Origin of the sequence: Saccharothrix luteola, assembly GCF_020859565.1 — a bacterium.
Lineage (GTDB): Bacteria > Actinomycetota > Actinomycetes > Mycobacteriales > Pseudonocardiaceae > Actinosynnema > Actinosynnema luteola.
Genome location: NZ_JAJHUO010000037.1, coordinates 57,004 through 99,774, shown reverse-complemented (window position 1 = coordinate 99,774; position 42,771 = coordinate 57,004). Strand labels below are relative to the sequence as shown.

The window sequence follows — 42,771 nt, the reverse complement described above, 5'->3', positions numbered from 1 at the left end:
GTAGACTGGTAACGCAACGGCTCCGCTCCTGGTCAGACGTCTTCTGTGAGAGGAAAACGATCTTAACCAGGCGGGGCCGTTGCGCTGTCACCAGCGATCAAGAGTTCTGAATAACGCTCCTACGTTCAGAACACCTGAGTTCAACGCTCAGGACAGCCGGTCGACGATCTGCTTCACCTGGTTGGACGGGATCGCGAAGCCGATGCCCACGCTGCCCGCCTCGCCGCCGTCCGACGCGGGCGAGTAGATCGCCGAGTTGATGCCGACCACCTCGCCGGCCGAGTCGACCAGCGGCCCGCCCGAGTTGCCCGGGTTGATCGACGCGTCGGTCTGGATCGCCTGGTAGCTCACCGTCGAGGAGCCGCGGCGACCGGTCGACGTGCCCGGCACGGTGACCTCGCGATCGAGCGCGCTGACGATCCCCGACGTGACGGTGCCCTGGAGGCCCTCGGGCGAGCCGATCGCCACGACCTCGTCACCGATCTTCACCTGGTCGGAGTCGCCGAACTTCGCGGGCGTCAGCCCGCTCACCCCCGACGCCTGCACGACCGCCAGGTCGCTCGACGCGTCGGCACCCACCACGGTGGCGCCCACGGTCCGCCCGTCGCTCAACGTCACCGTCACCTGCTGCGCGCCCGCGACCACGTGGTTGTTGGTCAGGATCCGCCCGTCCGAGGTCAGCACCACCCCGGAGCCGAGGCCCTGCCCCTGCGCCGTCACCACGTTCACCTGCACCACGCTCGGCAGCACGCGCGCCGCGACGCTCGAGACGTCCGAAGTGGACGAGGCGTTCAACGCGACCTGGCCGCTGCTCACCGGCGCTCCCGCGACGGACGTGGCGTTCATCGCCCCGACCACCCCGCCGGTGGCGCCACCGACCAACGCGGCGACCAGCGCCGCCGAGGTCACGACCGCACCGGTCCGACGCCGCCAGAACGGCGCCCGCTCCTCCAACGACCCGCTCACGGCGGGGAAGTCCTCTGTCGTCATGACCCCAGGGTCGGCCCCGACCCTATGCGCAGCCTGAGCGCCCGATCAGGACTTGCCAAGAATCCCGCGGACCTCGTCGGCGGTCAGCAACGCCGACCCGAACAGCGGCCCCTGCGCGCCCGTCACGCCGAGCTCCACCAGCCGCCGCGCCTCGAACTCCGTGCGCACGCCCGCCGCGTACAGCGGCAGCCCCAACGTCCGCGTCCACGTGAGCAGCGCCACGGCCGCGCTCTCCTCGACCCGGTCCGCGCCCTCCGCCAGCCCGTACACCGGCGAGCCCTGGAACTTCACCGCCGTCAGCGGTATCCGCCGCAACCGGTCGAACGGCACGTTGCCGCCGCCGACCTGGTCGAGCACCAGCCGCACGCCGTCCCCGGCCAGGTACGTCAGCTCGTCCACCTGGTCCTCGTTGATCAACGCGGGCAGCTGCTCGCCCAGCTCGAACTGCAGCAGCCGCGCCGGCAGCCCACCGTCGCGCAACGCCCGCCGCACGGTCGCCACCAGCTCGGGCTCCTGGCACTCCCGCGCGGTCAGGTCCATGCTCACCACGGGCGCGGCGTCGCCGAACTCGGCGTGCCACCGGCCCGCGTCGGCGCACGCCTGCGCGATGGCCCACTGGCCCAGCCGCGCCGCCATCCCGGTGCACGTCGACAGCGACACCAGCTCCTGCGGGTCGAGCACGCCCACCGTCGGGTGGTCCCACCGCAACCGCGCCTCGACGGCCAGCAGCGAACCGTCGGCCAGCGAGTGCACCGGCTCGTAGTCGACCCGGAACTCGCCCTGCTCCAGCCCGCCCGCGATGGACGCCGCCAACCGCATCCGGGCCCGTTCCCGCTGGTCGCGCTCCTTGTCGTAGAGCGCCCACTGCGCCTTGCCGTCGTCCTTGGCCCACCGCACGGTCAGGTCGACGCACCGCAGCAGCTCGGCCGCGTCCGCACCGCGCGCGGGCCGCACCACGATGCCGACGCTGGCGGTCACGCCGATGCCGTCGTCCTCCACCCACACGGGTTCGGCGAACCGCTCGACGGCCGACTCGGCGAGCGCCACCACCGTGGCCACGTCGACCGGGTCGCGGATCAGCACGGCGAACTCGTCCGGCCCGATCCGGGCCAGCTGCCCGACCCCGTCGAACACCGACCGCAGGTGCCCGGCGACCGCGGTGAGGATCCGGTTGCCGACCTCGTGCCCGTACGCGTCGTTGACCACCCGGAACCCGTCGAGGTCGAACACGACCAGCGCGAGCGTCGCCGGGCCGCGGGAGCCGACCGCGCCCTCCAGCCAGCCGACGAACTGCGAACGGTTGGCCAGGCCCGTCTGCATGTCGTGCAGGCTCTGCCGCACCAGCTGCGACTGCAGCGCGCGGACCTCGTCCAGGCTTTCGATCATGGTGACGTAGAACGCGGGCGCGCCGTCGTCGTCACGCAGCAGGGCGAGGGCGACGAGCACGTTGACGAGTTCGCCATCGGCGCGGACCAGCCGGGTCTCGACGCGCACGTGCTCGTGCCCCGCGTGTAAGCGCTGGGCGGCGCGGGAGACCAACTCGCGCTCGTCCGGGTGGACCAGGTCGCGGCCGAGCGTGCCGATCAGCTCGTCGGCGGTGTGGTCCGTCATCGCGAGCATGGCGTCGTTGCAGTCGAGGATCACGCCGTCGGCGTCGGAGACCGTGATGGCCAACGCCGAGGTCTGGAACACGGCGCGGAACTTCGCTTCACCCGCCCGAACCGCGGATTCGGTCGATCGGGTGGATCTCAGCTCGTGGTGCTGTTCCTGCTCGTCCAGCGAGCGTTGGCACAGCGCGTCGGTGAACCCGGCGGCCAGCGCGCCGAGCGCGGCCATCAGGCGACCGGGCACGACGTCGGCGGCCAGGTGCTCGCCGACGAACGCGAGCGTGCGCTCCAGCGTCTCGGAGGCGACCAGGCCGTGCTCGACCAGGCCGCGGCCGACCTCGCGCGCCTTCGCCGTCGACCCGTCGTCGCGGACGGCGGCGTGCAGGGTGGCGGTGAGTTCGGTGAGGAGGTCTTCCAGCCGGTCGTCGGGCGCGTTCGTCGGCACCGCGGACGCCGCGATGGCGGCGGCCCACTCGCGTGCGAACGCGACCCGGGATTGTCCGGGCTCGTCACCGAGTCTCGCCGCGCCTGCCATCGTCATTCGGCTCTGAGTGCCATTCGTCGCTCCGACATGCGTATTCCCGACCCATAGGTCACTCGAATGGGGTAATACGGACCGCTGGTCCCGGTCAGCTTACTGGCCACCGGTCGGCGTTCGGCAAGACGATCAGCGCTTCTCTTCAGCGGGGCGTGATCTCGGGGGATCGGCTTGACCTCTAGTAAACCTGAGGTTTTAGCGTCTGGGCCATGGCTGTGACTGTGCTGGGCTTGGGGGAGATGGGGAGCGCGCTCGCCGGCGCGTTCCTCGACGGCGGGCAGCGGACCACGGTGTGGAACCGCTCTCCGGGCAAGGCGGACGAGCTCGTCGCCAGGGGTGCGGTGGGCGCGTCGACGGCGGCGGAGGCCGTGGCCGGTGGGGATCTCGTCGTGGTGAACGTGAAGGGGAACGACGCGGCGCGGTCGATCCTGGCGTCGGCCGGGTCGTTGGCGGGGCGGGTGGTGGTGAACCTGACCGACGGGACGTCCGGTGAGGCGCGTGAGGTGGCTTCGTGGGCCGTGGAACGCGGTGCGGAGTACGTCCACGGGCAGATCATGACCATCGCGCCGGCGATCGGGCACCCGGATTCGGTGCTGTTCTTCGGGGGTGACGAGGGCGCTTATAGGCGTTACCGCGAGGTGTTGTCGTTGTTGGGTGGTGGCGGGAAATTCCTCGGGGACGATGCGGGGGCGCCGGCGCTGTTCGGGATGGCGATGAACGGCACGATGTGGGGCACGCTCAACGGGTTCCTGCACGCGGCGGCGCTGTTGTCGAGCCAGGGCGTGGAGGTGAAGCGGTTCGTGGAGGAGGCGGCGGCGTCGTTGACCGGGTTGCTCGGCTACCTGCCGTCGTTGGCGGAGGAGGTGGACCGGGGTGAGTACGCGGTGCCGTTCGGCGCGTTGAAGCACCACCTGCCGGCCGTGGACGACCTGGTGCGGGAGAGCCGGGAGCGGGGGATCGACGCGGAGTTCCCGTCGTACACGCAGCGGCTGCTGCGCGCCGTGGTCGAGGACGGGCACGGTGACGACAGCTACTCGCGGGTGGTGGAGCGGTTCCGGGCGGGGTCGACCGCGTCCTGAGCGTTGAACTCGGGGGTCCTGAACGCAGGACACGCGGGACCTGAGCGTTCGACACGCGGGTTCTGAACGTAGGACTCTCGCGAGAGTCCTACGTTCAGGGCCCGGGTGCGGTCAGGAGACGGTGGAGAGGACCGAGGCGATCCGGGTGGCGATGCGGTCGTTGTCGGTCGGGGCGAGGCTGAGCCAGCCGTCCTCGTGGACCATCAGGTAGCGGCCCTGGTGCGTGTCGAACCACGTGATCAGGGCGCCGGCCCGGTCACGGCGGTAGCCGCCGCCCACGGTGACCCCGAACTGGCCGCCCGCGACCCGGCTCGCGGCCAGCTCGCTGACCACGGTCGCGTCCTCGCGGGAGAGCCCGGCCTTCTGCAAGGCCTCCCGCTCGTCCAGCTCGCCGCTGCCCCACGGGTCGTCGCCGTCGTCGTCCGGCTGCTCGTTCTGCAGCGCGACGGCCGCGTTCAACGTCTCCAGCCGCAGCGACAACGCGCTGCCCGGCCCCGCGGACCCGTCCGGCAGCACCTCGACGATCGACCTGGCCAACGCGGTCGGCCGGATCTCCAGCACGCCGATCGAGCCGCTGTCGATCACCGCCAACGCGGCCCGGTCGCCGTCGGACACGGCCACCGCCCGCACCGACCGGTCCACGTGGGCGACCGCGTCGACGGCCACCTCGTGGTCGCCGAGCAGCCGGAGCAGCGCCACCAGCCGGGGGTCGGGCTCGCCGTACGCGGCGAGCACCTCCTCCCGCAACCGCTTGCGCTCCTCCTCGGAGTCGCCGAGGCTCGGCACGTCCAGCGGGTAGGGCAGCCGGCCGAGGTCGAGGTGGTGCCACAGCACGTCCAGCTCCCGCGGCGTGAGCACGAACTCGGGCTCGATCACGACTGGTCGCCCTTCTTCTTGGGCTTCGCGCCGCCGATCACCGACGGGGGCAGGTTCTCACCGGGCACCTCGAAGATGTCCTCGCCGCGGATGTACGCCGCGGCCCGGTGCTCCTTGTCCTCGCCGCCCTGGCCGCCCGCGCCGGCGCCGCCCATCGGCGCGCCACCGGCCATCGGGGACGCCGCCGCCGCGCCGCCGGGACCGAAGCCGCCGACGGGCATCGGGCCACGCGGACCGGCGTTGCCGATCGCGCCGGTCGAACCACCCGCGGCCAACGAGCCGCCGCCGCCCGCGCCACCGGAACCGGTCGGGCCGAAGCCACCGGCGCCACCACCACCGCCGAAGCCGCCGGGGGGCATGCCGCCGGGCATCCGCGCGCCGGGCGCGCCACCGCCACCGCCGGCGCCGCCACCCCCACCGGGCAGGCCTTGCACCGGAGGCGTGCCGGGGCTGCCGGCCGGGACGTAGGTCGGCGGCTTCACGCCGGGCGGCAGGGTGCCGCCACCCTGGCGGGGCTGGGTGTTGGGGTTGGCCGGCTGGTACGGCGGCACGTAACCGCTGCCACCGGGCGGGGTGTAGCCGCTACCGGGCGGCGGGGTGTAGTTGTAGCCGCCACCACCTGACGGCGGGGTGTACGGGTTCGCCACCGGCACCTGGGCCGCCGCCGCGGCGGCCGTCGTGCCCTCGGGCCGGTACACCGGCTGCGGGCTCGACGGCACGGGCGGAGCCGTCGGCGCCGACGCGCCGCTGGCGTACGTGCCGCTGCCGTACGACCCGGGAGCCGTCGAGTAGGACGCCGCGGCCGGCGAGTACCCGCCCGGCTGCGTGGCGGGCGTCGACTGCGCCGGCTGGTACGCCTGCGCCGGCTCCATCGGCCGCACCGCCTGCACCTGCTGCGCCGGCTGCGTCGCCGTGAAGGACGAAGGGGCCGTGGCGCCGCCCGCGACCCCGACGCTGTCCGCCGCCGCGCCCGCCAACGTCGCGGTCGACGTGGCCCGCATCAGCGCGACCTCCGGCTCCTCGGTGCGGCCGGTGACGGGGTTGAACGGCGCGCTGAACTGCGGCGTGGTCTGGTCGACCGCCTGCGACTCGCGCTCCATCGTGCTCATGACCGTCACGGCGTGCTCGTGCAGCGCCCGCGCGTGCTCGTTGGCCGCCTGCACGTCCGCGGCGGAGCCGGCCAGGCCCTGGATGCCGCCCGCGGTGAACACGCCCGTGGCCTGGTCCCAGTTGAACTCGACCGGCTCGGGCATGCTGGCCCGGGCGTTCTCCATGATCTGGCTCTCGTCCTGCACCCGCTTGCCGACCTCGACCGCGGTCTCGGCGGTGTGCGTGACCCAGTCGGCCAGGCCCTTGATCGCGAGTCGCGCCGCGTCCGCCGCGTCGCCCGTCCAGCCGGACTCGCTGACCGCCACGCGCTCGTTGATCAGCCGCGCGGCCTCGGTCAGCTCGGTGCCGAACTGGCCCCACTCCGCGCCGATCTCGCCCGTCTGGCCGGGGTCGTTGTTGTTGTGCACCGCCTCGTACAGCTCGCGGTGCGACCGGGACGCCCAGTTCTGGGTGTCGGTCAGGACCAGGTCGACCTCCCGCTCTTCGCGGGCCAACCGCCTCGCCTCGTCGGGCCGCAGTTCCACGCGCTCCGTCGCCATCGTCGCCAGCCCCCTAGTTCCCGCTCAGCTTGCGCAGCTCGACGCTGCTCTCGTCGTCGACGGCGGTGAAGTTGCGGATCGCGTTCTGCACCGAGTCGTGCGTCTGCTGGAGCACCTCGCGGTAGGCCGTCATCACGGCCACGAACGACCGCGGGTCACCGTCCGCGCGCGCCTCGAACTTCTGCGCCAGCCGGTCGCCGACGGGGTTGCGGCCGATCGGCGCGGGACGGGCCAGCCGGCCGGCGCGCTCCAGCCACGAGTCGACCTGGTCCATCTGCTCCAGGAGCATCTTGCGCAGTTCCTCGCCGGTGGCGGGATCGAGTGACACCCGGCCGGAGTTCACGGTCTCCTGGAGGGCCACGACCTGACCGTTGACGGTCGGGACCTCCTGGGGCGGGGCCACTTCATCCCCGGTTTCGGCGATGTACATCGGTATCCCTCGCGAAGGCAGCCTGCTGGACGAAACCGACCATTCACCTGTCCTCCAACGCCCGGCCAACGTGCGCCCAACGCGGCCCGCCGGAGTGCGGTGACGACTGTGGGAAACTCTTCGACTACACGGTGACAACGCCGAAAGGGCTTGCGGATGCGGGTGAACCTGCTTGGCCCCGTCGAGCTGGTTTCCGCAGGTGGGGAAGCCGTTCGGCTGGGCGCGGCCAAGCGGCGGACGGTCCTGGCGGCGCTCGCGCTCGAGCTGAACCGCGTGGTGTCCGGCGACCGGCTGCTCGAGCTCGTGTGGGACGGCTCACCACCGCCGCAGGCCAAAGCCGCCCTCCAGGGACATATCGCCCAGCTCCGCAAGGTCATCGCCGACGGTGTAGCGCTCGTCACCCGGGCACCGGGGTACGTCCTGACCGGCGAACGCGCGGCCGTCGACGTGTTCCGGTTCGAGGACCTGCTGGTGAGCGCGCGCGAGGCGACGGACGACGACGCCGTGCGGCTGCTGCGGGAGGCGTTGGCGCTGTGGCGCGGCCCGGTGCTGGCCGACGTGCCGGGCGACCAGCTGCGGGAGGCGGTGTCGGCGCGGCTGGAGGAGCTGCGGCTGGTGGCCGTGCAGGAGCTGGCGACCCGGCTGACGCGGCTGGACCGGGCGGCCGAGGCGGTCTCCGGGCTGCGCGACGCGGTGGACGCCAACCCGTTGCGCGAGGCGTTGGTGTCGCGGTTGGTGCTGGCGCTGCACTGGACCGGTCGGCAGGCCGAGGCGCTGGCGCTGTTCCACCGGACGCGGGAGCGGCTGGCCGACGAGCTGGGCGTCGACCCGGGGCCGGAGCTGCGCGAGGCCTACCAGACCGTGCTGGCGGGCGACACCGCGCCGTCGACGCCGGTGGACCGCGCGCCCGCCCAGCTGCCGCGCGAGCACCGGGGTTTCGTCGGGCGCGAGGAGGAGCTGTCGGACCTCGGCGCGGCCCTGAGCGGGCAGGACTCGGCGATCGGGCTGCTGGTCGGTCCGGCCGGCGTCGGCAAGACGGCGTTGGCGCTGCGCTGGGCGCACGGCGTGGCGGGCGACTTCCCGGACGGGCAGCTGTTCGTGAACCTGCGCGGGTTCGACGAGACCGAGCCGCTCGACCCGCGCACGGCGCTGGTCGGGTTCCTGCGGGCGCTGGGGCTGACCGACTCGCAGATCGCGGTCGACCTGGAGGACCAGGCCGCGCAGTACCGGTCGTTGCTGGCCGGGCGGCGGGTGCTGGTGTTCCTGGACAACGCCCGGTCGGCCGAGCAGGTCCGGCCGCTGCTGCCCGGCTCGGCGCGGTGCCTCGTGCTGGTGACGAGCAGGCACCGGCTGGACGACCTGGTGGTGACGGAGGGCGCGTCGTCGCTGCCCGTGCCGACCCTGCCGGAGTCGATCGCCGAGGACCTGCTGACCGCCGTGCTGGGGCGTCAGCGCATCGAGCAGGAGCCGGACGCGGTGGCGGAGCTGGTGGAGCTGTGCGACCGGCTGCCGCTGGCGTTGCGGATCGCGGGCGCGCGGTTGGCGTCCCGGCCGCGGTGGACGATCCAGTCGCTGGTGGACGAGCTGCGCGACGAGCAGGGGCGGCTGTCGGCGTTGTCGCTGCCGGAGGCGGGGCGCGGGGTGCACGCGGCGCTGGCGGTGAGCTACCGGGAGCTGCCGGAGGGCGCGGCGCGGCTGTTCCGGCGGCTGGGCCTGCACCCCGGGACGGACCTGGACAGCTACACGGCGGCGGCGTTGCTGGACATCAACGTGGTCAGCGCGCGGACGCACCTGCGGACGCTGGCCTACGCGAACCTGCTGCACGAGTCGACGCCGGACCGCTACTCGCGGCACGACCTGGTGCGGCTGTTCACCCACCACCTGGCGGCCACGGAGTCCGAAGTGGACAACCAGGTGGCGACGAACCGGCTGCTGGACTACTACCTGCACGTCGCGGACCGGGCGCGGGCGCACCTGTCCGACCACGTGCGGCCGTTCGGACCGGCGGAGCACCGGCCGGCGTCGTTCCCGGAGCTGCCGTCGCACGCGGCGGCGCTGGACTGGTTCACGCTGGAGGAGGCGAACCTCGGGCTCGCGCTGGACATCGCGGTGAACGGCGGGCAGCGGGAGCGGACGTGGCAGCTCGCGCTGTGCCTGGACGCGTTCCACTTCCGGCGCGGCAACCGGCTGGACCGCCTGGCGCTGTGCCGGATCGGGTTGGCGGCGACGCGGTCGTTGGGCGACCGGCACGCCGAGGCGACGTTCCTGCTGCGGTTGGGTTCGACGTTGGCCGACCTGGAGCGGATCGACGAGGCGATCGAGGCGTGCACGCGGGCGGCGGCGCTGGCCGACGGCGACCGCCACCTGGAGCTGGCGGCGTTGGCGAACCTCGGGTACTGCCTGATGGCCGACGACCAGCTGGACCGGGCGCAGGAGACGATCCTGGTGGCGCTGGAGGTCGCGCGGGAGGTCGGCGACAACCGGTCGCAGGCGAGCATCCAGAACAACCTGGCCAACGTGCTGCTGCGCAAGCACCAGCCGGAGGAGGCGTTGCGGCACGCGAGGGAGGCGCTGGGCCTGTTCCCCTCGGCGCCGTCCAAGGCGCACACGGCGACGCTGCACACCGTGGGCGCCGCGTCCCAGCAGCTGGGCCGTGCCGACGAGGCCCTGGAGTCCTACCGCGCGGGGCTGGCGCTGGCGGCCCGCCTGGGCGACCGCTACCAGGAGGCGTTGTGCCACCGCGCGATCGGGGACGTCCTGGAGCAGTCGGAGGGCCCGGCCGCCGCCCGGCCGCACTGGCTGGCCGCCCTGCACCTGTACCGCGACCTGCGCCTGGCCGACGCCGACGACCTGGCCCGCAAGCTGGACCTGACCACTTGCCCGACCCTCTGAACACCAACGGGGGAATCCGCCCTTCTACGTACTCGGTCCGCTGACCGCGCCCCTACATTGGTCCACGACGTCGAGGGGGCGGCGATGGTGAACGACGAACCCACCTTCCGGAACTCGGTGGACCGCTCCACCGTCGACACGGTGGTGCAGACGGGTGTGCTGCACGGCGGCGTCCACTTCGGCAACCGCGGCTTCCGCTGGTGGCACCTGTGGGTGGTGTTCGCGGTGGTCGGCCTGGTTTTCGGCGGTGCGGCCCTCTACGGGCACTGGTCGCGGCAGTCCGACCTCACGGCCACCGCCGCCTACCAGCCGGACGTGGACCTGCCCGCCGCCGTGCTCGGCGAGGACGTGGGGCCGCAGGGCTTCCCGAACGACCAGAGCTGCCGGTCGGTCGTCCAGTGGGCGGTCGGGCGGGGCGGCGCCTACGCGAGCGGCACGGTGGTCCGGCTCAACCTGCACAACCAGGGCGGCACGGTCGTGGTGAACCGGATCGCCGTGCGGGTCACCGAGCGGCTGGCCCCGCCGGCCGGCACGGCGTTCGCCTGCGTCAGCTCCGGCTCGCCCGACCGCGTCGTCGTGGACCTGGACGAGGACAGCCCCGTCGTGCGCCACCAGACGGGGGACGGCAGCGCGGGCAGCCCTTACGCGTCGGACACCGTCCAGGAGCTGGCGCACGACGCCACCAAGACCATCGACATCACCCCGATCACCACGAAGTGCCTGTGCCGCTGGCAGATCGTCGTCGAGTACACCAGCCGCGGCAAGCCGGGCACCAGGACCGTGCCGCCGGACGGCGGCCACTTCGCCACCGCCGCCACGAGCGGCGTCGCGCACTCGTACTCGTCGCTCGGCGGCACGACGTGGTCGGGCCGCTAGCCGACCCCGCCGGTCAGCACGCGGCTCGGAACCCCGGCGGACCGGGCTCGGCGCACCAGGCGAAGGCCTCGTCGAAGTCGTGGACGCGCTGCGCCTCCTCGGTCACGAACGGCTCTCCGTCGCCGTCCCGGTCGAGGACCTTGGTGCGCGGCACGCCGTCCGCGGTGTAGTCGACCTCGACCTGCCACCGGTGGACGTTGGCCGGCGTGACCACCGACCCCTCCACCCACCACACCTCGCCGCGGTCCGCGGTCACGGTGAACGGCAGGGCGTCGCCGTCCCGCAGCGGCTCGTGCACCTCTGCCTCGTGCGCGTGGACTTCGAAGTCGCTCCGCCACCCGCCGCTGTCCAGGGGTTGCTCGCACTGGTAGAGGTAGCGCGGCTGGTCGCCCACCCAGCGGACGTCCAAGCGGCGGATCCGCAGCGCGGTGACGGTGACGGTCTTGAACGACCTGGGGATCACGGTGATCCGGAGGTTCGTCTGGTGCCCGTCGACGCCGCCGACCGCACGCGCGGCGCGGTAGGGCGGCGCGCAATCACCGGTGCCCGCGCGTGAGTCCGTCGGAGGTCCGCCGACCTCGGGCAGCCCGTCCGGCCTGGTCCTGACCACCTGCGCCCACGACCCGGGGACGCGCCCGGCGTAGAAGTCGGCGGGCTCGTCCGGCGCGGGGTCGATCCGCTGGTCCGGCGGGGTCGACGTGGAGGTGGAGGTGGACGTCGGTGGCGCGGGCGGCGCGGCCCCGGTCGCGGGCTGGTCGGCGGTGAGGCGGTAGCCGAACCACGCGGTGGCCCCGACCACGAGCACCGCCACCACCGCGACCGCCACCCGCCGTGCCCACTTCATCGACCGAACGTAGCGGTCGGTCGGGTGCGGCGGTCCGCAGTTCTGCTTACCCGGACGGGTGGTGCGCGGTCAGCCGGTGGCCTCGGCGGCGGCGCGGCCCGCCACCCGACCAGAGAAGATGCAGCCGCCCAGGAACGTGCCCTCCAACGCGCGGTAGCCGTGGACGCCGCCGCCGCCGAAGCCCGACGCCTCACCGGCCGCGTAGACGCCGTCGAGAGGGGTGCCGTCGGCCTTCAGCACCCGGGCCGACAGGTCGGTGTGCAAGCCGCCCAGGGTCTTGCGGGTCAGGACGGACAGCCGCACGGCGATCAGCGGGCCGGCCTTCGGGTCCAGCAACGGGTGCGGCTCGACCACCCGGATCAGCTTGTCCGTGATGAACTTCCGCGCCTCGCGCATGGCGTTGATCTGCATGTCCTTGCCCAGCCCCGAGATCACCTGCCGGTCGCGCTGCACGATGGTCCGCCGCAGCGCGTCCGCGTCGATCAACGACGTGCCGGTCAGCTTGTTCATGCCGGCCGCCAGCTCCTCCGGCGTGCGGCCGAAGATGAACTCGTCCGACCGCTTCGCGAACTCCTCCACCGGCGCGACCGCGCCCGGCATCGCCCGCTTCAGCACCGCGCGCACGTCCTTGCCGGTCAGGTCGGGGTTCTGCTCCGACCCGGACAGCGCGAACTCCTTGCCGATGATCCTGGAGTTGAGCACGAACCACGAGTAGCCGTGCCCGGTCTTGACGATGTGCTCCAACGCGCCGAGCGCGTCGAACCCCGGGAACAGCGGGATCGGCAGCCGCGAGCCGGTCGCGTCCAGCCACAGCGACGACGGGCCGGGCAGGATGCGGATGCCGTGCCTGCTCCAGACCGGTGCGTAGTTGGCGATGCCCTCGGGGTAGTGCCACATCCGGTCTTCGTTGATGATCTCGCCGCCCGAGTCCTGCACGACCTTGAGCATCTCGCCGTCCACGTGGTCGGGCACGCCCGACAGCATGTGCTCGGGCGGCGTGCCCAGGCGGGCCGGCCAGTTGCGGCGCACCATCTCGTGGTTCGCGCCGATGCCGCCGGACGTCACGATCACGGCCTGCGCGCGCAGGTCGAACTCGCCGGACACCGTGCGGGAGCTCGGCTCACCCCGACCGGACGTGCCGGCCTCCAGCACCTCGCCGCGCACGCCGTCCACCGCGCCGCCGGTGGTGGTCAGCCCGGTCACGCGGTGCCGGAACCGCAGCTGCACGAGCCCGCGCGCCACGCCCTCGCGCACCCGCCGCTCGAACGGCGCCACGATGCCCGGCCCGGTGCCCCACGTGACGTGGAAGCGCGGCACGGAGTTGCCGTGCCCGTCGGCCAGGTACCCGCCGCGCTCCGCCCACTGCACGAGGGGGAACCAGCGCACGCCCATCGCGTGCAGCCACGCCCGCTTCTCACCCGCCGCGAAGTCCACGTACGCCTCGGCCCACCGACGCGGCCAGTGGTCGGCGTCCCGGTCGAACGCGGCCGAGCCGAGCCAGTCCTGCAGCGCGAGCTCCGCGGAGTCCTTGACCTTCAACCGCCGCTGCTCCGGGCTGTCCACCAGGAACAACCCGCCGAACGACCAGAACGCCTGACCTCCGAACGAGGCCTCCGGCTCCTGGTCGAGGAGGATGACCTTGCGTCCGGCGTCGGCCAGTTCGGCGGTGGCGACCAGCCCCGCGAGGCCGGCGCCGACCACGATGACATCCGCGTCATGTGCCATCGGGCGAGTCTAGATCGAACCGCGACTGCGGACGAGAGCTGAACAAAATTCACTTATGGAGGCGTGAGGTGTCGTACACAGGGGACGTCGGCGAGGTCAGCGCGGTGTGGCGGCCGGTTGCCGAGGTGCCGACCATCGACCGGCCGTCGACCCAGGCCAGGCTGGTCGGCACCGGCGACGTCACGCGCAAGCAGTTCGGATTGTTCGAGTGGCGGATGGAGCCGCACGCCGGCGGTCCGGCGGCGCACTTCCACAAGACGTTCTCGGAGTCGTTCTACGTGATCTCGGGAACGGTCCGGTTGTTCAACGGCGAGACGTGGGTGAACGCGGTCGCGGGCGATTTCCTCTACGTGCCCGAGGGTGGCGTGCACGCTTTCCGCAACGACGCCGACGAGCCCGCGTCCATGTTGATCCTCTTCGCGCCCGCGCCGCCGCGCGAGGAGTACTTCCGGGAACTGGCCGAGATCGGGGAATCGGGGCGGCAACTGAGCCCGGAGGAGTGGACCGAGCTGTACGCCCGGCACGACCAGTACATGGTCTGAACTGCGGTTATGTCCGAGTCAAATCGCGGAGCAGGGCGGAGTGGGGTGCAGTAAAAGGCCGTCGGCCGTCCGGTGGGGGGAACCGTTCGGCCGACGGCGGTCGGGCGTGCGTGGGCGCACCTGCAACGTCTCGGGGAGAGGTGCCGCGCGGGCCTGGGGGGAGGTGCCTCGCGGGCCTGACGTCCGGCGCGGCGTCCACGTGCCGACCAGCAGTAGAACGGGCGGTGACCTGCGGGTGTTCCCCGGATGGCCTGGGGGTGGCGGGCGTCACGGAGAGTGTCGGCCGAGGCCGTGCGGGGGTGGGTGTGAGGGCCTGCGCGAAGGCTGTCGGCCGGCTGTGCGAGCGCTGTCGATCGGTCGCGCGAAAGGTGCGGGAACGGGGATCAGGCGTCACCGCGGAGCTCGGTCATCCGGGCCTCCGCGCCCGCGAGCTTGTCGCGTGCGGTCTCCGCGCGGCGCTTCGCCTTCGCCAGCCGGTTCGCCGCCTCCTGCTCCGCCTGCTGCGCCCGGCGCAGTTCGGCGCGCAGGGTGGCGGTGTGCTCCTCGCGCTCGGTCAGGGTCTGCTCGGCCTCCGTGACGGCCGCGTCCGCCTTCCGCACGTCCGCCTGGGCCGTGCCGATGTCCTCGCGCGCCCGCTCGAGCTGCCGCTCCCGCCGTTGCTCGCGGCGCGGGGCCAGGTCGTCCCGCACCGGGGTCGCGGTCTCGCTCAACGGGCCGAAGCCGGACTGCTCGACCGGCTTGACCAGCCGACCCGCCCGGATCCGCGCGCCGAGCACGGCGTCGGCCAGCGCGGCGGTCAACGTGGTCCGCACCTGCTGCACGGCGTCCGGCCCGAGCGGCTGGCCGCGGTCGACGGCGAACAGCTCCGCCCGCCGCACCAGAGCGCTCAGCACGGCCCGCCGCCGCGCGCTCAGCTGCCGCAGGGCGCCCCCGCGCAACTCCTCCTGCGCGGCACGCAGCTCGTCACCCAGGGCGAGCGCCTCGGCCAGGTCGTCCGCGCCCGCGCGGGCCAGCAGGTTCAGCGCCCACGCCGACAAGGTCGGCTTGCGCAGGGCCGAGACCTGCTTGGCCAACGCCTTGTCGCCGCGGTCGGCGGCCAGCCGGGCGTGGGCGTCCCTGGCCGCGACGAACTCCGCCGGCGGCAGGGCGTAGAGCTCGTCGGCTATCCGGTCGATCGGCGCGGTGTCCACGATGCCGACCAGTGTGCTCGCCATCGCGTCGATGTGCGATTTGTTACGGATTTCCCGTGCTCGCGGGCGGTTCACCGTTGACAGTGTTTGACATTCGGGCCGGTCGGCTCTTGACTGGAGGTGTCGCGACCGTTCCGGTGTTGTGCGGCACTTCTCGCGTGTTCACGCAATAGACCGTTCAGTCCAATGTGGACTTTTCTATTGGGCTGTTCGTCCGATTGTTACCCGGGTGCCGGGGGGATGTGCTTGCGCCAATCTTTCCCCACGAAGGGTTTGCGCCGTGATCAACTCAGGAAGCCGGTGGAGACACCGCACCAGTGCGGCCTTGCTGGCCGCCGTGCTGGGCACCACTGGGTTCGGCTTCGCCGCCGGGTCGGCGGTCGCGCAGGAGGCGCCGTCCGCGCCCGCGCCCGCCGACAAGCAGCTCGACAAGCAGGACCGGGAGCGCATCGCCCAGGCCGAGCAGGCCGGTCAGGCGAACGTCACGCTCCTGGTCGCCGCCGAAGAGGGCAAGCTGGACTCCGCCGCCAACGACCTCAAGGCCCTCGGCGGCGTGGTCGAGTCGACCGAGCGCGACGTCGACTACCTCAAGGTCTCGGTGCCGCGTGACTCCGCCGAGAAGGCCGCCAAGCTCGCGTCCGTGAACTCGGTGGACGTCGACGGCCTGGTCGTCCTGGACAACCCGCGCCCGGACGGCGCGACGACCCCGCTGCCGCAGCCGGCGCCGGGCAAGTCGACGCCCAAGAAGAACCCGTACATGCCGACGCAGGACACCAAGGCGGCGCAGTTCACCGACGAGCACCCCAAGTGGGACGGCCGCGGCACGACGATCGCCATCATGGACTCCGGCATCGACCTGGACCACCCGGCGCTGGCGACCACCTCGACGGGTGAGCGCAAGATCGTCGACTGGTACAACGCCAACGCCACCAACTCCGGTGACGGCACCTGGCTGCAGGTCTCCGGCCGCTACAACGGCGCGTTCACCTGGGGCGGCGCGTCCTACAAGGCGCCGGCGACCGGTGGCCCGTTCAGCTTCGGCCTGTTCCGCGAGACCGCGGGCGACCTGGCGGCGGCCAACAGCGAGACCGGCGGCGACATCAACCGCGACGGCGACCGCGTGGACTCCTTCGGCGTGGTGCAGGACATCACGACCAAGGAAGTCCGGGTCGACACCGACGGCGACGGTGACTTCACCGACCAGACCGCGATGATCGACTACAAGTACAAGAAGGACGTCGGCCACTTCGGCACGGACAACCCGGCCACGCCGGTGCTGGACACCGTGGCGTTCGTGGTGCAGACCGACAAGTCGAACTACGACGCGGCCGGCACGGCGTGGGTCAACCTCGGCATCTCCGCCGCCGCGCACGGCTCGCACGTCGCGGGCATCACCGCGGCGAACAAGATGTTCGGCGGCAAGATGGTCGGCGCCGCGCCCGGCGCGAAGCTGATGGCCGTCAAGGTCTGCCTGTCCACCCCGTCGTGCACCAACAGCGGCCTGATCGACGGCCTGCTGTACGCGGCGCGCAACGGCGCGGACGTCGTCAACATCTCCATCGGCGGCCTGCCGGCGCTCAACGACGGCAACAACGCGCGTGCGGAGCTCTACAACCGCACCATCGCCGAGTACAACGTGCAGGTGTTCATCTCCGCGGGCAACAGCGGCGCGGGCGCGAACACCGTCGGCGACCCGTCGGTGTCCACGGACGCGATGAGCGTCGGCTCCTACATCACCGCCGACACCTGGCTGTCCAACTACGGCTCGAAGACCGCGCAGAAGGAAGGCCTGCACGGCTTCTCGTCGCGCGGTCCGCGTGAGGACGGCGGCTTCAAGCCGAACATCGTCGCGCCCGGCTCGGCGATCTCCACCACGCCGCAGTGGCAGGCGCCCGGCCCGGTGGCCGGCACCTACGAGCTGCCCGCCGGCTACGCCATGTTCAACGGCACGTCGATGGCCGCGCCCCAGGCGACCGGCGCCGCCGCGCTGCTGATCAGCGCGTACAAGGCAGAGCACAACGGCGAGCGCCCGCCGGTCGCGGCGCTGCGCAACGCGATCCAGTCCGGCGCCAAGTGGGTCTCCACCCTCCAGGCGTACGAGCAGGGCGCGGGCCTGTTCGACACCAAGCGCGCGTGGTCGCAGCTCAACGCGCACCCGGAGACGCAGGCGGTCGCCACCTCGGTGACCGTGAACACCGCGCTGTCGGGCCTGCTGGCCACCCCGAACACGGGTGTCGGCATCCACGACCGCGAGGGCGTCGTCGTGGGCAAGGAGTACACCCGCACGTACACGCTGACCCGCACCACGGGTCCGAACCGCAACCAGCAGTTCCTGGTGAACTGGCAGGGCAACGACGGCACGTTCTCGTCGAAGTCCCTGGTCAGCCTGCCGCTGAACACGCCGGTGACGTTCGACGTCAAGGTCAAGCCGACCAAGGCGGGCGCGCACTCGGCCGTGCTGCGGCTCGACAACCCGGGCACCCGCGGCATCGACGTGTTCACCCTGAACACCGTGTTCGCGGCGGACGAGTTCACCGCGGCGGACAAGTACGCGGTGACCAAGACCGGCACGATCGCGCGCAACCAGTCGAAGAGCTTCTTCGTGAAGGTGCCCGCGGGCACCAGCGCGCTGAAGATCGACCTGGCGGCGGGCGGCACCGAGGCGGGCAAGGGTCAGGTCCGGTTCCTGCGCTACGACCCGTACGGCGTGCCGTTCGACACCACGTCCTCGACCAACTGCTACAACCCCGACGCGGGCGCCGGCTGTGCCGGTGGCTCGCCGACCAGCCGCACGGTCAGCAACCCGCTGCCGGGCGTGTGGGAGATCGTGGTCGAGGCCCGGCGCACCTCCGACGCCGACGCCGCGCCGTACTCGGTGACCGCGTCCGTGCTGGGCACGACGGTCAGCCCGAACCCGGACACCATCGAGTCGGCCGTCATCGGCACGCCGATCAGCCGTGAGTACACGGTGACGAACTCGCTGGCCGCGTTCAACGGCAGGCTCGTCGGCGGTTCGATGTCCAGCGCCAAGATCGACCGGCCGACCATCGCGAACGCGGCGGTCCAGCACTACGACCTGACCGTGGTGCCGGGTTCGACGTCGCTGCGCGCGACGATCGGCCGGACGAGCGACGTGTCGGCCGACCTCGACCTGTACGTCTACAACTGCACGTCCGGCACCTGCGTGCTGGCCGGGCAGGCGGCGGACGGTGACTCCGAGGAGTCGGTGACGATCAACAACCCCGCCGCCGGCGCGTGGCGGGTCGAGGTCGACGGCTTCGAGGTGCCCGCGGGCACCACGGAGTACGACTACATCGACCTGTTCGCGGCCGCGGGCCTCGGGTCCGTCGTGGCGACCGACACCAACGCCGACCGCACCGCCGGTGAGACCTGGACGGTCCCCGCCACGGTGACGGCCGGTGGCCAGGCCGGTGCCGGCCGGGTGCTGCGCGGTGAGCTGACCGTGCAGACCTCGGAAGGCGCGATCGTCGGCCGCGGCGCGGTGATCCTGCGGAACGTGGCCTGACGCCACCCGCGAAAAGACCTCAGGGCCATTCCCGCTCGGCGCGGGGGTGGCCCTGAGCTTTTCGCGCGTTCGGTGAGCGTGTCCGCCTTTGGTCAGGGCGTGAGGTGGGCGTCAGGGCGTGGGGTCGATGTTGGAGAGCGGCTCGTCCACGTCGACCCGGCTGACGCCCTCGAGGGAGGTGACCTCCTCGGCCAGGTCGACCGGGACGGTGAGGCGGACGTAGCCGATGGTGGCGTCGGTGGTCTCCACGGTTCCGCCGAGCCGGTCCGCGGCGGCGGCGACCTCGTCGGCCTTGCCGGGTTCGGTGGAGACGGTCAGCCCGACGGTTCGCGCGCCCTCGCGCCTGGCCTGCTCCAGCGCGGTCTTGGCCTGGGGGCTGAGCTTGGGCGGCGGCACGGGCAGCGACGATACGCCGACGGGGGTGGTGGTCGGTTCCGTGCCGAACGAGCCCGTGTCCACGGGTTGCTGCGCGCAGCCCGCCAGCACCAGTCCGGCCAGCACCAGCCCGGCCATCTCGACGAGTCTTCGCATGCGTCCTCCTGCGGCGGATCCTGCCACCAGGACGGAACGGGAGGTCAGTGCGGTTGCACGGCGGTCAGCGCGGCGGTGCGGGCGTCGACTGCTCCGGGCCGCTGAACGCCTGCACGCGCTCCTCGCCGTCCGCGCTCTCGCCGAACACCCGGTTGTCCGACGAGCCGTTGGCCGCCCGCACGGGCGCGGTGGCGGCGGCGCGGGGCAGCTCGCGCACCCTGACCTGCGGCAGCGCGCCGGGGTGCCGGGCACGCAGCCAGCCGACCAGGTGCTCGCGCGCCACGCACCGCAGGTCCCACAGCCGCCCGGCGTCCGACGCGCTCACCAGCGCGCGGACCCGCACGAACGACCCGACCGCGTCGGTCACCTGGAGCACGCACACCCGGCCGTCCCACAGGTCGCTGGTCTCCAGCGCGTGCCGCAGCTCCTGCCGCAGCTCCTCGACCGGCACGGTCCAGTCGAGGTCCAGTTCAACGGTGCCGAGCAGCGCCGACTGGGTCCGCGTCCAGTTCTCGAACGGCGTCTTGAGGAAGTAGGCGGTCGGCAGGATCAGGCGCCGGTCGTCCCACAGGTGCACGACCACGTAGGTGAGGGTGATGTCCTCGACCCGGCCCCACTGGTTCTCCACGACCACCACGTCGTCCAGCCGCAACGCGTCGCTGAACGCGATCTGCACGCCCGCGAACACGTTGCCCAGCAACGACTGCGCCGCCAGCGCGGCGATGGCGCCGATGACACCGGCGGAGGCCAGCAGGCTCGTGCCGGCCGCGCGGGCGGCGGGGAACGTCATCAGCACGGTCGCCGCCGCCAGCACGCCCACCACGACCACGGTGACGCGGCGGACCAGCGTGATCTGCGTGTGCACGCGCCGGGCGTGCCGGTTGTCCGACACGTCGACCCGGATGCGCGCCAGCGTCGCGTCCTCGATCACCACCAGCAGGGCGGCGAGCAGCCACGCGCCGGCGAGGATCAGCGCTATCCCGGTCGCGTGCAGCGCGACCGGCCGCCAGTCCCCGCGCGCCACCACGCCGAGGGAGAACTGGACCGCCACCAGCACCGCCATGGCCAGCGCGGGTCGGTGGGCGTGCCGCGCCAGCCCGGCGAACAGGGCGGAGCGGCGGCCGATCCGGCTGACCACGCGGTGGACGAGGGTGACGGTGAGCAGTGCGACCAGCAGCGAGCCGGCGAACGTGAGCACGGCGACGAGCACGGACGGGCACCTCCTGGTGCTTGGAGTTCCAGCGACGTTGAGTTCTTGGAGTTCCAGCGACGTCGAGTGTTCGGGTCCAGCGACGTTCTCGGGTGCGTACCCGTTGGGCTGCCAGTTCAGCCATCTGGGCGAAATGTGCGATGTTCGCCACGCGCCAGGTTTCAGCCCGTCGGCAGCAGGTGGGCGACCTGGCCCACGAAAGCGACCAGCCGGTCCGGCGTGAACCGCTCCGGGTCGGTGATCACCAGCCGGCCCGCCATCTCGGCCAGCGCGAGCATGGTGTGGCCGAGCAGCTCGGCGTCCAAGCCGGTGTTGCCCAACGCCTTCAGCCCCAGCTCGGCCAGCGCGTTGACCTGCGCCAACACTTGAGCCCGCACCAGCGCGACCTGCTGCCGGAACTCGACCGGAGTGCCCTCGGGCGGCAGCAGCACGAGCCGCCACCGCTCTGGCGACGCCACGACCGCGTTGACGAAAGCGCGCACGGTGTCGGTGTAGACGTCCTCGGGCGAACGCTCCCCGAAGTCGGTGGTCGGCATCGCGCCGAGCACCTGCGCGGTGGCCCGTTCGGCCTCGCGGTCCAGCAGCGCGGCGATCACCTCGGCCCGGTTCGCGTACAGCTCGTAGACCACCGGCTTGGTCACGCCCGAACGCCGGGCCACGGCTTCCATGGTCAACGCGTCGAAACCGCCGCAGGCGATGAGGTCGAGCGCGCCGTCCAGCAACTGGTCGCGCCGCTGCCCCGGTGGCAGCCGGGGTGCGTACTTGCGGCGCGTTGTGCTCACCGGCCCATATTGCTACGGTGACGTAGCTTTCACAAAGCTACGCAGGCGTAGTAAACGCTCGGAGGCAACGGTGATCGTGGAGTCCGGCGACGTGCGGCTCGCTGTGTTCGAGCAGGGTGACCGGTCCGCACCGACCGTCGTCCTGGTGCACGGCTACCCGGACACGCACCGGGTGTGGGACGAACTCGTGCCGTTGCTGGCCGAGGAGTTCCACGTGGTCACGTACGACGTGCGCGGCGCAGGCGCTTCGTCCTCGCCACGAGGGCTGGCCGCCTACCGGCTGCCGGAGCTGGCGCGGGACCTGTTCGCGGTGATCGCGGCGGTCAGCCCGGACGCGCCGGTGCACGTCGTCGGGCACGACTGGGGCTCCATCCAGGCGTGGGAGGCGGTGACCACGCCCGGCGCGCCCATCGCCTCGTACACCTCGATCTCCGGGCCGTGCCTGGACCACGTCGGTCACTGGATGCGCCGCCGGCCCACCAGCAGGCACCTCAACCAGTTGCTGCACTCGTGGTACATCCTGGTGTTCCACCTGCCGTTCGTCGCGCCTCTGTTGTGGCGGCACGTGATCGGCCCGCGCTGGAAGGCGGTCGCGCACCGCCTGGAGGGCGTGTCGTCGCACGTGTCGCCGACCGTCCTGCACGACGGCGAGCAGGGCATCGCGTTGTACCGGGCGAACTTCGTGCCGCGGCTGCGCTCGCCCCGCGCGCGGCGTACCGAGGTGCCGGTGCAGGTGGTGCAGCCGTTGCGGGACAAGTACGTCACCGCGGGCGTGAGCGAGGACGTTGAGCGGTGGGCGTCGCACGTGCGGCGACATGTGATCGACGCCGGGCACTGGGTGCAGATCACCCACGCCGACGCGGTGGCGCGCCTGGTGACCGAGCACATCACGGCTCACAGTCGCCCTGTTTGAGCTGAGGGAGCACGTCCCGGGCCTGCTGCCGGCCGAGGTTCCAGGAGCGCCAGTCGTCGTTCTCCACGTAGTAGAACTGCAGGGCGCAGGCGCGCAGGCCGGCCGGGAGTTCGGCAAGGGCGGGCACCACGTCGGGTGAGAGCCGGGCGAGGTACCAGATGTCGATCTTCTGGGTGGCGTGGTAGCGGTCGACGTTGCGCTCGGCGATGAACCGCTCCGGGTTGAGCGCGGCGAGCCCGACCAGCGCGGCGAACCCCGTGCCCAGGACGGCGCGGGCCAGCCACCGGGCTTCGAGCTTCACCCCCGCCGCCAGGACCAGCAGGTAGACGAAGCCGAGCCACACCTCGCAGGCGGAGACGAGGACCCGCAGCACGGTGAAGCCGTAGGCCTGCTGGTAGAGCCACATGCGGGCGAGGGCGGAGGCGACGATCACCAGGGTGAGCACGCTGAGCCCGCCGAGCAGGCCGCGCAGCCAGCGGCGGTCGGTCGGTGAGTCGAGTCGGGCGAGGCGTGCGACGACCGCGATCACGCCGAGGGTGAGCACGGTAACGGCGAGCAGTTGCCAGAAGCCGCTGCGGGCGTAGTCGGCGTAGGTGAGGTCGGGGGTGACGAGGACGTGCTCGTCGCCGGCGAAGAGCGTGTCGATCTGGACAGCCACGAACGCGGCGAAGAGCAGCACCAGCGCGCCCACTGGGAGGACCCAGTCACGTCGCGCGACCGTGCGGGGGAGGTCGCTGTTCTCATCCGGTCGGCGTGGTGAGACCAGGAGGTAGGCCGCGCCGACGGTGCCGAGGCCGACGGCCAGGAACAGCACGATCGGTTGGCCGGAGGACTCGTCGGGGGTGACGGAGCCGAGCAGTTCCGCGAAACGGGCGTCGGCGCCGGCGAGGAGGGGGACGAACACCAGCAGGAGGCCGGCGGTGACGAGGATCGGGCGGGCGAGGCGGGGCGTGCCGCCTTCTTTGACGCCTCGTGCGACCCAGGGCAGGGCCCTGATCGCGGCGACCGGTACGGCGATGGCGCCGGACAGGAGGCCACGCGCGGTCCGACCCCCGGCGATCGCGAGCGAGCCGGCGGCGCAGCCGGCGATGGCGCAGAGCGTGAAGAGCCAGTCGGCGGAGATGAAGGCGCCGACGCCGAACAGGATGACGGAGAGGACGGCCCAGGCTGGGTTGACCTTGCGCAGCAAGGTGAAGACGATGATCGCGGTCAGGGACCAGCCGAGGCCGGGTTTGTCGAGGGGGAGCAGGACGGCTGCTCCCAGGCCGGCGGCGGCGCCGGTGAGCAGTACGCGGTTGGGGGTCATGGGGGTCACGGGGGTCACGGGGGTCACGGGGGTCATGCGTGTCTCCAGGGCGTGGGCATGCGCCATCGCCCGCGGGGTCGTGGCGGGTGTGGTTTGGGGATGTGAGGATTCAAGGGATTAAGGGATAAGGGATTTAAAGAGTCCTCGCCGGACGGGCAGATCAGCAGGATGACGGGGTTTGCGGTCAGGCTGCGGGTCCGTTGTTGGTCGGGTTTCGTGTCATCCCACCGACCTCCCTACGGGCTACCACACGTATCAAGGGGGCGGTCATCAGTGCACGACCGGGTAGGGGACGCACAGCCCCCTTGACACGCGCGGTAGGGCGGAGCCAGGTCGGCGGGATGACACGAAGCCCTTCTGTTGGGAGGGCGGGTGGTGGCGGGGGTGCGGCGGGTGGGTCGGCTGCGGTGTGAGGTGGGGCGGTGGGCGAGCGAGGTCTGCGTTGGAGGTGGGGTCGGGTTGGGTGCGCGGTGCGGCGGGTGGGTCGGCTGTGGTGCGTGGTGCGTGGTGGTGGGGTGGGTGTGGGTTTGAGTTGGTGGGGTCAGGTTGGGGTGGGAGTGGTTGGTGTGGTGTGGGTTTGAGTTGGTGGGCAGGTGGCGGGGAGGGTGGCGCGGATCTGGCAGCCTGGGCCGTCGACCACGGCGATGGTGCCGCCGTGCAGGTCCACTACCCAGCGCGCGATGTTCAGTCCCAAGCCTGTGCCGCCGCCGCCCGCGCGTTCACCCCGGGTGAAGCGTTCGAAGACCCGTTCACGGTCCTGTGGTGCGATGCCCGGACCGTCGTCGGCGACCTCCAGGACCAGGTCCGCGCCGACCGTGGCCGATACCCTCACCTCGCCGCCCGCCGGGCCGTGCCGGACGGCGTTGTCCAGTAGGTTGGCGACCACTTGGGCCAGGCGGGCCTCGTCGGCGTAGACGGTTGCTGATGGTGGTGAGACGTCAACGGTGAACCGCACCCCTCGAGCGGCTACCGAAGCCTCTGCTACGACTTCCGACAGCAGTGGCTCCAAGGCGAATTCGGCCTTGTCCAACCTGTGCGCTCCGGCGTCGATGCGGGACAGGTCCAGCAATTCCGTGACCAATCGGCCGAGTCGTTCGGTCTGCGCCAAGGCTGTCCGCATGGTGGCGGCGTCAGGCTGGGCCACGCCGTCCACGACGTTCTCCAGCACGTTCTGCAGAGCGGTGATCGGTGTTCGCAACTCGTGCGAGACGTTTGCGATCAGCTCTCGCCTTTGCTGGTCCGCCGCACCGAGGTCCGCCGCCATCTGGTTGAACGCCCCGGCCAGCTCGCCGACCTCGTCCCGCGCCGTCGCGCGCACCCGCCTGCTGTAGTCGCCGGCCCGCATCGCCCGCACCGCGGCCGTCATCTCGCGCAACGGGCGGGTCATCCCGTGCGCGAGGATCTGCGAGGTCACCAGGACGATCGCGATCGTCCCGAACGTGGTACCCGGCGCGAGCCACTGGATGCGGTACCAGAAGTAGGTGAACCCGGCCGCCATCGCGGACACCAGCAGGATCCCCAGCTTCAACTTGATCGACCGCACCGGGTCCAACGGGCGCGGCAGGAGTTCGAGGGTCGTGTCGAGCGCCGAGCGCAAGGTCACCGAGGCACCTCCAACGCGTACCCGATCCCGTGCACGGTCCGGATCAGGTCGGTACCCAGCTTCCGCCGCAACGCCTTGATGTGGCTGTCGACCGTCCGCGTGCCCGTGCCGTCGGCCCAGCCCCACACCTCGCTGAGCAGCCGTTCCCGCGACTGCACGGCCCGCGGCCGTTCGGCGAGGTGCACCAGCAGTTCGAACTCGGTCGGCGTCAAGTGCGCCTCCGCCCCTCCGCGCACGACCCGCCGCTCGGCCAGGTCGATCTCCAGGTCGGCCACCGTGATCCGGTGCGCCGCCGCCGACGCCGCCCGCTCCACCCGCCGCAACAACGCGTGCACGCGCGCGGCCAGCTCGCGGATCGAGAACGGCTTGGTCAGGTAGTCGTCCGCACCGACCGCGAGACCGACCAGCAGGTCCGTCTCGTCACCGCGGGCGGTCAGCATGAGCACCGGCACGGGACGCTCGGCCTGGATCCGGCGGCACACCTCCAGCCCGTCGAACCCCGGCAGCATCACGTCCAGCACGACCAGGTCGGGCCGCACGTCCCGGGCACGCGAGACGGCCGACGGACCGTCGTGCGCCAGCTCGACCTCGAACCCCTCGGCCCGCAGCCTCGCGGCCACGGACTCGGCGATGGTGAGGTCGTCCTCGACCACCAGAATCCGGCGTGTCATGCGGCCGACTCTATGTGGGAGCCGTGGAGGTCACCGGCGCGAGTTGTGAACGTCCTGTGGAGACCGGTCAGACCCCGTGCCGGGGCGAACGGATGAATCTGGGAGCGCTCCCAGTCCGGGCCTGGTTAGCTGGGGTCGGGCGGGACTTCGACGAGGAGGTCTGGTCGTGCGACGGACGTTGGGCGCCGCGTTGGCGCTCGTTTCGGTGTTCTCGGCAGCTCCGGCGGCGGCTGCCGAGCCGGGGTACGTGGAGCTCGCCATGCTGCCCGGCGGTGCGAAGGGGTCGGCGGTCGACGTCAACGACGCCGGCGTGGTCGTCGGCCGCTCCACCAACGCGGAGGGCAAGTCGCGGCCCGTGCGGTGGGACGCCGAAGGCCGGATCAGCGAGCTGGTGCCGCCGGCGGGCGCCACTCCCGGGAAGGTCTTCGGGGTCGACGCGGACGGCGCGGCGTACGGCAACACGAGCACGCCCGTCCGCAACTCGCAGGCGACCCGGTGGAACCCGGACGGCTCCACGACCGTCCTCGACCTCCCGCCCGGCGACACCTACAGCTTCGCCGTCGCGGTGAACGACAGCGGCACGGTCGTCGGCTACAGCGGTGACTACGCCACCGGCGTCCGCCGTGCCGTCCGGTGGGACCGCGACGGGACCGCGACCGCGCTGCCGGGACTCGCGCCGGCGACCGAGGCGACCGCGATCGACGAGGCGGGCGCCATCGCGGGCACCGCCACCACGGCCGACGACCTCGTCCACTACGTGCGGTGGGACGACGGGGTGCTCACGGTCCTGGGCGTGGTGCCCGACGCCACGTACTCCTCCGTGGCGGACGTGAACGGGCGGTACGTCGTCGGCAGGATCCAGCGCGGCGACCGGACCGGCTTCGGCCTGCGGTGGGACGGCACGGCGCTGGGCGAGGTGCCGACGCCGACCGGGTACCACAGCTTCCTGCACGCGGTCGACGCGGAGGGCGCCGCGTACGGCCAGGTGAAGGGCCGTCCGGTGAAGTGGTCGGCCGACGGCGCCGTGTCGGTCATGGCGCTGCCGGACGGGTACGGGGCGGGCGAGGTGCTGGAGCTCAACGACCGCGGCGTGGCCGCCGGCACGGCGATCAGCCGGTACAACCGGCCGATCCGCTGGTCGTCGTCGGGCGAGGTGGCGTTGCTGCCGGTGCCGTCCGGGACCTACGGCTTCGCCCAGGGCATCAACGACCGCGGCGTGGTCGTGGGCGAGTACGGCGGCCGGCCGCTGCTCTGGCCCTGACCGCCGGCCGTCGGTGGCACGTCCTAGGGTGACCCGGTGGCTGACGCGGTCCTGGAAGCGGTGCTGGAGCGGATCACGTTCGCCAACGAGGAGACCGGCTACACGGTCGCCCGCGTCGACCCCGGCCGCGGCGGCGACCTGGTCACCGTGGTCGGGTCGCTGCTCGGGGCGCAGCCGGGCGAGTCGATCCGGATGCGCGGCCGGTGGGGCTCGCACCCCCAGTACGGCAAGCAGTTCCACGTCGACGACTACACGACCGTGCTGCCGGCCACCATCCAGGGCATCCGCCGCTACCTTGGCTCCGGCCTGATCAAGGGCATCGGGCCGGTGCTGGCCGACCGGATCGTCACCCACTTCGGGGTGGACGCGCTGGACGTCATCGAGCACGAGCCGCAGCGCCTGATCGAGGTGCCCAAGCTCGGCCCGAAGCGCACGAAGCTGATCGCCGACGCGTGGGAGGAGCAGAAGGCGATCAAGGAGGTCATGGTCTTCCTCCAGGGCGTCGGCGTGTCGACGTCGTTGGCGGTGCGCATCTACAAGCAGTACAACGACAAGGCGATCGAGGTCGTCCGCGAGGAGCCCTACCGGCTGGCCAACGACGTGTGGGGCATCGGGTTCCGCACCGCCGACCTGATCGCGAAGGCCGTCGGCATCCCGCACGACAGCCCGCAGCGGGTGAAGGCCGGGCTGCAGTTCACGCTGTCCGAGGCGACCAACGACGGCAACTGCTACCTGCCCGAGAACGAGCTCATCGGCGACGCGATCAAGATCCTCCAGGTCGACGCGGGCCTCGTGATCGAGTGCCTGGCCGAGCTGGTGGCGGAGGAGGGCGTGGTCCGCGAGATCATGCCGGACGGCGAGCCGGGCATCTACCTGGTGGCGTTCCACCGGGCCGAGATCTCGTTGGCGAGCCAGCTGTTGCGGCTGCTCAGGACCGACGAGGAGCGGATGCCCGCGTTCCGGCAGGTCGACTGGGACCGCGCGTTCGCGTGGCTCGGGGCGTCGTTGGAGGACAAGCAGCGCGACGCCGTCCGGTTGGCGTTGAGCCGGAAGGTGGCCGTGCTGACGGGCGGTCCGGGGTGCGGCAAGAGCTTCACCGTGCGGTCGATCGTGAAGCTGGCGGTGGCCAAGGGCGCGAAGGTGGTGCTGGCCGCGCCGACCGGCCGGGCGGCCAAGCGGTTGACCGAGCTGACCGGGCACGAGGCGCGCACCGTGCACCGGCTGCTGGAGCTCAAGCCCGGCGGTGACGCGGCCTACGACCGCGACCGGCCGCTCGACGCGGACCTCGTGGTCGTGGACGAGGCGTCGATGCTGGACCTGCTGCTGGCGAACAAGCTCGTCAAGGCGGTCGCGCCGGGCGCGCACCTGCTGCTGGTCGGCGACGTCGACCAGCTGCCGTCCGTCGGCGCGGGCGAGGTGCTGCGCGACGTGCTGTCCGCCGAGAGCCCGATCCCGAACGTCCGGCTCACGCACATCTTCCGGCAGGCGCAGCAGTCCGGCGTGGTGACCAACGCGCACCGGATCAACAACGGCGACTACCCGGTCGTGCAGGGGATGCCGGACTTCTTCCTGTTCCCGGTGGAGGAGGCCGAGGAGGCGGCGGCGCTGGTGGTCGACGTCGTCGCCAACCGCATCCCGCGCAAGTTCGGGCTCAAGCCGCGCACGGACGTGCAGGTGCTCGCGCCGATGCACCGGGGTCCGGCGGGCGCGGGCGGGCTGAACGCGTTGCTGCAGGAGGCTTTGACACCGTCCAAACCGGACCTGCCGGAACGCCGGTTCGGCGGCCGGGTCTTCCGGGTCGGCGACAAGGTCACCCAGATGCGCAACAACTACGACAAGAACGTCTTCAACGGCACGCTCGGCATCGTCACCGCGATCGACGTGGTGGAGCAGAAGCTGACCGTGCGGACCGACGAGGACGAGGACGTCGACTACGAGTTCGGCGAGCTGGACGAGCTGACCCACGCCTACGCCATGACGATCCACCGCTCGCAGGGCAGCGAGTACCCGTGCGTCGTCATCCCGATCACGACCAGCGCGTGGATGATGTTGCAGCGCAACCTGCTCTACACGGCGGTCACGCGGGCGAAGAAGCTGGTCGTGCTGGTCGGGTCGCGCAAGGCGATCGGGCAGGCGGTCCGCACCGTGGGTGCGGGACGTCGGCACACGGCGCTCGACCACCGGCTGGCGCGGCTCGTCTGAGTCGACGGGTCTGCGGCGCTGGGGCCGTCGCGGCGCTGGGTGACCGCGCGGGTGGGCGTGTGGCCGTTCCCGCGCGGTCGGTGTGGTGGTCAGCGCATCGGGAAGGCGATGTCGCAGACCTCGTCGTCGGGGCCGGCCGCGTCGAAGTCCGCGAAGTAGACCTCGCGCGGCGCGTCGTGGACCGCGAAACCGTTCTCCTTGATCCACACGGCGACGGCGTCGTAGGCCGACAGGATCTGCGGGAAGACCACCTGCGCCTTGGTCAGCCGCACGTACGCCTCCCGGTGCGCGGGCTCCACCCTGGCCGCCGACCCGGTCGGCGGCTCGGCCACGCCGATCGGCACGCACGACTCGACCGGCCCGTCGCTGTCGTCGTTCACCTCGCCGTGGTAGATCACGAACGTCGCGCCGGACACGCCGCCGAAGGCGTCGGCCGCCTTGTGCAGCCGTGCCAGCGAATCGCCGATCCACGGCACCAACGCCGGTTGCAGCACGTGCCGCTGCTCGGTCAGGACCACCTGGTCGGGCACTTCCCGCTGCTTGACCTCGTACATCTCCAACAGACCCCTTCCTCCGGACAACACGACGCGGAGGTGGGCGGCCAGGCCGCGCTGCACGGCCAGCCGGTGCTCGACCTCGGCCCAGTACCCGTCGAGCAGGTCGGCCCGCTCGGCCGCGGGCGCGGAGACGATCCGGGCCACGACCGCGAGCGGCATGTCCAACCTGCGCAGCAACGCGACCAGGCGGGCCGGGACGAGCTGGTCCTCCCGGTAGCGCCGGTAGCCGTTGCCCGCCTCGACCACGGCCGGTCGGAGCAGGCCCTGGCGTTCGTACAACCGCAGCGCCTTCACCGACAGCCGCGACCGGCGGGCGAACTCGCCGATCCCCAGTAGCCGTGCCACCGCCACATCCTCCATGGCGACGACCTTGCGGGCTGCCCCAAGGGACGAGTCAACGCCCGCACCCGACTACTGGCGGTAACCCTCCACGGTGCGGGGGTCGCGGGCCTCGGCGGCGTCCGGGTCCATGCCCGCCGCCCGGCGCGCTCGGCGTTGGCGCAGGAGGTCCCAGGTCTGGTCCAGGGCGACTTCGAGGTCGCGCAGCCGTCGGGCGTCGCCCTCGCTCAGGCCCTTGCCGATGCGCGATCCCTCCAACCGGTGTTCTTCGTCGACCAGCCGGGTGATTCGCTCGACTAGTTCATCGTCCGTCACGACTCCTCCTCCATCCGGACCAAGCGCCGGGGTACCTCACCGGCTCCGGTCAAAACCCCATGTCATCACGCTGAGCAATGGCCGATTGGCGGGTGTGCAAGGAGGTGGTCCGTCCCTCATCCTCCTGCTCAACCCTGCCTAGGAGGAACAACCGTGAAGTCGACCAGACGTTCACTGCTGACGCTGGCCGTGGCCGGCGTCGCGGCGGCGGCGGTGGTCACCGGGGGCGTACCCGGAACCGCCGGTCCCGCACCCGAGACCGCCGCCGTCCAAGCCGGTCCGACCTACGTCTACAAGGTCCACGCGCCGCTCGGCGCCGCCGCCCAGAACCTGCTCGGGCGCGGCTTCGACGTGCTGGAGGACCGTGACGGCGACTACCTGTTCGTGCTCGGTGACGCGAGCACCGGCGGCGGTCTCAAGCAGGCCGGCTTCACCGCCGTGATCGACGAGGTGCTGCCCGCGCCCGAGTGGCAGCCGCCCGCGAAGAAGTCGCAGTCGCCGACCTTCGACGCCGCCGACATCAACGAGACCTACTACGGCGGCTACCGCACGATCAACGCCCACTGGTCGCACCTGGACCTGGTCGGGCAGCAGTACCCCGCGCTGACCACGTTGGTCGACTACGGCGACTCCTGGAAGAAGACGCAGGGCGCGGGCGGGTACGACCTGCGCGCCATCTGCATCACCAAGAAGAACGCGGGCGACTGCGCGCTGAACCCGTCCGCGCCGAAGCCCCGGTTCTTCGTGATGGGCCAGCTGCACGCCCGCGAGCTCACCACCGGTGACACGGCGTGGAAGTGGATCGACCACCTGACCACCGGCTACGGGGTCGACGCCGAGGTCACGGCGCTGCTGGACACGACCGAGGTGTGGGTCGTGCCGATCGCCAACCCGGACGGCGTGAACATCGTGCAGCAGGGCGGCAACTCGCCGCGCTACCAGCGCAAGAACGCCAACACCACGAACGGGTCGAACTGCTCCGGCACGTCGTCGTCGCAGATCGGCATCGACCTCAACCGCAACACCGACTCGCACTGGGGCGGCGCGGGCACGTCGTCCAACCCGTGCGACCAGACGTACAAGGGGCCGTCGGCGAACTCCGAGGTGGAGACGCGGGCGTTGCAGGCGCTGTGGCGCAACCTGTACCGCGACCGCCGCGGCACCGGCACCACCGACGCCGCGCCGGCCGACACGACCGGTGTCGTGATCTCCATGCACAGCTACTCGAACCTGGTGCTGTTCCCGTGGGGCTGGACGACGCAGTACAAGACGGGCAACGACGCGCCGTTGCGGGCCATGGCGAAGGACATGGCGACGTTGGCAGGCGGTTGGCAGTACGGGCAGCCGGGCGAGGTGCTCTACAACGCGGCCGGCGCGACGGACGACTGGGTGTACGACGACCTGGGCGTGGCGTCGTTCGTGTGGGAGATCGGGCCGTCGTCGGGGACGTGCTCCGGGTTCTTCCCGGCGTACTCGTGCCAGGCGTCGACGTTCTGGCCGAAGACGAAGCCGATGCTGATGTACGCGGCGAAGAAGGCGGCCAACCCGTACGGCGGCGGTGGCAACCCGCCGGTCGGGTGCGCCAAGGCGACCAACGACGCCGACGTCGCCATCCCGGACAACGGGGCGGCGGTGACCAGCACGATCACCATCGCCGGCTGCGAGGGGACCGCTTCGGCGACGTCGCAGGTGGAGGTGCACATCGTGCACACCTACCGGGGTGACCTGGTGATCGACCTGGTCGCGCCGGACGGCACGGCGTACCGCCTGAAGGCGTCGAACAACGACTCGGGCGACAACATCGACACCACGTACACCGCGAACGTCTCGTCGGAGGCGCGCAACGGCGCGTGGCAGCTCCGGGTCCAGGACGTGTACTCGGCCGACACCGGGCACATCGCTTCGTGGAGCCTGACCGTCTAGTCGCGCGAGTCCTACGTTCGCGTCGCGCGAGTCCTACGTTCAGAACAGGCGTGTCCTACGTTCAAGCACCCCGAGTTCAACGTTCAGGACGGCGAAGGGCCCTGCGGGAGGTTGCCCGCAGGGCCCGTTCGCGTGGTGCAGGGGTTACTTCAGGCCGTTGCCCATCGCGGTGATGAGCTCGCCGTTGGCCGTGTCGCCGTCGAGCGCCCAGAAGAACGCGCCGCCGAGACCCTGGTTCTTGGTGTAGGTCATCTTGCCGCCGATGGTGGCCGGGGTGTCGTAGCTCCACCACTGGTCGCCGCAGTGCGCGTACGCCGTGCCCGCGACGGTGCCGTTGGCCGGGCACTTGGTCTTGAGGACCTTGTAGTCCTCGATGCCCGCCTCGTACGTGCCCGGAGCAGCGCCGGTCGCCGTGCCGCCCGGGGCGGACTGGGTGACGCCGGACCAGCCGCGGCCGTAGAAGCCGATGCCCAGCAGCAGCTTGGCCGCCGGCACGCCCTTGCTCTTCAGCTTCTGGATCGCCGCGTCGGAGTTGAAGCCCGCCTGCGGGATGCCGGTGTAGGACGTCAACGGCGAGTGCGGAGCCGTTGGGCCCTTGGCGTTGAACGCGCCGAAGTAGTCGTAGGTCATGACGTTGTACCAGTCGAGGTACTGCGCCGCGCCGCCGTAGTCGGCGGCGTCGATCTTGCCGCCGTTGGACCCGTCCGCCGTGATGGCGGCCGTGACGAGGTAGTTGGCGCCGAAGCGGGCGCGCAGGGCCTGGGACACCGTCTTCATCGAGCTGAAGCCGGAGGTGTCGCAGGTCAGGCCGCAGGCGTTCGGGTACTCCCAGTCGATGTCGATGCCGTCGAACACGTCCGCCCAGCGCGGGTCCTCGACCAGCCGGTGGCACGACTCGGCGAACGCGGCCGGGTTCTGCGCCGCCTGGCCGAAGCCGCCCGACCAGGTCCAACCGCCGAACGACCACAGCACCTTGATGTGCGGGTACATCTTCTTCAGCTTGCGCAGCTGGTTGAACGAACCGCGCAGGGCGCCGGTGTCCCACGTGTCGGCGACACCGTCGACGGAGTTCGCCGCGGTGTAGGCCATGTCGTAGTCGGCGTAGGCGTCACCGATGGTGCACTGGCCGTTCTGCACGTTGCCGAACGCGTAGTTGATGTGCGTCAGCTTCGCGGCCGAGCCGGAGGTGTGGATGTTCTTCACGAAGTACTGGCGGCCGTAGACGCCCCACTGCGTGAAGTAGCCCAGGTTCTTCCGCGAGCCGACCGGCGGGTTCGACGTGGTCGTCGTCGGGCCCGTGGTGGTGGTCGTCGTGGTCGTGGTCGTGGTCGTCGTGGTGGTGGTCGTGGTCGTCGTCGGGTTGGTCCCGCCGGCGTCGCACGACGCGCCGTTCAGCTTGCAGTTGGCCGGCCCGCTGAACGTGCCGGAGTAGGTCACGTTGAAGCCGAAGCTCACCGTGCCGCCGACGCCCACGCTGCCGTTCCACGTGTTCTTCACGGTCACGTGCTGGCCGCTGACGGTGTGCGAGCCGTCCCACAGGGAGCTGACCTTGTGGCCGGCGGGCAGGTCGAACTCGACCGTCCAGGACGACAGGGCGGACGTCGAGCCGTTCTTGATCGTGTACTTGCCCTCGTAGCCGGTGCCCCAGTCCGAGCCCTTGCTGAAGGTGGCCGAGACGCCGCCCGCACCGCTGGCCGCGGGCGCGACGACCAGCCCCACCACCAACGTGGCGACCGCCACGAACAACGCTGTGACATGCCATCGGATCTTGGACATCGTGCTCCTTGTCAGGAAAGGAGTGCAGGGTTGACCCACGATGTGGTTCAGACCACTTCACGGTCAAGGTCTAGACCATTGGCGTCACTCGAACGGACTAGTGGCAACCCCTTCGGAACCGGTTCCGAAGACGCCCGACCACTAGGGGTGGACGAGCCTAAAGTCTGATCCCCTCCCAGACCAGGGTCCGACGCCCGAACGCCGCCGGACGGCCAGACTCGAACCCGCCGAAGGGGTCGGCGACGTGACCGAGGGAGGAACACGTTGACGGGCAAGAGGGGTATCGCCCTGGCCGCCGTGGTGGGGTTGGCGGTCGTGGGGGTCGGGGGGACGGCGTTGGCCGAACCGTCGGTCGAGCAGGGGGGCCGGATCGACCGGCAGGTCGTCCAACGGGCGGTGGACGCCATGGCGCGCACCGGGGGTCAGGGGGTCCAGGTCCGCGTCAGCGACGGGCGGCAGCAGTTCACCGCCCGCGCCGGCACGGCGGAGGTCGACTCGCCGCGCCCGGTGCCGACCGACGGCCGGTTCCGGGTCGGCAGCATCACCAAGACGTTCGTGTCGACCGTGGTGCTCCAGCTGGTCGGCGAGGGGAAGGTGGAGCTCGACGCGCCGGTGCAGCGGTACCTGCCCGGCCTGCTGCCGGACGGTGACCGGATCACCGTGCGGCACCTGCTGCAGCACACCAGCGGGCTCTACAACTACACGGCCGCGCTGCCGCTCGGCCCGGACGGCGTGCTGTCCATCCGGTACAAGACGTGGGCGCCGACCGAGCTGGTCGCCCTGTCCACGGCGCAGCCGCTGGACTTCCAGCCCGGCACCGGCTGGAACTACTCGAACACCAACTACGTCGTCGCCGGGATGCTGGTGGAGAAGGTCACCGGCCGGCCCTACGCCGCGGCGGTGGAGCAGCGCGTGCTGCGCCCGCTGGGCCTGCGGTCGACCTCCGTGCCCGGCACCCGCACCGGCATCCCCGGTCCGCACGCGCACGGCTACATCAGGGCCGGCGGGCAGGTCGTCGACATCACCGGGTTCAACCCGTCGGTCGCGTACGCGGCGGGCGAGATGATCTCCACGACGGCCGACCTCGACCGGTTCCTGGACGCGCTGCTGGACGGCCGCCTGCTGCGGCCGGCGCAGCAGGCGGAGCTGACGTCGACGTTGCCGAACTCCAACGGCTACGGGTTGGGCATCGAGAAGACGGACCTGCCGTGCGGCGTGGTGGTCTGGGGCCACGGCGGCGGCATCCCCGGCTACTCCAGCCTGACGATCAGCACGCCGGACACGAAGACCCGGCTGACGGCGTCGCTGACCTCGGCCCCGGACCCGGGCCAGGTCGAGGGGTACGAGGAGCTGTTGAACGAGGTGTTCTGCTGACAACGCCGACGTGCTGACGCGGTGGGGGCGACCGGGACCGGGCGCCCCCACCGCTGCGCGGCTCAGGCCCGCCACTGCTCCGCGGGCGCGACGCCCGGCAGCGGCTTGCCGATGAGGGCGACGGGGATGAAGAAGCAGACCTGGCCGATCGCCGTGGTCAACGTGGCCAGCGCCTTGTCGTCGTAGTGGGTGGACGCCAGGGCGTACAGCTCGTCGGTGACGCGCTCGCCGTGCGGGTCGGGGGTGAGCACGGCGTCGACGAGTGCCAGCGCGGCCCGTTCGGCGGCGGTGAAGTGCGGCGCGTCGCGCCAGGACGCGACGGCGGTGATGCGCTCCTCCGACTCGCCTGCCCTCCGGAGGTTGCCGGTGTGCAGGGTGGTCAGGTAGGTGCTGCCGACGAGCTGCCCCGCGCGCAGGTGCACCAGGCTGATGGTGAGCTGCGGGATCGAGCCGTTGCCGACGGCCTGGAACAGGGCTCCTGCGACCTGCGCGAACTCGGGGATGAGCGCGGCGGGGTTGGGCAGGCGCGACTGGAGGGCGTTCTGGGTGGCGGTCATCGTGGACCTGTCCTTTCGGATTTCGTTGCGGTCACTGCACTGACGCGTCCCGAGGCGCGGATGTGACCGCGGCGCCCGAGGGATCCGTGGTCCGGTCAAGAACGTGACCGGACCCCGCCGGTCACATCGCGGGCGTCCCGTTCGTCATCGGTTCGACCGCCGACACGAGAGGTGACCATGAACGACAGCGACTTCCTGGCCCGGCGCTTCGAGGAGCACCGCGGGCACCTGAAGGCGGTGGCCCACCGGATGCTCGGCTGCCTGACCGAGGCCGACGACGCCGTCCAGGAGGCCTGGCTGCGGCTGGCCCGCTCCGAGGCCGAGGACATCGACAACCTCGGCGGCTGGCTCACCACGGTCGTCGGCCGGGTCTGCCTCGACGTGCTGCGCTCACGCCGGCAGCGCCGCGAGGACCCGCTCGACGACCACCTGCCCGACCCGGTCGTCACCGACGAGGTCGCCGACCCCGAGCACCGGGTGCTGATGGCCGACTCGGTGGGTCTGGCGCTGCTGGTGGTGCTGGAATCGCTCAACCCCGCCGAACGGCTGGCGTTCGTCCTGCACGACCTGTTCGGCCTGCCGTTCGAGGAGATCGCCCCGATCCTGGACCGCACGCCGGTCGCGGCCAGGAAGCTGGCCAGCCGGGCCCGGCAACGGGTCCAGGGCGCGGCGCCCGCGCCGGACCCCGACCCGACCGCCCAACGCCGCGTCGTCGACGCCTTCCTGGTCGCCGCGCGCGGTGGCGACCTCACGGCCCTGCTGGCCGTGCTCGACCCCGACGTCACGCTGCGCGCCGACAGCGGCAAGGCGCTCGCCGGCATGCGTGTCCTGCACGGCGCCGAGGCCGTGGCCGGGCAGCTCGACACGTTCCACCGCATGGCCACCCTCGCGACCGCGCGTCCCGCGCTGGTCAACGGCACGGCCGGGCTGGTCAACACCGTCGACGGCGAGCTGTTCTCGATCATGGCGTTCACCGTCGCCGACGGTCGGATCGTCGGGATCGACATCCTGTCCGACCCCGACCGGCTGGCCGGCTTCGACCTCGACGGCACGGGGCGCTGACGCCCGACGGCCCGTCCGGGGGCAGGACGGGCCGTCGGGTGGGGAAGAGCGCGGCGGCCGGGCGGCGCCGCCGCGCCCGGGTCTAGTCGGCGGCCAGGAACTTCTCCACCTGCTCCACGACGAACGCGTGGTCCTCGGCCTGGGGCAGGCCGGACACGCCGACGGTGCCGACCAGGCCGACACCGGCCACGTTCACCGGGAACACGCCGCCGTGCGCGGCGTAGCGGTCGGGGTCGAGCCGCGAGTCCGCCTCGAACGTCTTGCCGCTCGCCCGGAAGCTCTCGCCGACCCGGTAGGAGCTCTGCCCGTAGCGGTCCACCACGCGGCTCTTGCGGTCGATCCACTCGTCGTTGTCCGCCGACGTGCCCGGCAGCGCCGCGTGGAACAGGCGCTGCCGGCCCCGGCGCACCGAGATCGTCACGGGCAGCGACCGCTCGCGCGCGGCGGCCAGCAGGAACGCGCCCAGTGCCAGCGCCACCTCGTTGTCGAACGACGTGAACACCAGCCGGGACTCCTGCTCGGCCAACGTCTCCAGCAAGCTCACAGCGACACCACCTGTCCGGTCCGGGCGGAGGCGAACGCCGCCTCGATCACGTCGAGCGCGCGCACGGCGGACTCCGGCTCGACCGGCAGCGGGCCGCCGTCGGTCAGCGCGGCCACCAGCAGCCGGTAGAACTCGGAGTAGGCGCCGGGCAGGCCGACGACCTCCTCCGCGTCGTCCAGCACACCCAACCGGCCATTTGTCGACAAATCGTCAAACGGCTTGCCGGCGTCCAGGGCCTCTTCCTGGCGGTCGAGGCCGTGCGAGACGTACGCGCCGGTCGAGCCCAGCACGCGGAACCGCGGCCCGTGGTCCGGAGCGGCGGAACTGGCCCAAAGGTGTGAACGCACCCCGTTCGCGTGCGTCAACGCCACGAACACGTCGTCGTCCACCTCGACGCCCGGCCGCCGCAGGTCCAGTTCCGCGTACACGGCCGACACCGGGCCGAACAGCTCCAACGCCTGGTCCACGAGGTGCGCGCCCAGGTCGTACAGCAGCCCGCCCGCCTCTTCGGGCGCGCCGAACTCGCGCCAGTTGTCCCACACCTCCGGCACCCACCGCTCGAACCGCGACTCGAACCGCGTCACCGTGCCCAGCGCGCCCTCGGCCAGCAGCGACCGGAGCGTGCGGAAGTCGCTGTCCCACCGCCGGTTCTGGAACACCGTCACCGGCACGTCCCGGTCCCGCGCCGCCCGGAGCACCCGGCGCGCGTCCGCCGAGGTAGGCGCGAACGGCTTGTCCACCACGACCGCGATGCCGGCCTCGATCGCCGCCAGCGCCAGCGGCACGTGCGTGCGGTTCGGGGTGGCGACGACGACCACGTCCAGGTCGAGCGCGAACAGCTCCTCGACCGTGCCCGGCAGCGCGACGCCGGGGTGGGTGGCCTCGACGTGCGCCCGGCGGGTGGCGTCCGAGGTGACGACGGCGCTCAGCTCCAGGCCGGGCGTCGCCGCGATGAGCGGTGCGTGGAACACCCGGCCGGCGATGCCGTAGCCGAGCAGTCCGGTGCGGAGAGACATGGCAGTGATTAAAGCAACGGCGTGTAGTAAAAGCCAGGTGCGATGATGGACCCGTGGCCAACTTGCGCTTCCTGCGGGGGTACAACGACGCGGTGGTGCTCGGGTTGGCCAGATCCGGCGCCGTGACCAGGGTGGAGCTGGCCGACCGCAGCGGGCTCACGCCGCAGGCGGTGTCCAAAGTGGTGAGCAGGCTCATCGACGACGGCCTGCTGGTCGAGTCCGGCACCCGCAACGTGGGCGTCGGCAAGCCGCGCACCCTGCTCAAGCTCGTCGCCGACAGCAGGCTCGCGCTCGGCGCCCAGGTCGAGCGCGACGAGCTGCGCGTCGTGCTGACCGACCTCGCGGGCACCGTGCTCGACCGCGCGGTCGCGCCGCTGCCGCGCGACTTCGACCCGCCGACGTTCGTGGCGGAACTGCACCGGCTGGTCGACGGCCTGCGCAGCGACCGGCTCCGCAGCGACCGGCTCCTCGGGGTGGGCATCGGGTTCGTCGGCCCGCTGGACCACCGCACGGGCGTCGTGCACTACCCGACCGGCCTGTCCGAGTGGCAGGACGTGCCGCTGCGCGCGTTGGCCGAACGGCGGCTCGGCCTGCCGGTCGTGCTCGACAAGGACACGAACACGGCGGTGGTGGCCGAGGCGTGGCGGCGCGGCGAGGAGCTGCGGGACGCCGTGCTCGTGCTCGTCGGCACGGGTCTGGGCATCGGCATGCTCCTCGACGGCCGCGTGCACCGGGGCGTGCGGACCAACGCCGGGGAGTACGGGCACACCACCATCCAGCTCGACGGCCCGCCGTGCGTGTGCGGGCGCAGCGGGTGCATCGAGGCGCTGCACAACCTCGCCGCCGCCCGGGGCGACCTGGTCGAGGCCACGTCCGTCGTCGGCGTCGCGGTGGCCGACCTGGTGCAGCTGCTCGACATCGACCACGTGGTGCTGGCCGGTCGCGCGGTGCTCGCCGAACCCGCCGCCTACCTGGACGGCGTGCGCGCCAGACTGCCCAAGGACGAGTGGTTGCCGGTGGACGTGTCGATCACCCCATTGGGTGAAGACGTGGTCGCGGCGGGGGCGGCGATGCTCCTGCTGAGCGAGTTCTACGGCCGTCCTCGCTGACCGGAGCCGGCCGAATTGGGACATGCCCTGCTCACGGGCACCCGTGCGGGTGATTCACTGTGCGGCATGTATGCGCTCCGGTACGCCGTCGGCACCGACCCCGGCCTGCGCCGTGAAGCGAACGAGGACTCCGTGTACTTCAGCGAACGCCTGTTCGCCGTCGCCGACGGCATGGGCGGGCACGCGTACGGCGAAGTGGCGAGTTCGATCGCGGTGGCGGTGCTGGCCGACCTCGACGTCGATGCCGACGACCCACTCGGCGAGCTGGCCGGCGCGGCCCGGGAGATCGCGATCCGGCTGACCGACCTGGCCGAGGAGAACTTCGACATGCGCGGCATGGGCACCACGCTCACCGCGCTGCTGTGGGACGGCGAGCGGTTCGCGGTCGGGCACATCGGCGACTCGCGGTGCTACGTCGTCCGCGAGGGCGAGCTGACCCAGGTCACCCGCGACCACACCATGGTCCAGGCGCTGGTGGACGACGGGCGGATGGCCGCGGAGCAGGCCGCCGAGCACCCCGGCCGGTCCATGCTGATGCGCGCGTTGCAGGCGGGCAGCGCGCACGACCCGGACCTGTTCTTCACCGACGTCGAGGCGGGCGACCGGTACCTGATCTGCTCGGACGGGCTGTCGGACGTGGTGGGCCCGGCGGAGATCGCCGCGCTGCTGACCGCGTCCGCGGACGGCGACGAGGTCGTGCGGACGCTGATCGAGGCGGCCAACGCGCGCGGCGGGCCGGACAACATCACCTGCGTCGTGGTGGACGTGCTGCCGGCGGGCAACTCGTCGTGGCTGCCGAAGTGGCTGACGCGCTAGAGGGCTGAGACGCCGAGGAGGTCGCGCAGCGCCGCTTCGCCGGTGGGCGTGAGGCGCACGGCGCGACTCGTGCCGATGCCGCGCACCCAGTCCTGGGCGTGCAGGTGGGCGCACACGTGCGCGCCCGCCGTGCCCGCGAGGTGGGAGCGGCGCTCGGTCCAGTCCAGGCACGCCTTGGCCAGCGGGCGGCGGGTGGCCGGCGGGGTGAACGCGAGTTCGTCCTTGAGCCACGTGAGGCCGTCGTCGGTGAGGGCGAGGTCGTCGGTGAGCAGGCCGCGGGCCGTCATGGCGTCGGTGATGGCCACGCCGAGGCGTCCGGCCAGGTGGTCGTAGCACGTCCGGCCGCGGCGCAGCGCCTGGTTGGCGGTGGACGCGCGGAGCGTGCGGGCCGGCGGGTCGGTGGGGCCCAGGTAGGCGAGCAGGTCCTCGAGCAGCCTGGCCTGCTTCGGACCGGCGAGCCGGACGTAGCGGTGGCGGCCCTGGCGGCGTTCGGCGAGGAGACCGGCTTGGACCAGGCGGGTCAGGTGCTCGCTGGCCGTGGACGGCGCCACGTCGGCGGCCTCGGCCAGTTCGCTCGACGTCCAGGCCCGGCCGTCCATCAGCGCGAGCAGGAAGCGGGCGCGGCTGCGGTCGGCCAGCAGCGCGGCCAGGTTCGCCAGTTCGTCTGCGGCCATGGGGCCATTGTGCGCCCGTGACGGTTCGGCGTCGGCCGATGTGATGGCGGCTTACGTTGGCGGCATGAACGAGCTGTGGGATTCGTCTTACGTGGTTCCGCCCGTGCCCGCGGCGGCGGCCGGGGTGGCTTGGCTGCGGTCGTCGGTGGCGCGGTTCAGCGAGGGTGACGACCACGTGCGGCGGCGGGCGTCGGTGGAGCGGGTGCTGTCCACTGTGGATCCCGGGGCGTTGCGGCGGGCGGGTGAGCCGGTGGCGGTGCTGGCGGAGGCGTTGGGGCTGCCGCGGTCCGTCGCGTCGGACGTCGCGGTGGTGGCGTCGTGCTACCAGCCGCACGTCGACGTGACCGTTGAGGCCGACGAGGCGGTGGCGCGGTTGGTCGCGGCGTGCGGTGGGGCGTGGGACGAGGGGACGGCGAACCTGATGGGGGGGCGGGGGCCGGCGGCCGGCGCGCCCCGGGGGTTGCTGGGGGGGGTCGAGCCTCCGGTGCCGGTGACGCGGCGGGTCGCGCCGGACGGGTCGGTGGTGGAGGTGGACCTGGGCGAGGCGTGGTTCGGTGGTGGGCGGCACGCGTGCCCGGGGCGGGCGCACGCGTTGGCGCTGGTGGAGGGTGCGCGGGCGTTCCACCGGATGCACGACGGGTTCCTGGTGCTGCCGAACGCGTGGGACTTCGCGTCGGCGGCGGCGTTCGTGCGGGCCGGGTTCGGGGCGGTGGGCACGACGAGCCTGGGTGTGGCGGTGGCGCACGGGCTGCCGGACGCGGCGGGGGCGGCGCGGGCGGAGACGGTGGCGTTGGCGCGGGTGTTGGTGCGGCTGCCGGTGCCCGTGACGGTGGACGTGGAGGCGGGGTTCGGGGGTGACGTGCGTGCGTTGGCGGCGGAGCTGTGGGAGCTCGGGGTCGCGGGGGTGAACGTGGAGGACGGGCGTGGGTCGGGGCTGGCGGAGCCGGCTGATCACGCGCGGATCGTCCGTGCGTTCAAGGAGGCCGCGCCGGGCTTGTTCGTCAACGCCCGCGTGGACACCCACTGGCTGGGCGTCGACCGTGCGTCGACCCTGACCCGCGCCCGGACTTACGTCGACGCGGGTGCGGACGGCGTCTTCATCCCGGGCCTCGCCGAGGAGTCCGGGATCGCCGCCGCCGTCGCCGCGCTCGACGTTCCGCTGAACACCCTGCCGTCACTGCCCACCGCCACCCTCCGCGACCTGGGCGTCCGCCGCGTGAGCACGGGCTCGCTCCCGTTCCGCGCCGCCCTGGCCGCCGCCGTCGACACCGCCCGCGCCGTCCGCTCCGGCACCCCGACCCCCACCGACCTCCCCACCTACCCCGAAACCCAATCCCTCTCCACCTCCTGACCCGCGTGTCGAACGCTCAGGTCCCGCGTGTCGAACGCTCAGGACCTCCGAATTCAACGCTCAGGACGAGCGGCCCTGACCTGAACGTTGAACTCGGGGGTCCCGAAGGTTCGAC

35 protein-coding genes are annotated in these 42,771 nt (G+C 72.0%); 14 read left to right on the top strand and 21 right to left on the bottom strand.

Annotated features, from left to right (window positions below; translation table 11 throughout):
• Positions 1–147: 147 nt before the first annotated feature.
• Together LNK82_RS39570 and LNK82_RS39565 are read right to left on the bottom strand one after the other, a co-directional pair.
• On the bottom strand, positions 148–990 hold the full coding sequence (locus LNK82_RS39570; RefSeq protein WP_230571997.1) for a S1C family serine protease: 843 nt from the start codon (positions 988–990) through the stop codon (positions 148–150).
• Positions 991–1,035: 45 nt separating this feature from the next.
• Complete coding sequence (locus tag LNK82_RS39565) at positions 1,036–3,138, bottom strand: putative bifunctional diguanylate cyclase/phosphodiesterase (RefSeq protein WP_230571996.1); 2,103 nt, start codon at positions 3,136–3,138, stop codon at positions 1,036–1,038.
• A 206-nt stretch (positions 3,139–3,344) separates the two neighbouring features.
• Here LNK82_RS39565 and LNK82_RS39560 point away from each other — a divergent pair, with 206 nt between their 5' ends.
• The gene (locus LNK82_RS39560; RefSeq protein ID WP_230571995.1) at positions 3,345–4,214 is read left to right on the top strand and encodes an NAD(P)-dependent oxidoreductase; all 870 of its coding nucleotides are present in this window, start codon (positions 3,345–3,347) and stop codon (positions 4,212–4,214) included.
• A 111-nt stretch (positions 4,215–4,325) separates the two neighbouring features.
• On the opposite strand, the gene LNK82_RS39555 is transcribed toward LNK82_RS39560, so the two are convergent.
• Genes LNK82_RS39555 through LNK82_RS39545 form a run of 3 tightly spaced genes read right to left on the bottom strand, consistent with a single transcriptional unit; the run spans position 4,326 to position 7,169 of the window.
• Positions 4,326–5,090: an ESX secretion-associated protein EspG gene (locus LNK82_RS39555; RefSeq protein WP_230571994.1), complete on the bottom strand. Its 765-nt coding sequence runs from the start codon at positions 5,088–5,090 to the stop codon at positions 4,326–4,328.
• Positions 5,087–6,739, bottom strand: coding sequence for a PPE domain-containing protein (locus LNK82_RS39550; protein ID WP_230571993.1), 1,653 nt, complete (start codon positions 6,737–6,739; stop codon positions 5,087–5,089). The genes LNK82_RS39555 and LNK82_RS39550 overlap by 4 nt, the downstream gene beginning before the upstream one ends.
• Before the next feature lie 13 nt (positions 6,740–6,752).
• Positions 6,753–7,169: a hypothetical protein gene (locus tag LNK82_RS39545; protein WP_230571992.1), complete on the bottom strand. Its 417-nt coding sequence runs from the start codon at positions 7,167–7,169 to the stop codon at positions 6,753–6,755.
• A 156-nt stretch (positions 7,170–7,325) separates the two neighbouring features.
• Here LNK82_RS39545 and LNK82_RS39540 point away from each other — a divergent pair, with 156 nt between their 5' ends.
• Together LNK82_RS39540 and LNK82_RS39535 are read left to right on the top strand one after the other, a co-directional pair.
• Positions 7,326–10,061 (top strand): AfsR/SARP family transcriptional regulator, encoded by a 2,736-nt coding sequence (locus tag LNK82_RS39540; protein ID WP_268997837.1) that lies wholly within the window; start codon positions 7,326–7,328, stop codon positions 10,059–10,061.
• A gap of 84 nt (positions 10,062–10,145) precedes the next feature.
• A complete protein-coding gene (locus LNK82_RS39535; protein ID WP_230571991.1) occupies positions 10,146–10,937 on the top strand; it encodes a hypothetical protein in 792 nt (263 codons plus the stop codon).
• A gap of 13 nt (positions 10,938–10,950) precedes the next feature.
• Here LNK82_RS39535 and LNK82_RS39530 read toward each other — a convergent pair whose 3' ends face one another.
• Both LNK82_RS39530 and LNK82_RS39525 read right to left on the bottom strand, forming a co-directional pair.
• The gene (locus tag LNK82_RS39530) at positions 10,951–11,781 is read right to left on the bottom strand and encodes a hypothetical protein (protein WP_230571990.1); all 831 of its coding nucleotides are present in this window, start codon (positions 11,779–11,781) and stop codon (positions 10,951–10,953) included.
• A gap of 69 nt (positions 11,782–11,850) precedes the next feature.
• Positions 11,851–13,506 carry an FAD-binding dehydrogenase gene (locus LNK82_RS39525; RefSeq protein WP_230571989.1) on the bottom strand — a complete coding sequence of 552 codons (1,656 nt, stop codon included), beginning with the start codon at positions 13,504–13,506 and terminating at the stop codon, positions 11,851–11,853.
• Between the two features lie 68 nt (positions 13,507–13,574).
• On the opposite strand from LNK82_RS39525, the gene LNK82_RS39520 reads away from it, so the two are divergent.
• Positions 13,575–14,048: a cupin domain-containing protein gene (locus LNK82_RS39520; RefSeq protein WP_230571988.1), complete on the top strand. Its 474-nt coding sequence runs from the start codon at positions 13,575–13,577 to the stop codon at positions 14,046–14,048.
• Between the two features lie 383 nt (positions 14,049–14,431).
• Here the strand turns inward: LNK82_RS39520 and LNK82_RS39515 are convergent, their stop codons facing one another.
• Positions 14,432–15,262, bottom strand: coding sequence for a hypothetical protein (locus tag LNK82_RS39515; RefSeq protein ID WP_230571987.1), 831 nt, complete (start codon positions 15,260–15,262; stop codon positions 14,432–14,434).
• 256 nt (positions 15,263–15,518) lie between these two features.
• Here LNK82_RS39515 and LNK82_RS39510 point away from each other — a divergent pair, with 256 nt between their 5' ends.
• A complete protein-coding gene (locus LNK82_RS39510; protein WP_230571986.1) occupies positions 15,519–18,764 on the top strand; it encodes a S8 family serine peptidase in 3,246 nt (1,081 codons plus the stop codon).
• Positions 18,765–18,875: 111 nt separating this feature from the next.
• Here the strand turns inward: LNK82_RS39510 and LNK82_RS39505 are convergent, their stop codons facing one another.
• The 3 genes from LNK82_RS39505 to LNK82_RS39495 all read right to left on the bottom strand — a co-directional run bounded on the left by LNK82_RS39505 (position 18,876) and on the right by LNK82_RS39495 (position 21,287).
• Positions 18,876–19,295: a hypothetical protein gene (locus tag LNK82_RS39505; protein ID WP_230571985.1), complete on the bottom strand. Its 420-nt coding sequence runs from the start codon at positions 19,293–19,295 to the stop codon at positions 18,876–18,878.
• Between the two features lie 64 nt (positions 19,296–19,359).
• Positions 19,360–20,505: a mechanosensitive ion channel family protein gene (locus LNK82_RS39500; protein ID WP_230571984.1), complete on the bottom strand. Its 1,146-nt coding sequence runs from the start codon at positions 20,503–20,505 to the stop codon at positions 19,360–19,362.
• A 161-nt stretch (positions 20,506–20,666) separates the two neighbouring features.
• Entirely contained in the window at positions 20,667–21,287 is a 621-nt protein-coding gene (locus LNK82_RS39495) for a TetR/AcrR family transcriptional regulator (RefSeq protein ID WP_230571983.1), read from the bottom strand.
• A 70-nt stretch (positions 21,288–21,357) separates the two neighbouring features.
• Here LNK82_RS39495 and LNK82_RS39490 point away from each other — a divergent pair, with 70 nt between their 5' ends.
• The gene (locus LNK82_RS39490) at positions 21,358–22,200 is read left to right on the top strand and encodes an alpha/beta fold hydrolase (protein ID WP_230571982.1); all 843 of its coding nucleotides are present in this window, start codon (positions 21,358–21,360) and stop codon (positions 22,198–22,200) included.
• On the opposite strand, the gene LNK82_RS47300 is transcribed toward LNK82_RS39490, so the two are convergent.
• The 3 genes from LNK82_RS47300 to LNK82_RS39475 form a co-directional block, all read right to left on the bottom strand.
• Positions 22,175–23,506, bottom strand: a complete 1,332-nt coding sequence (locus tag LNK82_RS47300) for a DUF4153 domain-containing protein (protein WP_268997835.1) — start codon at positions 23,504–23,506, stop codon at positions 22,175–22,177. The genes LNK82_RS39490 and LNK82_RS47300 overlap by 26 nt on opposite strands.
• Before the next feature lie 541 nt (positions 23,507–24,047).
• The gene (locus LNK82_RS39480; RefSeq protein WP_230571981.1) at positions 24,048–25,109 is read right to left on the bottom strand and encodes a HAMP domain-containing sensor histidine kinase; all 1,062 of its coding nucleotides are present in this window, start codon (positions 25,107–25,109) and stop codon (positions 24,048–24,050) included.
• Positions 25,106–25,780, bottom strand: a complete 675-nt coding sequence (locus LNK82_RS39475; RefSeq protein ID WP_230571980.1) for a response regulator — start codon at positions 25,778–25,780, stop codon at positions 25,106–25,108. The genes LNK82_RS39480 and LNK82_RS39475 overlap by 4 nt, the downstream gene beginning before the upstream one ends.
• A 166-nt stretch (positions 25,781–25,946) precedes the next feature.
• Between LNK82_RS39475 and LNK82_RS39470 the strand changes: the two genes are divergently transcribed.
• Positions 25,947–27,041, top strand: a complete 1,095-nt coding sequence (locus tag LNK82_RS39470; RefSeq protein WP_230571979.1) for a hypothetical protein — start codon at positions 25,947–25,949, stop codon at positions 27,039–27,041.
• A gap of 36 nt (positions 27,042–27,077) precedes the next feature.
• Positions 27,078–29,243, top strand: a complete 2,166-nt coding sequence (gene recD2 / locus LNK82_RS39465) for an SF1B family DNA helicase RecD2 (RefSeq protein WP_230571978.1) — start codon at positions 27,078–27,080, stop codon at positions 29,241–29,243.
• An 89-nt stretch (positions 29,244–29,332) separates the two neighbouring features.
• Here the strand turns inward: recD2 and LNK82_RS39460 are convergent, their stop codons facing one another.
• Together LNK82_RS39460 and LNK82_RS39455 are read right to left on the bottom strand one after the other, a co-directional pair.
• Positions 29,333–30,145: a MerR family transcriptional regulator gene (locus LNK82_RS39460; RefSeq protein WP_230571977.1), complete on the bottom strand. Its 813-nt coding sequence runs from the start codon at positions 30,143–30,145 to the stop codon at positions 29,333–29,335.
• Between the two features lie 66 nt (positions 30,146–30,211).
• Entirely contained in the window at positions 30,212–30,454 is a 243-nt protein-coding gene (locus LNK82_RS39455; RefSeq protein ID WP_230571976.1) for a DUF2630 family protein, read from the bottom strand.
• Between the two features lie 153 nt (positions 30,455–30,607).
• Here LNK82_RS39455 and LNK82_RS39450 point away from each other — a divergent pair, with 153 nt between their 5' ends.
• On the top strand, positions 30,608–32,377 hold the full coding sequence (locus LNK82_RS39450) for a M14 family zinc carboxypeptidase (RefSeq protein ID WP_230571975.1): 1,770 nt from the start codon (positions 30,608–30,610) through the stop codon (positions 32,375–32,377).
• Positions 32,378–32,521: 144 nt separating this feature from the next.
• On the opposite strand, the gene LNK82_RS39445 is transcribed toward LNK82_RS39450, so the two are convergent.
• Complete coding sequence (locus LNK82_RS39445) at positions 32,522–34,153, bottom strand: glycosyl hydrolase family 18 protein (protein ID WP_230571974.1); 1,632 nt, start codon at positions 34,151–34,153, stop codon at positions 32,522–32,524.
• 264 nt (positions 34,154–34,417) lie between these two features.
• Between LNK82_RS39445 and LNK82_RS39440 the strand changes: the two genes are divergently transcribed.
• Positions 34,418–35,527: a serine hydrolase domain-containing protein gene (locus tag LNK82_RS39440; protein WP_230571973.1), complete on the top strand. Its 1,110-nt coding sequence runs from the start codon at positions 34,418–34,420 to the stop codon at positions 35,525–35,527.
• Between the two features lie 62 nt (positions 35,528–35,589).
• Here LNK82_RS39440 and LNK82_RS39435 read toward each other — a convergent pair whose 3' ends face one another.
• Positions 35,590–36,084: a carboxymuconolactone decarboxylase family protein gene (locus LNK82_RS39435; protein ID WP_230571972.1), complete on the bottom strand. Its 495-nt coding sequence runs from the start codon at positions 36,082–36,084 to the stop codon at positions 35,590–35,592.
• A 177-nt stretch (positions 36,085–36,261) separates the two neighbouring features.
• On the opposite strand from LNK82_RS39435, the gene sigJ reads away from it, so the two are divergent.
• A complete protein-coding gene (gene sigJ / locus LNK82_RS39430; protein WP_230571971.1) occupies positions 36,262–37,146 on the top strand; it encodes an RNA polymerase sigma factor SigJ in 885 nt (294 codons plus the stop codon).
• Positions 37,147–37,228: 82 nt separating this feature from the next.
• Here the strand turns inward: sigJ and LNK82_RS39425 are convergent, their stop codons facing one another.
• Positions 37,229–37,690 carry a heme-degrading domain-containing protein gene (locus tag LNK82_RS39425; protein ID WP_230571970.1) on the bottom strand — a complete coding sequence of 154 codons (462 nt, stop codon included), beginning with the start codon at positions 37,688–37,690 and terminating at the stop codon, positions 37,229–37,231.
• Positions 37,687–38,706, bottom strand: a complete 1,020-nt coding sequence (locus LNK82_RS39420) for a Gfo/Idh/MocA family protein (protein ID WP_230571969.1) — start codon at positions 38,704–38,706, stop codon at positions 37,687–37,689. The genes LNK82_RS39425 and LNK82_RS39420 overlap by 4 nt, the downstream gene beginning before the upstream one ends.
• A gap of 53 nt (positions 38,707–38,759) precedes the next feature.
• Here LNK82_RS39420 and LNK82_RS39415 point away from each other — a divergent pair, with 53 nt between their 5' ends.
• Together LNK82_RS39415 and LNK82_RS39410 are read left to right on the top strand one after the other, a co-directional pair.
• On the top strand, positions 38,760–39,815 hold the full coding sequence (locus tag LNK82_RS39415) for an ROK family transcriptional regulator (RefSeq protein ID WP_230571968.1): 1,056 nt from the start codon (positions 38,760–38,762) through the stop codon (positions 39,813–39,815).
• Between the two features lie 66 nt (positions 39,816–39,881).
• A complete protein-coding gene (locus LNK82_RS39410; RefSeq protein WP_230571967.1) occupies positions 39,882–40,631 on the top strand; it encodes a PP2C family protein-serine/threonine phosphatase in 750 nt (249 codons plus the stop codon).
• On the opposite strand, the gene LNK82_RS39405 is transcribed toward LNK82_RS39410, so the two are convergent.
• Entirely contained in the window at positions 40,628–41,305 is a 678-nt protein-coding gene (locus LNK82_RS39405; protein WP_230571966.1) for an ArsR/SmtB family transcription factor, read from the bottom strand. The two genes, LNK82_RS39410 and LNK82_RS39405, sit on opposite strands and share 4 nt — an antisense overlap.
• Positions 41,306–41,369: 64 nt before the next feature.
• Between LNK82_RS39405 and LNK82_RS39400 the strand changes: the two genes are divergently transcribed.
• Positions 41,370–42,656, top strand: coding sequence for an isocitrate lyase/PEP mutase family protein (locus LNK82_RS39400; RefSeq protein ID WP_230571965.1), 1,287 nt, complete (start codon positions 41,370–41,372; stop codon positions 42,654–42,656).
• Positions 42,657–42,771: the final 115 nt, after the last annotated feature.

Excerpts from the sequence above, each read along its gene's own strand:
- LNK82_RS39540 (WP_268997837.1), top strand. The coding sequence starts at position 7,326 with ATGCGGGTGAACCTGCTTGGCCCCGTCGAGCTGGTTTCCGCAGGTGGG.
- LNK82_RS39565 (WP_230571996.1), bottom strand. The coding sequence starts at position 3,138 with ATGACGATGGCAGGCGCGGCGAGACTCGGTGACGAGCCCGGACAATCC.
- sigJ (WP_230571971.1), top strand. The coding sequence starts at position 36,262 with ATGAACGACAGCGACTTCCTGGCCCGGCGCTTCGAGGAGCACCGCGGG.
- LNK82_RS39405 (WP_230571966.1), bottom strand. The coding sequence starts at position 41,305 with ATGGCCGCAGACGAACTGGCGAACCTGGCCGCGCTGCTGGCCGACCGC.
- LNK82_RS39420 (WP_230571969.1), bottom strand. The coding sequence starts at position 38,706 with ATGTCTCTCCGCACCGGACTGCTCGGCTACGGCATCGCCGGCCGGGTG.
- LNK82_RS39545 (WP_230571992.1), bottom strand. The coding sequence starts at position 7,169 with ATGTACATCGCCGAAACCGGGGATGAAGTGGCCCCGCCCCAGGAGGTC.
- LNK82_RS47300 (WP_268997835.1), bottom strand. The coding sequence starts at position 23,506 with ATGACCCCCAACCGCGTACTGCTCACCGGCGCCGCCGCCGGCCTGGGA.
- LNK82_RS39400 (WP_230571965.1), top strand. The coding sequence starts at position 41,370 with ATGAACGAGCTGTGGGATTCGTCTTACGTGGTTCCGCCCGTGCCCGCG.
- LNK82_RS39550 (WP_230571993.1), bottom strand. The coding sequence starts at position 6,739 with ATGGCGACGGAGCGCGTGGAACTGCGGCCCGACGAGGCGAGGCGGTTG.
- LNK82_RS39560 (WP_230571995.1), top strand. The coding sequence starts at position 3,345 with ATGGCTGTGACTGTGCTGGGCTTGGGGGAGATGGGGAGCGCGCTCGCC.
- LNK82_RS39570 (WP_230571997.1), bottom strand. The coding sequence starts at position 990 with ATGACGACAGAGGACTTCCCCGCCGTGAGCGGGTCGTTGGAGGAGCGG.
- LNK82_RS39445 (WP_230571974.1), bottom strand. The coding sequence starts at position 34,153 with ATGTCCAAGATCCGATGGCATGTCACAGCGTTGTTCGTGGCGGTCGCC.
- LNK82_RS39535 (WP_230571991.1), top strand. The coding sequence starts at position 10,146 with ATGGTGAACGACGAACCCACCTTCCGGAACTCGGTGGACCGCTCCACC.
- LNK82_RS39475 (WP_230571980.1), bottom strand. The coding sequence starts at position 25,780 with ATGACACGCCGGATTCTGGTGGTCGAGGACGACCTCACCATCGCCGAG.
- LNK82_RS39525 (WP_230571989.1), bottom strand. The coding sequence starts at position 13,506 with ATGGCACATGACGCGGATGTCATCGTGGTCGGCGCCGGCCTCGCGGGG.
- LNK82_RS39515 (WP_230571987.1), bottom strand. The coding sequence starts at position 15,262 with ATGGCGAGCACACTGGTCGGCATCGTGGACACCGCGCCGATCGACCGG.
- LNK82_RS39410 (WP_230571967.1), top strand. The coding sequence starts at position 39,882 with ATGTATGCGCTCCGGTACGCCGTCGGCACCGACCCCGGCCTGCGCCGT.
- LNK82_RS39435 (WP_230571972.1), bottom strand. The coding sequence starts at position 36,084 with ATGACCGCCACCCAGAACGCCCTCCAGTCGCGCCTGCCCAACCCCGCC.
- LNK82_RS39530 (WP_230571990.1), bottom strand. The coding sequence starts at position 11,781 with ATGAAGTGGGCACGGCGGGTGGCGGTCGCGGTGGTGGCGGTGCTCGTG.
- LNK82_RS39505 (WP_230571985.1), bottom strand. The coding sequence starts at position 19,295 with ATGCGAAGACTCGTCGAGATGGCCGGGCTGGTGCTGGCCGGACTGGTG.